General features: G+C 40.4%; 49 protein-coding genes, 4 tRNA genes and 1 other RNA gene (1 of these 54 cut by a window edge). 36 read left to right on the plus strand and 18 right to left on the minus strand.

Annotated features, from left to right (window positions below; translation table 11 throughout):
• The first annotated feature begins 42 nt into the window (after nt 1-42).
• The 6 genes from H5092_RS04345 to H5092_RS04370 all read left to right on the plus strand — a co-directional run bounded on the left by H5092_RS04345 (nt 43) and on the right by H5092_RS04370 (nt 6,792).
• Nucleotides 43-118 (plus strand) — tRNA-Thr (locus tag H5092_RS04345).
• A gap of 132 nt (nt 119-250) precedes the next feature.
• A tRNA-Phe gene (locus H5092_RS04350) sits at nt 251-326 on the plus strand.
• 102 nt (nt 327-428) lie between these two features.
• Nucleotides 429-504: transfer RNA gene (locus tag H5092_RS04355), tRNA-Thr, on the plus strand.
• 486 nt (nt 505-990) lie between these two features.
• Nucleotides 991-2,406 (plus strand): TolC family protein, encoded by a 1,416-nt coding sequence (locus H5092_RS04360; RefSeq protein WP_182732954.1) that lies wholly within the window; start codon nt 991-993, stop codon nt 2,404-2,406.
• Nucleotides 2,396-3,712: an efflux RND transporter periplasmic adaptor subunit gene (locus H5092_RS04365; protein WP_182732955.1), complete on the plus strand. Its 1,317-nt coding sequence runs from the start codon at nt 2,396-2,398 to the stop codon at nt 3,710-3,712. Before H5092_RS04360 ends, H5092_RS04365 begins: the two co-directional genes overlap by 11 nt.
• Nucleotides 3,709-6,792 (plus strand): efflux RND transporter permease subunit, encoded by a 3,084-nt coding sequence (locus H5092_RS04370; protein ID WP_182695411.1) that lies wholly within the window; start codon nt 3,709-3,711, stop codon nt 6,790-6,792. Before H5092_RS04365 ends, H5092_RS04370 begins: the two co-directional genes overlap by 4 nt.
• A gap of 138 nt (nt 6,793-6,930) precedes the next feature.
• Here the strand turns inward: H5092_RS04370 and ssrS are convergent.
• Nucleotides 6,931-7,113, minus strand: a non-coding RNA gene (ssrS, locus tag H5092_RS04375) — 6S RNA.
• A 193-nt stretch (nt 7,114-7,306) separates the two neighbouring features.
• On the opposite strand from ssrS, the gene H5092_RS04380 reads away from it, so the two are divergent.
• The 4 genes from H5092_RS04380 to H5092_RS04395 are packed head-to-tail and all read left to right on the plus strand — an operon-like array spanning nt 7,307 to nt 11,587.
• The gene (locus tag H5092_RS04380) at nt 7,307-7,870 is read left to right on the plus strand and encodes a UPF0149 family protein (RefSeq protein WP_002962745.1); all 564 of its coding nucleotides are present in this window, start codon (nt 7,307-7,309) and stop codon (nt 7,868-7,870) included.
• A 28-nt stretch (nt 7,871-7,898) separates the two neighbouring features.
• A complete protein-coding gene (gene pepP / locus H5092_RS04385) occupies nt 7,899-9,221 on the plus strand; it encodes a Xaa-Pro aminopeptidase (protein ID WP_182692801.1) in 1,323 nt (440 codons plus the stop codon).
• A gap of 15 nt (nt 9,222-9,236) precedes the next feature.
• Nucleotides 9,237-10,424, plus strand: coding sequence for a 2-octaprenyl-6-methoxyphenyl hydroxylase (ubiH, locus tag H5092_RS04390; RefSeq protein WP_182732956.1), 1,188 nt, complete (start codon nt 9,237-9,239; stop codon nt 10,422-10,424).
• On the plus strand, nt 10,421-11,587 hold the full coding sequence (locus H5092_RS04395) for an FAD-dependent monooxygenase (RefSeq protein WP_182732957.1): 1,167 nt from the start codon (nt 10,421-10,423) through the stop codon (nt 11,585-11,587). Before ubiH ends, H5092_RS04395 begins: the two co-directional genes overlap by 4 nt.
• Nucleotides 11,588-11,853: 266 nt before the next feature.
• On the opposite strand, the gene H5092_RS04400 is transcribed toward H5092_RS04395, so the two are convergent.
• Nucleotides 11,854-13,053 carry an alpha/beta hydrolase-fold protein gene (locus H5092_RS04400; RefSeq protein ID WP_182732958.1) on the minus strand — a complete coding sequence of 400 codons (1,200 nt, stop codon included), beginning with the start codon at nt 13,051-13,053 and terminating at the stop codon, nt 11,854-11,856.
• 376 nt (nt 13,054-13,429) lie between these two features.
• On the opposite strand from H5092_RS04400, the gene rpsF reads away from it, so the two are divergent.
• From rpsF to alr, 9 genes are all read left to right on the plus strand, one after another.
• Nucleotides 13,430-13,771, plus strand: a complete 342-nt coding sequence (gene rpsF, locus H5092_RS04405; protein WP_002962750.1) for a 30S ribosomal protein S6 — start codon at nt 13,430-13,432, stop codon at nt 13,769-13,771.
• A 43-nt stretch (nt 13,772-13,814) separates the two neighbouring features.
• The gene (priB, locus tag H5092_RS04410; RefSeq protein WP_004588456.1) at nt 13,815-14,132 is read left to right on the plus strand and encodes a primosomal replication protein N; all 318 of its coding nucleotides are present in this window, start codon (nt 13,815-13,817) and stop codon (nt 14,130-14,132) included.
• A 12-nt stretch (nt 14,133-14,144) separates the two neighbouring features.
• Entirely contained in the window at nt 14,145-14,372 is a 228-nt protein-coding gene (rpsR, locus tag H5092_RS04415; RefSeq protein ID WP_002962753.1) for a 30S ribosomal protein S18, read from the plus strand.
• Between the two features lie 35 nt (nt 14,373-14,407).
• Nucleotides 14,408-14,860: a 50S ribosomal protein L9 gene (gene rplI, locus H5092_RS04420; protein WP_002962755.1), complete on the plus strand. Its 453-nt coding sequence runs from the start codon at nt 14,408-14,410 to the stop codon at nt 14,858-14,860.
• A gap of 226 nt (nt 14,861-15,086) precedes the next feature.
• Nucleotides 15,087-15,635 (plus strand): RNA polymerase sigma factor, encoded by a 549-nt coding sequence (locus H5092_RS04425; protein ID WP_182732959.1) that lies wholly within the window; start codon nt 15,087-15,089, stop codon nt 15,633-15,635.
• Complete coding sequence (locus tag H5092_RS04430) at nt 15,622-16,104, plus strand: hypothetical protein (protein ID WP_024596807.1); 483 nt, start codon at nt 15,622-15,624, stop codon at nt 16,102-16,104. The genes H5092_RS04425 and H5092_RS04430 overlap by 14 nt, the downstream gene beginning before the upstream one ends.
• A 9-nt stretch (nt 16,105-16,113) precedes the next feature.
• Complete coding sequence (locus H5092_RS04435) at nt 16,114-17,052, plus strand: DUF4097 family beta strand repeat-containing protein (RefSeq protein ID WP_002963051.1); 939 nt, start codon at nt 16,114-16,116, stop codon at nt 17,050-17,052.
• A gap of 112 nt (nt 17,053-17,164) precedes the next feature.
• Entirely contained in the window at nt 17,165-18,544 is a 1,380-nt protein-coding gene (dnaB, locus tag H5092_RS04440) for a replicative DNA helicase (protein WP_002963050.1), read from the plus strand.
• A complete protein-coding gene (gene alr / locus H5092_RS04445; protein ID WP_024596806.1) occupies nt 18,544-19,623 on the plus strand; it encodes an alanine racemase in 1,080 nt (359 codons plus the stop codon). Before dnaB ends, alr begins: the two co-directional genes overlap by 1 nt.
• 31 nt (nt 19,624-19,654) lie before the next feature.
• On the opposite strand, the gene H5092_RS04450 is transcribed toward alr, so the two are convergent.
• Nucleotides 19,655-19,894, minus strand: coding sequence for a DUF2960 domain-containing protein (locus H5092_RS04450; RefSeq protein ID WP_002963045.1), 240 nt, complete (start codon nt 19,892-19,894; stop codon nt 19,655-19,657).
• Between the two features lie 100 nt (nt 19,895-19,994).
• On the opposite strand from H5092_RS04450, the gene H5092_RS04455 reads away from it, so the two are divergent.
• The 3 genes from H5092_RS04455 (at nt 19,995) to H5092_RS04465 (ending at nt 21,872) form a co-directional block, all read left to right on the plus strand.
• Nucleotides 19,995-20,246, plus strand: coding sequence for a hypothetical protein (locus H5092_RS04455; RefSeq protein WP_002963043.1), 252 nt, complete (start codon nt 19,995-19,997; stop codon nt 20,244-20,246).
• A gap of 198 nt (nt 20,247-20,444) precedes the next feature.
• Nucleotides 20,445-21,062 (plus strand): nicotinamide riboside transporter PnuC, encoded by a 618-nt coding sequence (gene pnuC, locus H5092_RS04460; protein WP_002963042.1) that lies wholly within the window; start codon nt 20,445-20,447, stop codon nt 21,060-21,062.
• A gap of 3 nt (nt 21,063-21,065) precedes the next feature.
• A complete protein-coding gene (locus H5092_RS04465; RefSeq protein WP_182732960.1) occupies nt 21,066-21,872 on the plus strand; it encodes a phosphotransferase in 807 nt (268 codons plus the stop codon).
• Between the two features lie 3 nt (nt 21,873-21,875).
• Here H5092_RS04465 and H5092_RS04470 read toward each other — a convergent pair whose 3' ends face one another.
• Complete coding sequence (locus H5092_RS04470) at nt 21,876-22,058, minus strand: hypothetical protein (protein WP_039490259.1); 183 nt, start codon at nt 22,056-22,058, stop codon at nt 21,876-21,878.
• 246 nt (nt 22,059-22,304) lie between these two features.
• Here H5092_RS04470 and H5092_RS04475 point away from each other — a divergent pair.
• From H5092_RS04475 to H5092_RS04485, 3 genes are all read left to right on the plus strand, one after another.
• Nucleotides 22,305-22,379, plus strand: a tRNA-Arg gene (locus tag H5092_RS04475).
• A gap of 211 nt (nt 22,380-22,590) precedes the next feature.
• Complete coding sequence (locus H5092_RS04480; RefSeq protein WP_182715601.1) at nt 22,591-23,142, plus strand: DinB family protein; 552 nt, start codon at nt 22,591-22,593, stop codon at nt 23,140-23,142.
• The gene (locus H5092_RS04485; RefSeq protein WP_002963038.1) at nt 23,130-23,834 is read left to right on the plus strand and encodes an NRDE family protein; all 705 of its coding nucleotides are present in this window, start codon (nt 23,130-23,132) and stop codon (nt 23,832-23,834) included. Before H5092_RS04480 ends, H5092_RS04485 begins: the two co-directional genes overlap by 13 nt.
• A gap of 106 nt (nt 23,835-23,940) precedes the next feature.
• On the opposite strand, the gene H5092_RS04490 is transcribed toward H5092_RS04485, so the two are convergent.
• Entirely contained in the window at nt 23,941-25,704 is a 1,764-nt protein-coding gene (locus H5092_RS04490; protein ID WP_182732961.1) for a lysophospholipid acyltransferase family protein, read from the minus strand.
• Nucleotides 25,705-26,040: 336 nt separating this feature from the next.
• On the opposite strand from H5092_RS04490, the gene H5092_RS04495 reads away from it, so the two are divergent.
• The gene (locus tag H5092_RS04495) at nt 26,041-27,255 is read left to right on the plus strand and encodes an HD-GYP domain-containing protein (protein ID WP_039490270.1); all 1,215 of its coding nucleotides are present in this window, start codon (nt 26,041-26,043) and stop codon (nt 27,253-27,255) included.
• Here the strand turns inward: H5092_RS04495 and H5092_RS20600 are convergent.
• Complete coding sequence (locus tag H5092_RS20600; protein WP_310736003.1) at nt 27,215-27,538, minus strand: hypothetical protein; 324 nt, start codon at nt 27,536-27,538, stop codon at nt 27,215-27,217. The genes H5092_RS04495 and H5092_RS20600 overlap by 41 nt on opposite strands.
• Nucleotides 27,539-27,821: 283 nt before the next feature.
• Between H5092_RS20600 and H5092_RS04500 the strand changes: the two genes are divergently transcribed.
• On the plus strand, nt 27,822-29,090 hold the full coding sequence (locus tag H5092_RS04500; protein WP_154903642.1) for an outer membrane protein transport protein: 1,269 nt from the start codon (nt 27,822-27,824) through the stop codon (nt 29,088-29,090).
• Between the two features lie 113 nt (nt 29,091-29,203).
• Here the strand turns inward: H5092_RS04500 and H5092_RS04505 are convergent, their stop codons facing one another.
• The 3 genes from H5092_RS04505 to pepA form a co-directional block, all read right to left on the minus strand.
• Complete coding sequence (locus H5092_RS04505) at nt 29,204-32,059, minus strand: valine--tRNA ligase (protein WP_182693182.1); 2,856 nt, start codon at nt 32,057-32,059, stop codon at nt 29,204-29,206.
• Between the two features lie 53 nt (nt 32,060-32,112).
• Nucleotides 32,113-32,559, minus strand: a complete 447-nt coding sequence (locus tag H5092_RS04510) for a DNA polymerase III subunit chi (RefSeq protein ID WP_002962020.1) — start codon at nt 32,557-32,559, stop codon at nt 32,113-32,115.
• Nucleotides 32,560-32,708: 149 nt separating this feature from the next.
• Complete coding sequence (pepA, locus tag H5092_RS04515) at nt 32,709-34,220, minus strand: leucyl aminopeptidase (protein ID WP_024595639.1); 1,512 nt, start codon at nt 34,218-34,220, stop codon at nt 32,709-32,711.
• 309 nt (nt 34,221-34,529) lie between these two features.
• Between pepA and lptF the strand changes: the two genes are divergently transcribed.
• The gene (gene lptF / locus H5092_RS04520) at nt 34,530-35,642 is read left to right on the plus strand and encodes an LPS export ABC transporter permease LptF (RefSeq protein WP_182732962.1); all 1,113 of its coding nucleotides are present in this window, start codon (nt 34,530-34,532) and stop codon (nt 35,640-35,642) included.
• Nucleotides 35,639-36,706, plus strand: a complete 1,068-nt coding sequence (gene lptG, locus H5092_RS04525; protein ID WP_024603537.1) for an LPS export ABC transporter permease LptG — start codon at nt 35,639-35,641, stop codon at nt 36,704-36,706. Before lptF ends, lptG begins: the two co-directional genes overlap by 4 nt.
• An 80-nt stretch (nt 36,707-36,786) precedes the next feature.
• Here the strand turns inward: lptG and H5092_RS04530 are convergent, their stop codons facing one another.
• The 3 genes from H5092_RS04530 to H5092_RS04540 all read right to left on the minus strand — a co-directional run bounded on the left by H5092_RS04530 (nt 36,787) and on the right by H5092_RS04540 (nt 39,607).
• Entirely contained in the window at nt 36,787-37,287 is a 501-nt protein-coding gene (locus tag H5092_RS04530) for an RDD family protein (RefSeq protein WP_002962012.1), read from the minus strand.
• A gap of 170 nt (nt 37,288-37,457) precedes the next feature.
• Nucleotides 37,458-38,222 carry a DUF6515 family protein gene (locus H5092_RS04535; protein ID WP_182732963.1) on the minus strand — a complete coding sequence of 255 codons (765 nt, stop codon included), beginning with the start codon at nt 38,220-38,222 and terminating at the stop codon, nt 37,458-37,460.
• A 245-nt stretch (nt 38,223-38,467) separates the two neighbouring features.
• A complete protein-coding gene (locus H5092_RS04540) occupies nt 38,468-39,607 on the minus strand; it encodes an alkene reductase (protein WP_182732964.1) in 1,140 nt (379 codons plus the stop codon).
• 80 nt (nt 39,608-39,687) lie between these two features.
• On the opposite strand from H5092_RS04540, the gene H5092_RS04545 reads away from it, so the two are divergent.
• The gene (locus H5092_RS04545; RefSeq protein WP_220487786.1) at nt 39,688-40,605 is read left to right on the plus strand and encodes a LysR family transcriptional regulator; all 918 of its coding nucleotides are present in this window, start codon (nt 39,688-39,690) and stop codon (nt 40,603-40,605) included.
• Here the strand turns inward: H5092_RS04545 and H5092_RS04550 are convergent.
• From H5092_RS04550 to H5092_RS04565, 4 genes are all read right to left on the minus strand, one after another.
• Nucleotides 40,600-41,667 carry a cytochrome-c peroxidase gene (locus H5092_RS04550; RefSeq protein WP_024605820.1) on the minus strand — a complete coding sequence of 356 codons (1,068 nt, stop codon included), beginning with the start codon at nt 41,665-41,667 and terminating at the stop codon, nt 40,600-40,602. The two genes, H5092_RS04545 and H5092_RS04550, sit on opposite strands and share 6 nt — an antisense overlap.
• Nucleotides 41,660-44,338, minus strand: a complete 2,679-nt coding sequence (locus H5092_RS04555) for a TonB-dependent receptor plug domain-containing protein (protein WP_182732965.1) — start codon at nt 44,336-44,338, stop codon at nt 41,660-41,662. Before H5092_RS04555 ends, H5092_RS04550 begins: the two co-directional genes overlap by 8 nt.
• A 16-nt stretch (nt 44,339-44,354) precedes the next feature.
• On the minus strand, nt 44,355-47,099 hold the full coding sequence (locus H5092_RS04560) for a cadherin-like domain-containing protein (protein ID WP_182732966.1): 2,745 nt from the start codon (nt 47,097-47,099) through the stop codon (nt 44,355-44,357).
• Between the two features lie 198 nt (nt 47,100-47,297).
• On the minus strand, nt 47,298-47,990 hold the full coding sequence (locus H5092_RS04565; RefSeq protein WP_241764510.1) for a hypothetical protein: 693 nt from the start codon (nt 47,988-47,990) through the stop codon (nt 47,298-47,300).
• 153 nt (nt 47,991-48,143) lie between these two features.
• On the opposite strand from H5092_RS04565, the gene H5092_RS04570 reads away from it, so the two are divergent.
• From H5092_RS04570 to H5092_RS04595, 6 genes are all read left to right on the plus strand, one after another.
• The gene (locus H5092_RS04570) at nt 48,144-49,505 is read left to right on the plus strand and encodes a TolC family protein (protein WP_182732968.1); all 1,362 of its coding nucleotides are present in this window, start codon (nt 48,144-48,146) and stop codon (nt 49,503-49,505) included.
• Nucleotides 49,502-50,647: an efflux RND transporter periplasmic adaptor subunit gene (locus H5092_RS04575; protein WP_182732969.1), complete on the plus strand. Its 1,146-nt coding sequence runs from the start codon at nt 49,502-49,504 to the stop codon at nt 50,645-50,647. The genes H5092_RS04570 and H5092_RS04575 overlap by 4 nt, the downstream gene beginning before the upstream one ends.
• Nucleotides 50,647-53,835: an efflux RND transporter permease subunit gene (locus tag H5092_RS04580; protein WP_182732970.1), complete on the plus strand. Its 3,189-nt coding sequence runs from the start codon at nt 50,647-50,649 to the stop codon at nt 53,833-53,835. Before H5092_RS04575 ends, H5092_RS04580 begins: the two co-directional genes overlap by 1 nt.
• Nucleotides 53,835-54,518: a response regulator transcription factor gene (locus H5092_RS04585; protein WP_166378157.1), complete on the plus strand. Its 684-nt coding sequence runs from the start codon at nt 53,835-53,837 to the stop codon at nt 54,516-54,518. The genes H5092_RS04580 and H5092_RS04585 overlap by 1 nt, the downstream gene beginning before the upstream one ends.
• Entirely contained in the window at nt 54,515-55,807 is a 1,293-nt protein-coding gene (locus tag H5092_RS04590; protein ID WP_182732971.1) for a HAMP domain-containing sensor histidine kinase, read from the plus strand. Before H5092_RS04585 ends, H5092_RS04590 begins: the two co-directional genes overlap by 4 nt.
• A gap of 190 nt (nt 55,808-55,997) precedes the next feature.
• Nucleotides 55,998-56,672 carry a hypothetical protein gene (locus tag H5092_RS04595; RefSeq protein WP_182696146.1) on the plus strand — a complete coding sequence of 225 codons (675 nt, stop codon included), beginning with the start codon at nt 55,998-56,000 and terminating at the stop codon, nt 56,670-56,672.
• A 517-nt stretch (nt 56,673-57,189) separates the two neighbouring features.
• Here the strand turns inward: H5092_RS04595 and H5092_RS04600 are convergent.
• Both H5092_RS04600 and H5092_RS04605 read right to left on the minus strand, forming a co-directional pair.
• Nucleotides 57,190-57,423: a hypothetical protein gene (locus H5092_RS04600; protein ID WP_182696147.1), complete on the minus strand. Its 234-nt coding sequence runs from the start codon at nt 57,421-57,423 to the stop codon at nt 57,190-57,192.
• Between the two features lie 216 nt (nt 57,424-57,639).
• Nucleotides 57,640-57,671, minus strand: the 3' end of a protein-coding gene (locus tag H5092_RS04605) for an MBL fold metallo-hydrolase (RefSeq protein WP_182696148.1). It continues 826 nt past the right edge of the window; 32 of the gene's 858 nt are visible here — the last part of the coding sequence; its start codon lies beyond the right edge, outside the window — the gene reads right to left on this strand; its stop codon occupies nt 57,640-57,642.

The raw sequence follows: 57,671 nt of genomic DNA on the forward strand, positions 1-57,671 counted from the left end.
CAATCTTTAAAATTGAACGTGCCTTAGCACACAGTTTTGTGTGCCGACTTAGCTCAGCTGGTAGAGCAACTGACTTGTAATCAGTAGGTCAACCGTTCGACTCGGTTAGTCGGCACCATTTATTTAAAGTAGTTTGAAAAGAAAAACTGTAATCAGTAGTCTGTTCAAATTACCCGTCGACTCGGTTAGTCGGCACCATTTATTAAGTTAAAGGTTAATTTCGTTAATCTGTAACTAGCACAGTTTATGTGCCTCGATAGCTCAGTCGGTAGAGCAGAGGATTGAAAATCCTCGTGTCCGTGGTTCGATTCCGCGTCGAGGCACCATTTATTGAAAAGCCTTGCTTATGCAAGGTTTTTTTATTTTAAGTGCTTTATAAAAGTTCTCAATCTTTAAAATTGAACGTGCCTTAGCACACAGTTTTGTGTGCCGACTTAGCTCAGCTGGTAGAGCAACTGACTTGTAATCAGTAGGTCAACCGTTCGACTCGGTTAGTCGGCACCATTTATTTTAGGTAACTTGAAGCAACTGACTTGTAATCAGTAGTCTGTATAAGTTATCCGTTCGACTCGGTTAGTCGGCACCATTTATTTTAGGTAACTTGAAGCAACTGACTTGTAATCAGTAGTCTGTATAAGTTATCCGTTCGGCTCGGTTAGTCGGCACCATTTATTTTAGGTAACTTAAAGCAACTAACTTGTAATCAGTAGTCTGTATAAGTTACCCGCTCGACTTCGTTAGTCGGCACCATTTATTTAAAAGCCTCGCTTATAGCGGGGCTTTTTTGTTTTTGTATAGTTAATCTCTTAAACACATTACAAAAAGTTAATTTTAGTATTAAAAATTGCTGATCATTTACTCATTTTTACCGTATAACTGGCTATTATGTTAATTCATCGCTAGCTATGTAATGTTATGTAAAGTAAGTTGAGCAAAATTTGCCAAAGTGCTTGAATTACGTTCATAAATAGCAGTAATTTAGGTTTAATTATGATTTGGCAATGCAAGCCAACCCTACTGGCAATTAGTGTGATGCTGCTCAGCGGCTGTGCGAGTGATTTAAACTCGTCTCAGCGCATGCAAGTCCCTAATAATATGCCTCAGCAATGGCAGCAAGAAGCATCAAGCTCAGTATTAAAAATACAAGAGCAATGGCTTACACAATTACAAAATCCTACGCTTAATAAATTTGTACAACAAGCACTTAAAAATAACCAACAGCTTTTGCAAACGAGTTATGATGTTGAAATTCAAAAGCAGCAACTTATAGTCTCGGGTGCTGCACTTTGGCCAAGCCTCGATTTATCAACACGTACAAGCCGTAGTAAAGACAACCGCCCTGTAAGTTACGACAACGCAAGCTCAGCTAGTTTAAACTTAACTTACGAGGTTGATTTATGGGGTAAGCTCTCTGACGCCAAGCGCGAAGCTAATCTTAACTATTTAGCTCAGCAGGCACGGTTTGAGCAAGCTAAACAGCAACTTGTTGCTGATGTAGTAACAGGTTGGTTTGATGTGGTTACGGCGCAGCAATTACTGGATTTATTTAAGCGTCGCGAAGCCAACTCACAACAAAATCTCGATATTATTGAAGCTGGCTATCGCCAAGGCATAAACGAAGCGCTCGATGTGTATTTAGCGCGTAATGAGCTTAATAATGAACGCTCTCGCATTGCCACTCAAACAGCGAGTTTATCGGCATCAGCACGTGTACTTGAGCGTTTACTTGGTGAATACCCAAAAGGCGCTATTACTGCTAGTAGTGACTTACCTGTTATTAATACCGATATTCCTCTAGGGTTACCTTCTGAACTTATAACGCGAAAACCTACTCTACGTGCAAGTTGGTATGAGCTTTTAGCAGCCGACGCATCATTGGCATATGCGCATAAACAACGCTTTCCAAGTTTAGATTTAACGGCTTCATTAAGTGATAGTACAGACCGAGTAAGCGACTTGTTTTCTCCATCAAGCCTTGCATGGTCTTTATTAGGTAGTATTTCAGCGCCACTTTTTGAAGGAGGGCGCTTAAAAGCCAACGAAGAAATAGCGCGTCTTAATACTCAAAAGCAAGAGCAGCTTTATTTACAAACGCTTTATGACGCATTTGGTGATGTGGAAAATGCTATTTCGCAGCAGCAGTCCCTCAAAGCTCAATATACAAGCACGTTAGAGGCACAAGAAAACGCACTTGCTGCAGAGCAATTGTCGTTTGAGCAGTATCAAAGTGGCTTGGTAACTTACACGACAGTGCTTGATGCCCAAGACCGTTCTTTTGACGCGCAAAGCTCCTTAATCGATATTAAAAACCAATTAATAGCCAATAGAATTAACCTACACATTGCCCTTGGTGGTGATTTTGCAAAGCCCTCAAGTGAACTAAAGAGCAATAACGATGAAAACTAAAACAGCAAAAATTATTATTCCAGCGGTGGTTATTGTTGCCACAATTTTAATTGTTATGTTTATTAAGGGGAATCCACCAGAGGCTAAACGCTTTGGGACACCTCCTAAGGCATCAATAAGTGTGGCTGCGCTTGAGCTAAAACCACAAAATTATCAAGTTATGATAGACAGCTACGGTACGGTAAAACCACGTACACAAAGTTTGTTAGTGGCTCAGGCATCTGGGCAAATAATTGAAGTAAGTGATGACTTTAGAGAAGGCGGTTTTTTTGAAAAAGGCGATGTACTTTTAAAACTAGACGACAGAGATCATCAGGCTGAAGTTAAATCTGCTCAAGCCAATTTATTAACAGCAGAGCAAGGTTTGCTAGAAGAGAAGGCGCGTGGGCAACAAGCTATTACCGATTGGAAACGCCTTGGCGGCTCAAATCAAGCAAGCAGTTTAGTACTACGTGAGCCACAACTAGCGGCCGCTGAAGCTGAGGTTTTGTCGGCGCAGGCAGCACTTGAAAAAGCGATGCTTGATTTAGAGCGCACTAAAGTAACGGCGCCATATGCGGGGCGTATACTTAGCCGCAGTGTTGATTTAGGGCAAGTTGTTACTAACAACACACAGTTAGCAACCATTTACGCAATCGATAGCGTTGAGATTCGCTTACCAATTAAAAATAAAGATCTCCCATTTGTAAATTTACCAGAGCAGTATCGCGATGGTGCTAGAAACCAAGCGGGTTCAATTGTTAAATTTACTTCTGACTTAGTAGGTGAGCAAACGTGGCAAGGTCAATTAGCACGCACAGAAGGTGCTATAGATGAAGGCGCACAGCAGCTTTATGTAGTTGCTAAAATTAATGACCCGTATAAAGCAACAGCAAATAACCAGTATCCAATAAAAATTGGGCAGTATATAAAAGCGCAAATTACCGGCAGAACAGTATCTAACGCACTTATAATTCCTAACAGTACAATTTATCAAGGAACGTACGTTTACATTGTTGAAGGTGGCGTACTTAAGCGCAAAGACATCACACTAGCTTGGCAAAATGCGACTCAGGCGATGATAAAAACCGGTTTAAACGCAAATGATAAACTTGTTATTACTCCACTTGGTCAAGTAAGTTCAGGAACTCAAGTAAGTATTTTAGGTGAACAAAGCGCAGATCAACCTAAAAGCCGTGGAGCGAATGGGCAAGGTAAAGGAAAGCGCCCGACTCCAGAGCAGCTTGAACAAAAAGCAAAAGAGCTTGGTATTAGTGTTGAAGAGTTAAAAAAACGCCGTCCAGCAAAGCAAGGAGATAAGCCATGATAGCTTGGTTTGCCAAAAACCATGTTGCTGCTAACTTATTGCTAGTAACGTTGCTGCTGTCGGGGCTTTTTAGTTTATCGACTAAAATACCGCTTGAAGTTTTCCCTTCATTCGAAACCGACATGATAAGCGTGAACGTAAGTTTGCGTGGCTCAACACCAGAGGATGTAGAGCAAGGCGTAACAATTCGTATAGAAGAAGCCGTACAAGATTTAGAAGGTATTAAGCAAATATTTAGCCGCTCTTCTGAAGGTTCAGGCTCTGTAACAATTGAAGTTGAAACGGGCTACGACCCGCGTGAGCTTTTAGCTGATATTAAAAGTCGTGTAGATGCAATTAACACCTTTCCAGCCGATGCTGAGAAGCCAATAGTCGCGCTTGCGGAGCGAATTCGCGAAGTTATCGCGGTTACCGTATCAAGTGATTACGGCGAAAAAGAAACCCGTGAATATGCAGAAACAGTACGTGATCAAATTCTACGTTTACCAAATGTGACGCAGGTAGAGCTAAGTGGTGTTCGTGATTACGAAATTGCCATTGAAGTAAGCCAAGACGTTCTTCGCCAGTACGATTTAAGTTTGGCACAAATATCGAGTGCCATTGCTAATTCAAGCTCTGATATTTCTGCTGGTAACTTAAAAACTGAAGGTGGGGACGTACTTATAAGCTCTAAAGGGCAAGCATATCGTAAAGATGAATTTGCCAATATTGTTGTTAAAAACCAAGCTGACGGCACGATTATTCGTTTAGGCGATATTGCAATAATTAAAGACGATTTTGAAGAAACCCCAGTACGTACTCGCTTTAATGGTAAGCAGGCTGCATTTATCGACGTATATCGAATAGGTCCGCAAAGTGCGATTACTGTTGCTGACGAAGTAAAAAATTACATAAAAGAGCAACAAAGCTCCCTTCCACAAGGATTTGAACTAAGTTACTGGGATGATGATTCGGAGCTGGTTAAAAGTCGAATTGCCACACTAACGACCAATGCCCTACAAGGCGGTATTTTAGTACTTGCTTTACTTACTTTGTTTTTACGCCCTGCAATTGCATTTTGGGTATTTATTGGTATTCCGGTTTCGTTTATGGGCGCGTTTATAGCGATGCCTATTTTTGGCGTAACCCTTAATATTATGAGCTTATTTGGCTTTATATTAGTACTGGGGATTGTTGTTGATGACGCCATAGTTACTGGCGAAAATGTCTATACCCACTTAAAAACAGCTAAGTCGGGGGAGCAAGCTGCAATTTTAGGTACTCAAGAAGTCGCAACACCAGTAACATTTGGTGTATTAACTACCGTTGCCGCCTTTTTACCTTTGGCCTTTATTGAAGGGGCGCGCGGTGCTTTGTTTGCACAAATACCGGTAGTGGTTATTCCGGTATTATTGTTTTCATTGATTGAATCTAAATTTGTACTACCCGCACATTTAAAATATATAAAACTACGCCACGAAAAAGGCGAACCTTCAAAGTTTGATGTTATTCAACAGCGTTTTGCAGATGGATTTGAAAACGCGATTTTAAAATACTACCAACCAACTTTAAATTTAGCACTGCGCCATAAATTGGCTTCGGTAAGTTTGTTTGTTGGTGTGTTTATAATAATTTTAACCATGATCACTAGTGGTTGGACTAAGTTTGTATTTTTCCCACGTATACCAAGCGAAACAGTCCGCGTTAACTTAACACTACCAACAGGTACGCCGTTTGAAGTCACTAATAAATACGTAATTGATATGTCGCAAAAGGCGCAGCAATTACAAGAAAAATACCGCGACCCAGATACAGGTGAAAGCGTTATTTTAAATATATTAGCCACAACAGGTGGGCGCGGTGGTGTATCTAATTCAGGTTCTGTACGCTTTGAAATAACACCGGCTGAAAAGCGTGAATCAGACATAGGATCAAGAGAGCTTGCCAGCGAATGGCGCGATTTAATTGGTGTCATTCCAGGCGCTGAAAGCTTAACGTTTAGAGCTGAAATTGGCCGAAGTTCTGACCCAATTGACGTGCAGCTGAGCGGGACTTCGTTGACTATTTTACAAGACGTGGCTGATCACATTAAAACCCGTTTATCGACCTACCCAACGGTATTTGATATTGCCGATAGCATGTCTGATGGTAAAGAAGAGTTACAAATAGAGCTTACGCAGCAAGGCTTAGCGCTGGGCTTAAATAGAGTTAATGTTGCAGGTCAAGTGCGTAACTCGTTCTTTGGCTCGCAAGTCCAACGTATTCAGCGCGGACGTGATGATGTACGTGTAATGGTTCGCTTGCCTATAGACGAGCGCCGCTCTGTAGCCGATTTACAAAATATACTCATCAATACACCTACTGGTGGCTCGGTGCCGTTATCGCATGTTGCAACTCTTACCGCAGGGCAAAGTCCATCAACCATTAACCGAATAGACCGCTACCGTACTTTAAATGTAACAGCGGATATTGAAAAAAATAACACCAACATGACCATACTTCAGGCTGACCTAACGGAGTATTTAGATGAGTTAATGCAACAATACCCTGGAGTAGATTATAAACTAGAAGGTGAGGCTAAAGAGCAGCGAGAGTCGTTTGGGTCATTGGCTTGGGCACTTGTGTTTGTATTTTTCATAATTTATGCGCTATTAGCGATACCGCTTAAGTCTTACTTACAGCCAATTATAGTAATGAGTGTAATTCCATTTGGCATGATAGGTGCTGTAGTCGGGCATTGGATTATGGGCATGGATTTAACCATTATGAGCTTGCTTGGTATGCTCGCCCTAACTGGGGTGGTAGTAAATGACTCCCTTGTACTAGTTGATTTTATCAATAAAAAGCGTAGTGAAGGCGGCAAATTACTAGATGCAGTTAAAATTGCCGGTGCATCGCGTTTTCGCCCTGTAATGCTAACAAGTTTAACGACCTTTATTGGCTTAATGCCGTTATTATTTGAAAAAGCGACTCAGGCGCAGTTTTTAATACCTATGGCGGTAAGTCTAGGGTTTGGGATTATTTTTGCGACCTTTATTACTTTATTGTTAGTACCAATAAACTACATGATGATGGAGCGCTTTCAAGGTTGGTTTAAGTAAATAAGCGTAAGCATTTAAAATTTAGCTGTAAGTAAGAAATTGCTTGCAGCTTTTTTTTGCCAAAAATTATAAAAATAATGTACGAAGGTATAGCAAAAAAATGAATAAGTAATAAGAGGGAGTATAAAAAGTAAGAAGGTGTTCCCCAAGATACGGTACCCGGTTTCAGTCCTGAAACCAGAAGGTTTCAGGGCGGAAATCTGCGGTTTACCGTAGGCTTCTCGGTACATGCCGAGCTTGCACAATAGTAGACGAACAGAAATCCTGGTATAAAATTTATCGGCTCAGGGACTTAACCAAGCTCCGGTACCCCAGGGAACAATTTAAGTATATAAGACATAATCCAATCCTTAAACCCTAAACGTAAAAAATTAAACCGTTCGCTTAGTTTTCCCGCATCTTTAACTCGTCATTTACTTTATCGCATGGTTTTTGAGCTTGATCATACAATTAATTGGAGTTGCTTTTTATCGAGTGGTAGCATTGCCTTAACTTGCAAAGCGAAGATTCGATTATGAACGATTTACCCGATTACGAAAAAGCTCAACTGCTTTTAGAAAAAAACGAAATATTTGTATCACCTGCCGAAGCGCATGGTGTAATTAGTGGTTTACTTGCGTGTGGTTTAACCATTGACGACAAAGAATACTTAGGCCTTTTGAGCGATGTGTTTAACGATGGTGAATCATTTAGTAACGATTTAAAGCAGTTTTTTGGCACTATTTATAAGCAAGTAGTTGCGAGCTTTAATGATGACGAATTTCAGTTTGATTTATTTTTACCAAACGATGACGAAACACTCATCGATCAGGCTAATGGCCTCGTATCATGGGTAGCAGGGTTTATGCTTGGTTTTGGCTTAAAGCAAAAAGATTACGGTAAGTTATCAAGCGATGTTAAAGAGGTTATTACTGACTTTAGCGAAATCACTCGCCTAGATACCACTTTTGAAGAAACCGAAGAAGACAGCCAAGCGCTGCACGAAGTGATTGAATATGTGCGCGTATCAGCACTACTTTGTTTTGCAGAGCTTGGTAAAGAGCAAAACACGCAAAGTACTAAAAAAACACTTCATTAGTTTAAAAAGTTAAACGGGTTGGTTAATAATGGTTGAAGTACAAAAGTCAGAATTTAAAGCACGCCGTGAGCGTTTACTTGCGCAAATGGATAAAAATAGCGTTGCTATTATTCCCGCTGCGAGCGAAGTGACGCGTAGCCGCGATACCGAATATGCATTTAGACAAGATAGCGACTTTTTCTATTTAACAGGCTTTAACGAACCCGACGCTGTACTTGTACTATGTAACAACAGCGATGCACCCAGTACTTTATTTTGCCTAGATAAAGACAAGCTTGCAGAAATTTGGCATGGCCGCAGAGTTGGCTTTGATAAAGCTAAAAGCGACTACTTGTTTGATGAAGCTTACCCGCTAAGTGAATTAAACGATAAGCTGCTCGATATACTAAATGAAAAAGATGCGATTTATTTTGCACAAGGTGCTTATCCTTCATTTGATACAAAGGTGTTTACGTTACTAGGTACACTTAGAAGTGGTGCGCGAAAAGGCCTCAAAGCACCGAGTACTTTAAAAGAAATACGCGGCCTTATTCATGAAATGCGTTTGTTTAAATCGCCAAGCGAAGTAAATGTTATGCGAGAAGGCTGTGAAATTAGTGCGCGAGGGCATATGCGCGCTATGCGTTTTTCACACCCCGGAGCTACTGAATTTCAGCTAGAGGCTGAGCTGCATCATCATTATGCCATGAATGGTGCGCCGCACCCTGCATACGGCACAATTGTTGGTAGTGGCGACAACGCCAATATTTTACATTACACGCAAAATAGCGACGTATTAAAAAATGGCGACCTGGTACTTATAGACTCCGGTTGTGAGCTACAAGGTTACGCCGCCGATATTACCCGTACTTTTCCAGTAAATGGACAATTTAGCGAAGAGCAAGCCGCGCTTTACAATATTGTACTTAAAGCGCAAGAAGTTGCCTTTGATGAAGTAAAACCAGGTGGTTACATGTCGCATGCTAATAAACTAGCAATGGAAGTAATGACTCAAGGTTTACTTGATTTAGGTATTTTAACCGGCGACTTTGACGAGCTAATGGCAAAAGGTGCATGTAAAGAATATTACATGCACGGGCTTGGGCATTGGCTTGGTTTAGATGTACATGATGTTGGCGATTACAAAGTAAATAACGTTGAGCGTGCATTTGAGCCCGGTATGGTACTCACCATAGAGCCTGGGCTTTATATCAGCGAAGACTCAAGCGCACCGCAAAAATATAAAGGCATTGGTATTCGTATCGAAGATAACTTGCTAGTTACCGAAACAGGCCATGAAAACTTGACCCTAAGCGTGCCTAAAAAAATTAGCGATATAGAAGCACTTATGCAAAGTGCTAAAAACGTATAAAGCTCGGAGAGTAAAGTGGCTAAGCAGTTTGATGTAGTTGTTATTGGCGGTGGTTTAGCGGGAGCAAGCTGCGCGTTAAGTGTTGCTAAAACTAATCCCGCGTTAAATATTGCCGTTGTAGAAGCGAATCAAGTAACCGGCGACTACCACCCAAGCTTTGACGACAGAAGTATTGCACTTGCTCAGCAATCGGTAGAGTATTTACAAAGCCTCAATTTATTTGAACAAAATGCTCCTTACACCGTAGCAATCAAAAAAGTGAGCGTGTCTGATAGAGGCCACTTTGGCAAAGCGCACATTAATTGCGACGAATTTGCTAAACCTTCACTTGGTTACGTAGTAGAAGTTAACCCATTTGGCCGAGCGCTTCACCTGCGTTTAACGCAGTCAAATATTACGCTTTTGTGCCCCGATAGCGTAATTGCCATTGAGCAAACCATGCATAGCAATACACTCACCCTGCAAACCGGCGAGCAATTAAGCGCAGCGCTATTGGTTATTGCTGATGGTGCACAATCACCCACACGTAATTTACTTGAGCTTGGCTTTAATACCCAGCCTTATGAACAAGGCGCAATTATTGCTAATGTAGAAGTGGCTGGTGGGCATAATAATCATGCCTTTGAGCGTTTTACACAAAGCGGGCCTATGGCGTTATTACCCATGAGCAATAACCGTTATTCGTTGGTGTGGTGTATGAACCAAGATCAGGTTGAACAGCATATGGCACTTAATGAACAAGACTTTATAAGTGCCCTACAAAGTGCGTTTGGTTATCGCGGTGGTCAATTTACTAAAGTAGGCATGCGCACGAGTTACCCGCTCGTTTACGGGCAAGTCGAGTCTTTGACTGCGCACCGTACAGTGGTTATTGGTAATGCTGCACATGCTATTCATCCTATTGCAGGACAAGGTTTTAATTTAGGCCTTCGCGACGTGCAAGTACTTAGTAATTTAATAGCAAACAGCCAACACGATATAGGCAGCTATGCGTTTACACGTGAATATTCAAAAAAGCGCAGTGATGATATAAAAACCGTAATGAGTTTAACCGATGCACTTGTTAGGCTTTTTTCAAACTCATCGCGAGTGCTCGCATTGGGGCGCAGTATTGGGTTGTTTTCGATGGATTTATTTCCCGCATTAAAAGCGCCATTAGCCAAACAGTTAATGGGGCAAGTTAAACAAGGTAGGCGTTTATGAAGCAAGCACAGGTTTGTATTGTAGGTGGTGGCTGTGTAGGGCTAACACTGGCACTTGGATTGGCAAAAGCCGATATAAGCGTAGTTGTACTCGACGGCGCACCAACACAAGCGTTGCCAACTGACGAATATGGTTTGCGCGTAAGCGCGCTAAGCATTGCAAGTCAAACCTTGCTTGAGCAATTAAATGTATGGCCCGAAATTATCGCACAGCGAGCGTGCGCTTATACGCATATGGATGTACGTGATGCCGACAGTTTTGGCAAAATAGCGTTTGATAACAAACAACTTGAGCTTGAGCATTTAGGCCATATTGTTGAAAACGACATTATCCGCTACGCGCTTATAAAAGAGCTAGAGCAACAACCAAGTGCCACGCTAATGTTTGATACGCAGTATCAGCAAATACATCAAAGCGAATCAGATGTATTTATAACGCTTAAAAGCGGCGAGCCAATTATTGCAAAACTGCTGGTGGCCGCTGATGGGGCAAACTCAGCTATTCGCAAACAATTTAATATGGCACTTAGCTTTAAAGATTACGATCACCATGCGCTAGTCGCAACCGTAAAAACCAAAGAGCCGCACGAAAACACCGCACGCCAAGTGTTTTTACCAACCGGGCCGCTGGCATTTTTACCTCTGAGCGATGCAAATACCCATTCAATAGTATGGTCTACTAGCCCAAACCACTGCGATGAGCTGCTTGCAATGGACGACAGCAGCTTTAATAAAGCCGTAATGGCAGCCATAGATGGCCAATGCGGGCTATGTGAAGTGCAAAGTGCGCGCGCAGCTTTCCCACTTAAAATGCGCTACGCTCAGCAATGGGTTTCAGGCAAAGTGGTACTCATTGGCGATGCTGCACATACAATCCATCCACTTGCAGGGCTTGGTATGAACTTAGGCCTAAAAGATGCGGCTTATTTAATTGAGCTACTCACAAGTGATAGTAAGGAGTTTGCAAGCACGCGCACACTTCGCGATTACGAACGTACCCGTAAGCTCGATGCGCAAAAGCACATAGCCATGATGCAAGGGTTAAAAGAGTTATTTGAAGGTGCAAACCCGGTTAAAAAACTTATCCGCGGAGTAGGGCTATCATTAGTTGATAATTTAGGCCCAATAAAACACCTGTTCGCTAAAGAAGCGATAGGAAAGTAACGTAGGTTGGGTTGAGCGAAGCGAAACCCAACGGATAAAGTAAAGCGATGAGCTTGATTAAAAAAACCGATGTTTAATTTAAACATCGGTTTTTTTATGAAGGTTTTAAATATATTAAAAGCTGCGCTTTTCACGCGAGCAAGCTCAGCGTCTATATGCAAAGTTTAACACTGAGCTTAATTTTACCTGTAGGCGTTTAGCTTGCTGACGCGACGAGCCTAGCTCGTAATTACTATCGTTAGCTAAAAAGTGCTTTGTTAAATCAGTTACAAATTCTCTTGTGCTTCATTCACCATATCTTTGAGTGCATCAATTAACTGCGGGTCGCGTGAGTTTTGCTTAGCAAGTTCTAATGCGTGTTTCATACTGGTGACGGCCTCTTTGAACTGCTTATTTGCAGTATAGCCTTGCGATAAACGCATGTGAGAATAGGCTGCATTTGGGTAATGGGTAGTAAAGTGTTTAAGCGTGGTAATAGCTTTGGCTGTGTTACCAAATTTTTGCTGGCTATGAGCAAATTCTACATATACATCTTGTGGAATTTTAAGCTCAAACCCATATTTATCACTCAGTGCTTGGTAGTAACCTGTAATAAGCGATACATCAGCAAATCTTCCGTGCTCGTCAGTAACGCTAAAAATTAGGTCGCCAAATAAGTGAATTAGGCTATCGCTAAGGGCTGGTAGTATGGTGCCCATATGACTAAAAGTAGGGTAATGCTTATATTCCCATTTTAGCTGTGTTGGCATTTGTTGTTCTAAATTTACTAAAGTATTTAATACACCTGTATAAAAGCGTGACCCTTCACTTGCTACACTAATAAATAACGATTGACCGCCTTTAGGGCTTTTAGTGTATTTTATAATATTATTTTTTAATTCTTCATCACTCCACCAACTGTTTGGGCTTATAGCTATATAGTTATTAAATAACTCAGGCTGATTAACTAAAGTATAAAGCGCTAAAGTACCTGCATTAGAGTGGCCAATTAACGTGTTGTAGCCGTTAGTTGAGTAGTTAGAATTTATGTATGGCATAAGTTCGTCAGAAACAAATTTCAAAAACTCGTCAGTTTGCCCCGCTTCAGGCCATTTATTTTTTACAAAGGTTTGAAACTCAGTTTTAGGCTCACCATCTACTTTAGGTAAGTAATCACGAACGCGGTTAGTTGTATCAATACCAACAAGCAAGGCATTAGGTATCTGCTCGTAATCAACTAAGGATTTTATAACACCAGACGCCGTATGAAAGTGCTCAACACCATCAAGTAAATAAATAACATAAAGCGGCTGATCGTCTTTTACAGTGTCAGGTATGAAAATTTTAATGGGTCTGTCTTCGTTAAGTATTTTTGATTGCAGAATGACTTTTTTACCAACGGTTATGTCAGTTGTATTGGTTTTTGCGTGGCTTAAAAATGGTGTACTAAAAGTAAGTATTAATACAAGCGATAGTAAGAGCTTCATAAATATCCTTATTTAATAATGTATTGCTTAATAATTGCACGGCTTTAAATTTGAGTAAATACTTATATTTTGAGGCAGGTGTTAGACTTAAGTAATTCAAAGCTGCGCTTTTTTATGCGCGCAAGCTTGGCGTATATGATAAATATTAAACTACGAGTTTAGCTTTTCCTTTAGGTCTACGGCTTGCTAACGGGATGAGCGAAGCTCGCAATAATTGCCTTTAAACTCTTATCTATAAAAGCTTAAAAAACCTGCTTGCTTAATTATCCGTCTAAGCGTAAAATGCGCGCTCATTTCGGCTTTTAAACTATTAATTCCTTGCCTTAAACCGACCGGCCGAAACGGTAGAAGGCTCTATTAACCGTAAGGAATATCCATGCGTCATTACGAAATCGTATTCATGGTTCACCCTGATCAGAGTGAGCAAGTAACTGGTATGATCGAACGTTATACTGGTTCTATCACTGAAGCTGGTGGTACTATCCACCGTCTTGAAGACTGGGGCCGCCGTCAACTGGCTTACCCAATCAACAAGCTTCATAAAGCTCATTATGTTCTTATGAACGTTGAAGCACCTACTGAAGTAATCAGCGAGCTAGAAACTACTTTCCGCTACAACGATGCAGTGCTTCGTAACTTAGTTATGCGTACTAAAAATGCTGTAACTGAAGCGTCTCCTCTTGCAAGAGAAGAGAAGAAAGAAGCACCAGCTGCTTAATTGTTTTGAGTCCTAGCATGGCATGTAGTCAGCAGTTATTATAATGGTTAGCCCATATATGAATCAGCTGGTTATATCTGGGGTAGTTTGTAAAACTCCCAAGTTTAGCCAAAGCCCTGCTGGCATCCCGCATTGTATTTTTGTTGTAGAACATAAATCAATGCAAACCGAAGCAGACCTTAACCGTAATAGTTATGTGAGGCTTCAGGTAGTTGCCAGTGGAAAGCAAATGCAACAACAGACTCAACATTTGCACGTTGGGCAGGCATTGCAAGTGAGTGGTTTTTTAAATCGCCACGAAGGTCGTAACGGCCTTAGCCAATTGGTTTTGCATGCTCAGCATATAGAAAGAATTATTTGAGGAATTAATCTCATGGCACGTTATTTCAGACGTCGTAAGTTCTGCCGCTTTAAAGCGGAAGGCGTACAACAAATCGATTACAAAGATCTAGCTACTCTTAGAAACTATGTTACAGAAAGTGGCAAAATCGTACCTAGCCGTATCACAGGTACTAGCGCTAAATACCAGCGCCAGCTAGCAACTGCTATTAAGCGTGCTCGCTACTTAGCCCTTCTTCCATACACTGACTTACATAAGTAAGCAGCGGATTAACAGTTTTTAAAAGGTGTAGAAACATGCAAGTTATTCTACTAGATAAGATCGCTAACCTAGGTAGCCTAGGTGAACAGGTTGTAGTTAAATCTGGTTTCGCACGTAACTTCCTTTTCCCGCAAGGTAAGGCAGTTCCTGCGACTAAAGCTAACATTGAAACGTTTGACGCTCGTCGTGCAGAACTTGAAGCGAAAATCGCTGAACAGTTAGTTGCTGCACAAGCACGCGCTGAAAAACTAGAAGCATTAGCAGAAGTTACATTAGTATCTAAAGCTGGTGACGAAGGTAAGTTATTCGGTTCAATCGGTACTCGTGACATCGCTGACGCTATCTCAGCTGTTGGTGTTGAAGTTGCTAAGTCAGAAGTTCGTTTGCCTCTAGGTACTATCCGTGAGACTGGTGAATTTGACGTATCAATTTCAGTTCACTCAGACGTAACGGCTACTATCAAAGTAATCGTAATCGCTGAAGCTTAATTTTTAATTAAGCTAAAAAAGCCGTGCTATTAGCACGGCTTTTTTGTGCCTATAATTTGGCTAACTTCATTAGTTGAGGGCACAATTTAATACAACCTCGCATAAGCCACTTTTTATTCAATTATTTTTTCATTCCTTTTAAACCTTTTCGAACTGTCATTACGTCTAACTTATTAATACACTTAAATAGCAACTCAACAATAATAATTAAAAGGCGGCATCACGGATGTTACACGTTAAACCCGAACCAACGCCTTTGTGCGAAGCTGCACTCATTGAGCGAGTTAAATCGGGTGATCAAGGCGCATACACAACGCTTTATGAGTTACATATAAAACGAGTATACGGTTTATGTTTGCGCTTATTAGCAGACCAAGCACACGCTGAAGACGCCGCCCAAGAGGTATTTGTACAGGTATGGCATAAAATAGCATTGTTTGATGGGCGTTCGCAGTTTTCTACTTGGCTATATAGTGTTGCCAGTAATGTAGCGATAAGTTACCTGCGCAAGCAAAAAAACTGGTTACAAAAAGTAGTAAGTATTGAACTCAGCGGTATGGATGAGCAATCAGCTAACGACTGCAAAGGCTTAAATGGCCTCGATAAGTTAATAGTAAGGCTTCCTGAGCGCGCACGTATGGTATTTGTATTATTTGCTATTGAAGGTTACAGGCACGAGGAAATCGCGGAGCAATTAAGTATGGCTGTTGGTTCAAGTAAGTCACAATATCATCGTGCTAGGCAGTTATTACAAGAGTGGTATGAAAATGAGTAAACCAAACTTTAACGACTACTTAAATAAGTCATTAAACACGCTTGATAAAGAAATTACGCCACAAAAAGATTTATGGGCGGGGATTGAGCGAGCAATTGTTAATAATAAGCAGAACCCAAACAGCACTATTATTTGGCCAAAACTAACGGCAATAGCAGCGTGTACTGTGGCTGCTTTAATTGCTGTTAATATATTTGTTATAGCACCTGAACCACAGCCCGTAGTGGCTATAAGTGATTACTTTTCGGCTCAAAAAAATAGTTTGTTAGTTGAATACGAAAATAAAGAAGCATTAACCACTAACTGGCAAACGCAACTACAAGAACTTGAAGAAGCTGAGCAAGCAATAAAGCAAGCTCTTGAAAACGAACCACAAAACCAAGCGCTACTGACAATGTTAGCGCAAATATATCAACAACAACTTGATTTAATTAACAAGGTGCACGCGCCACGTTGGCAGCACATTTAGGAGTACGATATGAAAGCGATTTTATTAGGACTGAGCTTATTTCCACTGGCGGCATTTGCGGGTGAAAAAATAGATAAGCAAATAGACGTACCAAGTGGCGGCACTATTTTTATTGAAAACCAACGCGGTGATATACATATTACAGGCTGGGATAAAAACGAATTTAAAGTATCTGGCGAGCTTGATGATAAAGCACAGGGTTATGAGCTTAAAACAAGTGGTGATAAAACCCAGTTTATTGTAAAAATGCCCCGTAAATCAAATTGGGGCAATAGTGGTGACGGCTCAAACCTAACTATATTTATGCCTAAAAGCAGTAGTTTAGAGTTTGCTGGCGTTAATGTATCGGTGACTGCAAAGGAGCTTAAAAACGGCGCTGAAGTTGATGTGGTTAACGGCGAAATTACGGTAGATGATATTACTGGCAACATTAAGCTCACCACTGTAAATGGTGATGTGAACGCTGAGAACTTAAACGGGAATATTCAGTTTGAAACCGTAAATGGTGAAATTAACGATAGGCAATCAAGTGGTGAGCTGCGTTTTAGCGCTGTTAATGGTGATATTAAATCAACTTCAAGCGCTAATGATGTACGCCTTGAAAACGTAAATGGCGATATAGAATTTACGCTATCGGCTATTAAAAACCTACGTATTAATACGGTCAATGGTGAAGCAGAAGTACAGATTAACGAGCTTTTAAAAGGCGGTGATGTACGTTTTGAATCAGTAAGTGGTGATGCCGACTTTTATTTCCCACAAAGTGTATCAGCAAAGTTTGAAATTAAAGCCCATGCTAATGGTAAAATCATTAACAAAGTCAGTAGTGACAAAGTCAGTAAAGCTAAATATGGCCCAGCCAGTGATTTAGAGTTTAGTATCAATGGCGGTAATGCAAATGTTGAAATGGATACCATTAGTGGACGAATAGAGCTTCGTACCAAATAACACTCATTCCCCATCACGATTACAAAAAGCAGGAAAGATTTCCTGCTTTTCTATTTGCACAGCCCCTGCAAGTCGATAGAATAGAGCCATTCAATTTTACTACTGTGAAGTTATGGCCAAACCAGATAAGCAAGTCGATACTCTTAAAGTTCCTCCCCATTCAATAGAAGCTGAACAATCTGTTTTAGGTGGCTTAATGCTTGATAACCAAGCTTTTGACCGCGTAGCTGAGCTTGTTGTATCACAGGATTTTTATACCCGCACGCACAAGTTAATTTTTGAGGCGATGACGGCACTTGCTGAGATTGGCGATCCGATAGATTTAATCACTATTTCTGAAAGTTTAGAAAAAAATAATAAACTTGCAGGTATTGGGGGTTTTGCTTACTTAGCCGAAATTGCTAAAAATACGCCAAGTGCAGCCAACATTGATGCCTACGCAAACATTGTACGTGAGCGTGCTGTTGTACGTGAAATGATTGGCGTGGCAAATGAAATAGCCGAAGCGGGTTTTAATACCGAAGGGCGTACTAGTCACGACCTACTCGATTTTGCCGAAAGCAAAGTATTTAAAATTGCCGAGCAACGTACAAAAAGTACGGAAGGCCCGCAAAGTATTCATAACATACTCGAAAAAACCGTTGATAAAATAGAAGAGCTTTATCAATCGCCACAAGATGGTGTAACGGGTGTAAGTACAGGTTATGCCGATCTTGATAAAATGACGACGGGCCTGCAACCGTCTGACTTAATTATTGTTGCAGCGCGTCCTTCAATGGGTAAAACCACCTTTGCGATGAATCTTGCAGAACATGCCGCAATGACTCAAGACAAACCCGTGCTAATTTACTCGCTAGAGATGCCTTCAGAACAAATTATGATGAGGATGTTAGCGTCTCTTGGCCGTATTAACCAAACTAAGGTACGTACAGGTCAGTTAGATGATGACGATTGGGCGCGACTTTCATCAACAATGGGCTTGTTGATGGAAAAAGGCAAAATGTATGTTGATGATGCCTCGGGCTTAACACCTACCGATGTTCGCTCTCGTGCACGTCGTATTGCGCGTGACCACGGCGGCATTAGTATGATCATGGTCGATTACTTGCAGCTAATGCGCGTACCTAGCCTTGCTGATAACCGAACGCTTGAAATTGCTGAAATTTCGCGTTCACTTAAATCACTAGCAAAAGAGCTAAAATGTCCGGTTGTTGCGCTTTCGCAGCTAAACCGTACGCTAGAGCAACGTGCCGATAAACGCCCAATTAACTCAGATTTACGTGAGTCAGGGTCGATAGAGCAGGATGCCGATTTAATCATGTTTATTTACCGTGACGAAGTTTACAACGAAGACAGTACTGATAAAGGTATTGCTGAGATTATCATAGGTAAACAACGTAACGGCCCAATTGGTAAAGTGCGTTTAACATTCCAAGGTCAATTTTCTCGCTTTGATAATTACGCGGGACCAGCGGTAGATGACGATTACTAATGCGCTTAGCGACTGCTGAAATTAACTTAACGGCACTTGCGCATAATTTAGCGCAAGTTAAGGGCTTTGCACCTAACAGCAAAGTGATGGCGGTGCTAAAAGCAAATGCTTACGGGCATGGATTAGTAACGATTGCGCAGCATTTAAATAATGCTGACGCATTTGCTGTGGCACGTATAGATGAAGGGCTTGCCCTTCGAGCTGGGGGCTTAACAAAACCAATTGTTTTACTAGAAGGCTTTTTTAACAAAGCCGACTTACCGATTCTGCTCGCCAACAATTTTCAAACTATTATTCACGATGAGTACCAATTAGCGGCGCTTGAAAAAGCAAAGCTAGATGCACCAATAACATGCTGGTTAAAAGTAAATACAGGTATGCATCGATTAGGTATTGCGCCAGAGCAGTTTGAAGCCTTTTATAGCCGCTTGCAAAAAACACCTAACGCTAAAAATACCGTTAATTTAATGACCCACTTTTCGTGTGCTGATGACGTTGATAATGCTAAAACGGTTCAGCAAATTACGTTGTTTGATAATTTAGTGAATGGTATTGACCAAGCGCATTGTTTATCAAATTCGGCTGGTATTATTGCCTGGCCGAGCGGTCATGGCGATTGGGTGCGTCCTGGGCTTATGTTATATGGTGTATCGCCAATGGCAAATAGTATTGGGCAGCAACACAAATTAAAACCAGTTATGCGCTTAACTACGCGCGTAATTGCAGTGCGAGATGTGCCTGCTAATGAAGCCGTTGGGTATGGTGGTCGTTGGAAAAGCGATAAACCAACCAAGTTAGCTGTTGTAGCTATGGGTTATGGCGATGGTTATCCTCGGCATGCTAAAGAGGGGACACCGGTAATAATTGGTGAGCAGCGTTATGGTATTGTAGGTAGCGTAGCTATGGACATGATCAGCGTTGATATAGGCGCTAATGAGCATAATATTAAAGTTGGCGACAGAGTCACTATGTGGGGCCCTGAGCTACCAGTTGAAGAAATAGCACTGTGCGCTGATACTATTCCTTACGAGCTATTATGTAATATTACACCACGCGTAAGTTATGAGTATCAGCCATAGTTAGTTTTTAGCGTATACCAATTGGGTATAATTACTCTTTTATAAAGTAAATGTCGCTAAAGCCCATACGGGCAAATTCTTGGTCGCGAAAGTTACGAACAGAAGCAGACCCTTTTGAGGTCATTTCTATTTGGCGTACCATATTTAAGTAATTTGTTAAATCAATACCCTCGGCAGCAGCAATAGCTTGATACATGTCGTGGTATTTATCTTTTGCGAAGTTAATTTCGCGCGGTTGGTTTTTAAATGTATACGTTATTCTGCGTGCCATAATAAGCTCAGTTAAATTGAGTGTTAGTATAATTTTACACTGTATTGAACTGGCATTGAATGATTTGTTTAAATCAAATAATTAAAAAGTAGAGTTTAAAATGAAATTATCAGTAGAGATCAGTAAATATCCACTTCACCAAGATTACATTCCGTTTATTAAAGGCTTTATTGACCGCTTAAACGAATACGAAAATTTAAAAGTGATTACTAATACGCTATCAACGCAAATTTTTGGTGATTATGATTTAGTAATGCAGGTGTTAAATACCGAAATTAAGCGCTCATATGAAGAATTTGGTAAAGCTATTTTTGTATGCAAGTTTCTCTCTGGCGACTTATCGCCTGAATAATCTATAATACCAATCTGCATAAATATTTGATCAATTTAACGAATTAAATTGCACTATAACGTCGTTAAAATTTTTTATTTAGAACAACTAGATACAAAAATTTTGCCTAGTTTTAGCGTGATTTTCTTAACGTTAAATAGACCCCGTATATAAGCAGATTGGTATAACAAATGGCCAACTAAACGGTGATTGCATAATATGGACTTTTTAACACAAACCTTAAGCGGTTTTACAGCAATGTCGCATTGGGAATACATTGCGGTAGGATTGTCGATGGCGTACTTATTATTGGCAATAAAGGAAAGCTTATGGTGTTGGCCGGCGGCATTTTTTAGCACGCTCATTTATACAATTATGTACTGGAATGGCGCATTGCTCATGGAGTCGTTACTTAATTTTTATTATATGTATATGGCTGTGTTTGGATGGGTTGTATGGAGAAAAGGCAAAGCTGAAAATTTAAATATTACATCGTGGTCGATAAACCGTCATGCTGTTTTAATTAGTTTAACAACCGTAGCTGCAATTACAATTGGTTACGTTATGCAAAACTATACGCATGCCGATTTTGCTTACCTTGATAGTTTCACAACGTGTTTTGCCGTAGTAACTACTTACTTAGTTGCTAAAAAAGTCCTCGAAAACTGGCTGTACTGGATTGTAATAGATGCAGCTTCCATGTATTTATATTATGAAAAAGGCTATTACCCAACGCTTGCGCTCTTTATATTTTATACCATTATGGCCGCGTGGGGCTTTAAAACTTGGTACGAAGAGTACGAACAAAGCCAAGCTAAGCCGCTAGCTCAGCTTTAATTAATGATTGAGCATAATCAGCTAGTAAAAATGTGTAGGGCGTTTATAGAGCCTACTAGCGTTACTTCAAGCGAGCGACTACTAAATGGTTTTAGTAACGATAATTTTTTAATACGTACCAAACAACAAGGGTATTTATTAAAGTGTTATAAAAGCCATTGGCCAGCCATAGGACTTGAAGCACAGCGTTTTTTAAGTGAGCTTAATATATGTCCTGCGCCTGTTTGGCTCGATAAAAAGAATAGCCGTGCGGTATTTAATTATATTGAAGGTAATACAGCGCAATCGGATATAACGCTTAGCTTTATTAATAAACTTGCTCAAGTGCACAATTACAAAGTGTCTACCGCGCCAATGGATATAGCTAAAGAGCTGCATTTTTATCAAAGCACCGGCGTATATACGCAATATAAACCTCAAATAGAGCAGGCACTCAAAGTAGTTGCAGCCATGCAATTTGATGAAGGCTTTTGTCATAATGACTTGGTAAAAGATAACATTATTGTAAATGCTTCGGGCATGTATTTAATTGATTTTGAGTACGCGCAAACTAACGATGTATATTTTGATTTGGCAGCCCTTGCAGTGAGCTTTAATCTTAATGAGAGCAGTGACAGTACATTGTTAAACAACTATAAAAATAGCGTTGATAAAACAAGCACGTTTTACCCATCAATAGATAAGCTAAATTACTATAAACTGTTTTTTTTGGTGTTATGTATTGCTTGGTATGAGGAGCGCAACATAACTAGTAAATCTATAATGTTACGTGCGCAGCTAAATAAACTTGTTACTAATACTTTTTTATAAAAGTTACAAACCACCAAAGCGTTCAGCGAGCTCTTTGTACTTTGTTACTTCGGCCGCATCAAATTGTGGTTCGCCATTCTCGTCTTCAGATTTAGCAATTAATAAACTTTCTCTAGAGAGACGTTTTACACGCTCTACTTTTACACCTAAAAATTCAGCGACTTGCTCAGTAGACATTAAACTCATTATTATTTCCTCGTATTAAACTAATCCTCACAGCGACAATCATAATTTTAATGTTACTAAACCGTTACTGTTTCTTATCTAATAAGAATAAATAGCGTGTTTTTAAGCCTTTGTGAAGTGTTTTATTTAAAAGAGTTTAATTAATAAGCATATAAGCTGATCTTACTGGTATTTATTTAAAGATCTCTTTATCATTGCGGGTGCTAAAGCACTGATATCGCGAGTTGGTGTGGCGGCAACAAATGTGCTCTCGTGGTGAAATGGATATCACGTGGCCCTCCGGAGGCTGAGTTGTAGGTTCGATCCCTACCGAGAGCGCCATTTGCTTTTATATGTATTAATTATCCTCTCTATATTACCTAGCTTCTTATTAATTACTCTTGTATTTAAAAATGCATTTACTGCAAAAACTTTGAAAGTTAATTTTAAAAACAGCTTTCTAGTTATTTATACAATGCAAAATTAGCATCCAAAAATCATGTTGTAATTATTTGCATATAAGTTTTAGTGATAAATGAGGAAGACCGATTTAATGTTAAATAGTCAATTAGAGATACTAGCTCAAGGACACGCTTATCTTGAAGGTGTAACTAAAGAGGACTATTCCCAAGTCATCACTCCTAACTTTATTAGCTCGGCTGGAGCTCATATGCGACATATTATCGATCATTATCAATCTTTAATGACCGGCTTTAGCACGCAAAAAGTAGATTATGATTGCCGCTTAAGAGGAGGAGATATTGAAAACTCTCCAACTGCTGCAATAAAAAAAATTGCCGAAATAACAACGTGGATTGAACAGCTAAGTCCAGATGATTTTAATAAACCGTTATCACTTTCAAGCGAAGTTTCAATTAAAAGCAAAAATGTACAAACAGTAACCACATCACTTGCGCGAGAGCTTATTTTTGTAGGCAGTCACGCTGTGCACCATTACGCGATGATTTCACAAATTTCTTTTGCTCAAAAGTCGCAGCTCGATCAAAGCTTTGGTTTAGCACCAAGTACAGCTACTTTTTTAAGAGAAAATAGCCAGCCAGCCAGCACAACCAAAATCGATGCAAAATTAAAATGTGCACGTTAAGCTACTTTTTAACTGATGATGGCTACGAGCTATTTTTTAATCGCGATGAGCAAAAAACACGAGAAACGGCAATCGCTCCAAGTAAGCACCAGGGCAATGCAATTTTCCCCATTGATCCGCAAGGAGGAGGTACTTGGCTTGGGGTATCGCATTTTGGGCAAACACTCGCATTATTAAACGATTACCAAAGTGTATTTGATATAACTGCGGTAAAGCATAGTAGAGGTTTGTTAATCCCTCATTTACTGAGCAATAAAGCCCCTGCATTGTACCAATTACAAAACATGGATTTATCGGGCTACGCGCCTTTTAAGTTATGTATTTTTCCGGATGGACTATCGATAAATAACAATAACGTGGTTTTTGTTAGGTGGGATGCAAAGCAGTTGATCCACTGCCAAGTTGAACCACTTGCTACGTCATCAGGTGTTGAGCTTGAAACGGTGACACAAAAACGTAAACAACAATTTAAGCAACTTATTGATTTAAGACATCCTGAAAGTGAGCAGTTTTTAGCGTTTCATTACAGTAAAGCCGAACAAGGGCAATATGGCGTAAATATGCTAAGGGAAGATGCAATGACGGTCAGTATTAGCCATATTAAAGTTGGTAACACTATACGTTTTAATTATTTTGATAAGCAGTCTCAGCTCATTAGTAGCATTGGTTGTTTAAAAGTGGCTGCTGCTTAACTAAATATTTTTATAGCTGTTACATAACTAAAAAAGTCGACGCAATTAATAGCGTCGACTTTTTTTGCTCAATTTTTACCTGCTATATTAATACAGCAGGTAAAAATTATGAGTGATTTATATAATCATCCTTTTTATCACCAAGGTAGAGCTTAAGTAGCTTTTCAGGCGCACTTGGTAGGTGCACACTTAAAAGTAATCCTGGCGTGTGATTAAAGTTGCTATCAATGCCCATGCAATGAAATTGAGCGCCTAGCTTATGGTATTGCTTTAATAAAATCGGTATGTCTTTTTTATCTTCTTCTATTCCCATAACCAATGCTGATACATGGCCTATGTTTAACGTGTGGTCATTAATAAAGTCTTCAAACTCTGGGTGGAGCTTATTATTAAAAGGCGTATTGGCGCTAACACCTTGTTTATTATTAACCATTGCATGGTCAATAATTGCAACAGAACGAGGGTCATAAAGTTTACTTAATGAAACAGTGCCATATAAAGTCCTATAGCGTGGATTTTGCGCCATAAATGCACCAATCCCTTTAAATAGCAGCAATAAACCATGGTAACTGCCCTGATGCTTTTGAACTATAAACGATCGACCCATTTCTAAGCACGGCTGTTGCTGATTAATAAAAGAAGGTTCAAAGTTAAACATTTGCGATAAATAAAGAGCGCTCACGTCGCTATTTTTTTGTAATAAATCGGTTTGTCCAATTCTATAAGCACCAATAATTTCTTCATTTTTATGATCAAAAATAAACAAATGCATGTAAGTCGCATCAAACTTATCTGTGTCGCATGGCTCGCCACTTCCTTCGTTTAATGTGCGAAAAGTTATTTCTCTGAGGCGTGTTATTTCAGTAACGCAATTAGGTATTTGCTCTTGGTAGCCGTAATAAACTGAGTAACCTTTAAAGTCGACTAAGTGCTGCTCGCTTGGCAAGTTAGCAAGCTCATTTTTCATTTTTGTTTTATCAACTTCCTGCATAATGGCTTTGAGCTGTGTTGATTGGTTATCCTCTTGCCAAGGCGTTACAAAGCGCTCATCGTTTAAGTAACATTGCAAGCGCGCAAGTGCGTTTATGTCGTCAGTTTTTTCAAACTTATTTAATAATTTGGGTGTAAGTAAATTACCAGCGCTTAAGCTAATAGAGCTTTTTTGAATTTTAAGTAATTCGCGTATTAGCATTAATAATCTAAATCGGTAGTAAACACGCCCCAAGTTATAAAAGGTTGAGCTATTCTGACCGCTAATAAATACAGGCAATAAAGGAGCTTGTGTTTTTAAAGCTAGTTGAGCGGCTAAGCGATTCCATTGCCCGTCAGTTACACGCTGTTTTTCTGATTGAAAAAATGACACTCTTCCCGCTGGAAAAACCACAAGTAAGCCATCATTTTTAACATGACTAAAACACTGTTTTATTGCGCTGGTATTAATGGCTGCTTTTGGTTTTAGTGGGTTAGCAAAAATAAAATAGTCTTTAATTTCTTTAAATATTTTTAAACCCACGTTAGCCATTACTTTTGTATCGCTACGATAATGGGTGAGTAAATTTGCAATTATTACGCCCTCAATCATGCCATAAGGATGATTACATACCACTATGCAAGGGCCATGCTTTGGTATTTTGTCAATAACACCTTGTGCACCAAGCACATTTATACCTAATACATTTAACAGCTTTTCACTAAACTCTTGTTTATCTAAACCCGATAAATTATTAGAGAGGTATATATCACGCAGCTTATTGATGCCCAATAGGCTATCGAGCAGCGGAGCGGCTATTTTTAGTATATGACTCAAAGGAGAAACGGTGCTTATTGCCGCTACACTTAAGTTTGATACGGGGTGGTTTAATTTTGTCATATACGTTGATGCTCTTAAATTTTTATAGCTGTTGTGTATATTTAGACCGAGGAAAAACCACATTATGTTCAAATTAGGTTAATTAAGTTTGTTTAAAAGCGTAAAAATAATACTCAAATAGTCTTTTAAGTGCTAAATGGTTGTAGGTTATTAAGAAAATAGAAGAGGGTTTTAATTATCCATAAAATAAGGTTACCCACTACAGCTAATAAGAGTGATACAGCAAGTAATCCTTTGTAGTTATATATCACTACTTACAACTCAAAAACTAGACTTTTAAGCTTAATTAATGCTATTTAAGGTACATCTACTTTAAATGTAAAAAATCTCACCTTTATGCTAATTACTTTGCCTGTGTCTGAGCTCACCCCTGGTATGTACGTTGATAGCGTTACTAAGCAACACGAGGGGATCAATAGCATAAAAATTAAGACCAGTGGCTTGGTGCGCGACAAATCTATTATTAAGCGTTTAGTGTCTGAAGGGGTGCTCGAGCTGCTTATAGATTTTACTAAAGGTGATGCGCCAGTTCCTGCCAAATATAAGCCCCAAAGCGCACCTAAAACATCTAATAGCCAAAAAAAAGTAGAAAAAACACCTATAGCTATTTCTATCGAACAGGAGTTTGCTAAAGCGACTGTAAATTACGATCAGCATGGCCGAAAGTTACAATCATTATATGGTGATTTAACATCTGGCCTGAGTGTTAATATAAAAGTGCTTGATGAAATTGCCAGCGAGATAGTCAGCTCAGTTTTTCGTAATGCTAACGCTATGACTATTCTTACTCGTATAAAAGACAAACATAGCTATAACTGGCGGCATATGATCAACTGCGCCATTTTTACTGCTGTATTTGCTAAATACTTAGGGTATGAAAAGGCTGTTGTACAAGAGCTTGCAATGGGGGCGTTACTTCATGACTTAGGCCAAGCTAAATTACCGCAGGGTATATTTTCCAAGCCAACTAAACTAAGTAATAACGAGCTAGCAGCAATTAAAAAGCATGTTGCCCAAGGTTTAGGTTTAGTTAAAGGTGAGAAGGGTATAACTCCCCTTATGCTCGATATGATAGTAAATCATCATGAGCGTTTAGATGGCTCTGGTTATCCGCGAGGCCTGCAGGCTGAAAAGTTAAGTCGCCCGGCGCGTATAATGGCAATTGTAGATGTGTACGATGCTATGACAGCCGATAGAATGCACCAAGAGGGTGATGAGCCTATTAATGCATTACGCTACTTATTAGCCAATAAACACTTGTTTGATGGTGAACTAGTTCAGCGCTTTATAAAGTGCTTGGGGGTCCATCCGGTAGGGACTATTGTAAAATTAACGAATGAACGTTTAGCCTTAGTGCTTGAGGGGAACGTATTAAATCCTATAAAACCTAAAATTAAGCTATTTTATAATGCTAAGCACAATCATCATGTTACACCTAAAGACATAGATTTAAGTGAGCACACCCAAGAGCTTAAAATACTAGCAAGTGTTAAGCCTCTTGATTATCAGATTAATTTGTCTCGCCTGCTAAAAGAGCATTTGTTGAACTAGTTTTACTGCATTGCCTTTTTTTAGTTTGTTTTGCAGAAATAAACGCACCCAAAAAACAACTCCCCATCAGTGTTAACCATAGCAAAGTACCTAACTCTACATGCAATGCAAAACAACAAAGCGTTAAAGAAATCAACGCATTTAACATTGCCCCTAACCAATAATGGTTTACGGGGTTATCGCATTGTCCTGCTTGAGTGCATGCGCAGTAATTTGCTTTGTAAAAGCAAAATACACTCGCCCCACAAAATATTAGCCCTGTAATAATAAATAAAATGATCACAGTTTTACTTCCTTTGCGATTTTATAGTGAGTGTAATTTGCTATATATTTCAAGTCAATCTAAATGATAATTAATTACAATTAGAGCTTTAACTCTAATAACACATTTCTCATCCGATGAGTTTTAAATAGTTGTTAAAATGTCGTTAAATAACATGTTTTTTGCTGTTTTTTGACGCATTCATAGAGTTTTTTACAAAAAATTAAGGTAGTGTAGCAAAGTTTCAAATCCTAATAACAACACACATAGTACCCAGACAGTCAGTTTGGTTAAGGACTCAACAATGAAATTTTCTAAAACTCTTATTGCAGCTTCGCTTGCATTTGTTTCAGCTGATAGCTTTGCAGCTGCGTTTCAATTATCAGAGCAAAATGCATCGGGTTTAGGCCGTGCATACGCTGGTGAAGCTTCTATCGCAGACGATGCGTCTGTAGTTGCACGTAACCCTGCACTAATGACTTTATTTAAAGATAAACAACTAAGTGTTGCTGCTATTGGTGTAATTCCAGATGTAAGTATTGAAGGCGAAAGTACTAATAACGGTATTGACCCAAGTGCATTAGATGACGACAGCATTGCACCAAGTGCTGTAGTACCTGCTGTTTACTTTACTATGCCTTACAACGATAAAGTATCGATTGGTTTTGGCGCATTTTCTAACTTTGGTTTATCTACAGAGTTTAACGACGAATACGTTGCTGGCCAAATTGCTGGCGAAACAGAAATCTTTACTGTTAACCTTAATGCAAGCGTTGCTTATAAAGTAACTGAGCAATTCAGCTTTGGTATTGGTTTAAACGCTATTTATGCTGATGCAACTGTTATTCGTAAAGTGGGTGCTAATGCAAGCGGTATTGATTTTGGTGCTGATGCTGTAAACCTTCAAGGTGATGATACTGGTTTTGGTTTAAACGTTGGTTTAATGTATCAGCTAGATGATAACAGCCGTTTTGGTTTTAACTATCGTAGCGAAACAGACATCACATTTGATGGTGACTTCTCAAACGATCTACCAGCAGCTATTGGTGGTACAGGCGGCGCTAAGCTACCAGGAGCTGTTGATCTAACACTACCAGCTATTGCTGAGTTTTCTGGCTCACATCAGTTAGATGATAAGTTAGGCCTACATTACAGTGTATTATGGACAGGTTGGAGCAGCTTTGAATCACTAGAAGCACAAGTAACGTTACCAACTGGTGATAAGTTTGTTGCGTTTGAAAAGCAAGAGCAGTTTGATGACTCTTTCAGATACTCTGTAGGTGCTGATTACCAATACAACGAAGATTTACTACTTCGTGCCGGTGTTGCATTTGATGAGTCTCCAGTATCACAAACGCACCTATCAATCTCTATTCCTGATACCGATCGCTTTTGGTTCTCGTTTGGCGGTAACTACACAATTGATCAAAACTCTAACGTTGATCTTGGTGTAAGTATCATCCGTGGTAAAACACAAACGTTCACAGAAGCTGATGACTCGGGCAGCCAGTGGGGCTTCGAATCTAAAGGCCACGCGGTATTACTTGGCGCTCAGTATAACTACAAGTTTTAATGTAGAAGTGTCTCGTGGTTAATCACAGGGCACAAAAAAGCCGCTCACTTTAATTAAAGTGAGCGGCTTTTTTAATGCCTATTAAATAGTGTTAATAGGCATTTTATGAAAGCTTATAAGCTTTCTATTTTAGTTTTTTGCTCAAGTAGCTTAGTTTTAGCATCGCTAAACTCAGCCAGTTTTGCATTTTCTTTAGCAAGTACCGCTTCAGGTGCGTTATTAACAAACTTTTCGTTAGCGAGTTTGTTTTGCACTTGTGCTAGGCCTTTTTCTGCTTTTTCGAGTTGCTTATTAATACGTGAAAGCTCGGCTTCTACATCAATTAAGCCCGCCATTGGGATCATGATCTCAAGGTTGCCAACATAAGACGTTGCACATGCAGGTGCGTCGTCTTTGTTTTCAAGCATTGTAAACTCTTCAATTTTTGCAAGTGATGCTAAAAATGATTTGTTTTCTTCAATACGGCGCACGTCGTCGCTTGATGCATTAGCAAGTAATACGCTAAGCGGTTTACTTGGGCTAATATCCATTTCACCACGAATGTTACGAATAGCTAAAATGAATTGCTTAACCCACTCTAAGTCGTCCATCGCTTTAGCATCAACGCTTGCTTCATTATATACAGGGAACGGCTGAACCATAATGCTGGTGTTTGTTGTTTCAAGGCCTGCAAGAGGTGCAACACGTTGCCAAATCGTTTCAGTGATGTACGGCATCATTGGGTGCATTAAACGCAGTAAGCTTTCAAGTACGGTAATAAGTGTATTACGTGTACCACGTTGCTGCGCTTCATTACCTTTAAATAATACCGGCTTAGTTAGCTCTAAGTACCAATCACAGAACTGGTTCCAAGTGAATTCGTAAAGCGTGTTAGCAGCTAAGTCAAAGCGGTAGTTATCAAGGTGCTCAGTGTATGTTTTAACTGTTGACTCAAATTGACCTAAAATCCAGCGGTCAGCTAATGAAAGCTCTTTTTGTGCATCGTTTGCAAAACCACAGTCTTGCTCTTCTGTATTCATTAATACGTAACGGCTCGCGTTCCATAATTTATTACAGAAGTTACGGTAACCTTCAAGGCGGTTCATGTCCCAGTTAATATCACGACCGGTAGATGCCATTGCAGCAAGTGTAAAGCGAAGGGCGTCGGTGCCGTGTGCCTCAATACCGCCTGCAAATACTTTACGCGTATCTTTTTCGATTTTAGCGGCAAGTTTTGGCTGCATCATGTTACCAGTACGTTTTTGTACTAGGTCTTCAAGTTCAATGCCGTCAATCATGTCTAGTGGGTCAAGTACGTTACCTTTTGACTTAGACATTTTATCGCCATTGTCATCACGTATTAAGCCCGTTACATATACGGTTTTAAACGGAACTTGTGGTTTGCCATTTTCGTCTTTTACAAAGTGCAGCGTCATCATAATCATGCGCGCAACCCAGAAGAAAATAATATCAAAACCAGTTACCAACACGTCAGACGGGTGGAAGGTTTTTAAATCATCGGTATTTTCAGGCCAACCTTGTGTAGAGAACGTCCAAAGCGCTGATGAGAACCACGTATCAAGTACGTCTTCGTCTTGGCTTAGCGTTACGTTATCTGCAATGTTGTTTTCACGGCGAACTTCGGCTTCGTCGCGACCAACAAATACATTGCCTTCACTGTCGTACCAAGCTGGAATGCGGTGACCCCACCAAAGCTGGCGTGAAATACACCAATCTTGTACGTCGTTCATCCACGAGAAGTACATGTTTTCGTATTGCTTAGGTACAAATTGAATGTCGCCGTTTTTAACAGCGTCTTTTGCAGGTTCAGCAAGTGGTGCAACACGTACATACCATTGGTCGGTAAGCAGTGGCTCAATTACCACACCAGAGCGATCGCCGTAAGGAACCGTTAAACCATGGTCTTCAATTTTTTCAAGTAAACCTAGTTCTTCAAATTCAGCCACAATTGCTTTACGCGCTGCAAAACGATCTAGGCCGTGCAAGCGCTCAGGTATTGGTGCATCAAACTCAAGCTCTTTACCGTCAAAGGTGTATGTTTCACCTTGGGTAAGAATAGCGGCGTCTTTATCGAAAATGTTGATCATAGGCATTTGATGACGCTTGCCCACTTCGTTATCGTTAAAGTCGTGCGCTGGGGTTATTTTTACACAGCCCGTGCCTTTATCTTTATCGGCGTGTTCGTCAGCAACAATTTTAATACGACGATTAACGATGGGTAATAAAATCTCTTTACCGATTAAATCTGTGTAGCGCTCATCATCAGGATTTACTGCAACACCTGAGTCACCCAACATGGTTTCAGGACGTGTTGTTGCTACTACTATGTAGTCTTTTCCGTCTTGTGTTGTAACGCCATCAGCTAATGGGTAACGTAAGTTCCACATGTGGCCTTGCTTGTCTTTGTTTTCAACTTCAAGATCAGAAATAGCCGTGTGTAATTTTGGATCCCAGTTTACTAGGCGCTTGCCTCGGTAAATTAGGTTTTCTTTATGGAGGCGTACAAACACTTCTTTAACAGCTTCAGATAAACCATCATCCATGGTAAAGCGTTCACGATCCCAATCAACCGATGCGCCAAGGCGACGAAGCTGCTTAGTGATAGTACCGCCAGATTCTTTTTTCCATTCCCAGATTTTATTAATAAAATCTTCGCGGCCTAAATCGTGGCGTGTTTTGCCTTCTTCGGCATGCAGTTTACGCTCAACCAACATTTGCGTTGCAATACCTGCGTGGTCAGTACCTACTTGCCATAATGTGTTGTTACCTTGCATACGTTTAAAACGCGTTAGGGTATCCATTATTGTATCTTGGAAGGCGTGGCCCATGTGTAAGCTACCAGTGACATTTGGCGGCGGGATCATAATTGAATATGGTACGCCTTGGCCAGATGGCTTAAAGTAGCCTTTTTGTTCCCAGTCTTGATATAGAGACTGTTCAATATCTTGCGGATTGTAGGTTTTATCCATTACACAGAACCTTAAATAAGTACTTAAATTAGTTGGTTAGTTTGCCTGATTGGCTAGCTATTAATATCTTGCGTGGTGAGATTGGCACCGAGTTGGCGTAGCTTTTTAAAACGCTCGCGGGCTGCTTGCTTAGCAGCTGGTTCTACGGGTACAAAATCAAAAACTTGGTTAAACCGACGAATGTAATCCGGTAACTGAGTAGCCAAGTTAATTAAAACTTTACGATTGCCAACAGGTGGCGTAATACCAATTTCTACAGGTGCGCCGCCTTTAGGGCCTTCACCTTGTAAATTATGTGGCACAAAACTATCTGGATCGAATGCCCAAATTATTTCATCAATGGCACAGGCTGCTTCGTTATCGTTAACACAAATAAACACACGCTGCCCATTTCGATACTGATCGGCTGCAATTTGAGCTGCCAATGCAAAATGATCGTCAGCCTTCGCTTTAGACTCATCTTGTTGCTTTAGAACGAAAAATTTAGCGTTCATGTTCATTGTATCGGGGTTTCCCATGACATTGAATGTATACCAAATTGATATACACAAATTAAGAGGCAGATTTTGCCATATAACGGGGTTTGCTTCAATTAATACACAAATAAATAAGGCGCCAAATGGCGCCTTATAAATAGCTAAATAGATTATTAATCGTGCGTAGCTTCGCTTACACCCGCTCGATTTAATAAATACTGAGTAAGCATAGGAACAGGACGGCCCGTTGCGCCTTTTTTAGCGCCACTGCGCCACGCTGTACCGGCAACATCTAAATGTGCCCAATTATACTTTTTAGTAAATTTAGATAAGAAACATGCCGCAGTAATAGTACCCGCAGAGCGTCCACCTAAGTTCGTAAAGTCAGCAAATGGGCTTTCTAGTTGATCTTGATAGTCATCCCATAACGGTAACTGCCATGCACGGTCGCCACTTTGCTCAGACGCTTTTAATAAATCGTGCGCAAGTGGGTTATGGTTTGATAGTAAACCAGTAGCATGCGCGCCAAGGGCTACAATACACGCGCCAGTTAGCGTTGCTACGTCAATAACCGTATCTGGATTAAAGCGTTCAACATATGTTAGTGCGTCACATAATACTAAGCGGCCTTCAGCGTCGGTGTTTAATACTTCAACTGTTTGCCCTGACATTGTTGTTAAAATATCACCTGGACGATACGCATTTGAGCCAGGCATGTTTTCACAACCCGCTAAAACACCAATAACGTTAATCGGCAATTGCATTTGTGCAAGTGCACGCATTGCGCCAATAACGCCTGCTGCTCCGCCCATGTCGTATTTCATTTCGTCCATGCCTTCGCCTGGTTTTAATGAAATACCGCCTGAATCAAACGTTAGACCTTTACCAACAAGTACAATAGGGGCTTGGTCATCAGCGGCGCCTTTGTAGTTAATAATCGACATAATCGATTCGTTATCACTACCTCGGCCAACAGCTAGGTAAGAATTCATACCAAGTTCTGCCATTTGCTTTTCGTCAATAAGATCAACAGTGATGTTGTCAAAATCAGTTGCCAGCTCTTGTGCTTGTTCACCTAAGTACACAGGATTACAAATATTTGGTGGCATATTAGCTACGTCTTTACATAGCTTACTACCTGCTGCAATGGCTAAACCATGCTCAATAGCGCTTTCGCCAATAGTTAGTTCGCGTCGTGTTGGTACGTTAAACACCATTTTACGCAGTGGACGGCGAGGGTCTACTTTTTTACTTTTCAGTTGGTTAAACGTATATAAGCAGTCTTGCGTTGTCTCAACTGCCTGACGTACTTTCCAGTAGGTGTCGCGACCTTTAACGTGTTGCTCTGTTAAAAAGCAGACTGCTTCCATAGAGCCCGTTTCGTTTAAGGTATTTATAGTTTTAGAAATGATTTGTTTATATTGCTTATCATCAAGCTCACGCTCTTTACCACAACCAACAAGCAATATGCGCTCGCTTAATACATTAGGTACATGATGCAATAATAAAACTTGGCCTGGCTTACCTTCTAAATCGCCACGGCGAAGTAAATTAGAGATATAACCATCACTAATTTTATCGAGTTGTTCACCAATGGGGGATAACCTACGTGGCTCGTAAACGCCAACCACAATACATGCGCTGCGCTGTTTTTCTGGGCTACCACTTTTTACGTTAAATTCCATTGTTACTCCTGGTTTTGAGTCGTTTAAGTTACTAAGTTGGGGCTAAAAAAGTATTTTCTAGTCTTATCTACGTAACTTATGTAAGGATAATTCTTATTTTAGCTGATTTTGTTAGACTCTTACTGTGTAATTGAACTTTATATGCTTAAGGGCTACTAATGCAACATTATATCGTGCACTTAGGTAGGATAATTAATTTTGATGGCTTATAATAATAGCCTATTTGCCGGTATTAATTGGGTAAAATAGCTATTTAACTATTCAATTCTCACTATCGTAGTGAAATTCCATGTTTAACAGGGGCGAGCATTGCTAATTTTCCGTTATTTGACCGCTGAGGTTTTAAAATCGCAGGTCGCCGTATTTTTAACTTTGATGACAATATTTTTGTCACAAAAGTTAGTTGGTATTTTAGGTGATGCCTCTGAGGGCAGCATTCCTGCTAAATTAGTGCTATCGATGATTGCACTAAAACTTCCACAACTAGCCTCGCTAATACTTCCGCTGAGTATATTTTTAGGCATTATTTTAGCCTACAGCCGTATTTACGCCGATAGCGAAATGACCGTACTTAAAGCCTGTGGCGTAAGTGAATGGTATGTTGTGCGCGTAACACTTATATCAAGTGTAGGGCTTGCTATATTAGCCGCAGCACTGACTATGTATATAGCGCCGTGGGCAAGCGAGCAAGAGTATCAATTAAAAGAACAAGCCAAAGCCGATGCGGGGCTATCCGCACTCAGAGCTGGGCGGTTCCAAGAAACCGGTAACGAAAAAGCCGTGGTGTTTATTCATAATATTGAAAAGGGTGGCAAAGAGCTCAATAAGGTATTTGTTGCACAGTTACCCGATAGCGAAAAAGGCAACCTAGCGCGCTTAGTATATGCAGAGCAAGGTGTTGTGGTTGAAGCAGTAAATGGTGAGCAACAGCTCGTGCTAACAGACGGTAAACGTTACGAAACAGATGGCACAACGCCTGCACTTAACTTAACAGAATTTGATGGTTACAGCGTACAAATACGAGAACAAGAAATAGAGCACCAACGCCGTAAATTAGAGGCTGTGCCTACTAATCAATTACTCGCCATTAATACTCATGAATCTATTGCTCAATGGCAGTGGCGACTCGCTATTCCATTATCAATTCCGTTACTTACCTTACTGGCAGTACCGCTAAGTGTGGTTAATCCTCGCCAAGGTAAATTTGCAAAACTAGTGCCTGCTATAAGCTTGTACTTAGGCTATTTTATTTTACTAAATGCCGCTAAATTTGCAGTTGAAGATGGCAAAATTCCGCCTTCAATTGGCTTGTGGTGGATTCACCTAAGTGCCTTGTTTATAGGTGGATTATTAATTATAAAAGGGCGGCCGCTGGGCGCTTGGCTTAAAGCCGTTGTAACTAAGCGGGAGTTAGGCTCATGATGAAAACGCTTGATTGGTATTTAGGCCGCAGTATTTTACAAACTACCGGCTTTGCATTGTTGGTACTTGTTGGTATTAGCACCTTAATTAAGTTTATCGACCAGCTAAAGTCGGTAGGGCGTGGCAGTTACGATTTAATGACCGCAATGCTTTACACGCTTTACACAATACCTGGCGATTTAGTGGTGTTTTTTCCGATGGCTGCGCTAATTGGTGGCTTAACGGGGTTGGGGGCACTTGCCTCAAACAGTGAGCTGGTAGTGATGCAAGCGGCTGGTATGTCGCGCTTACAAATAATTGGCTCTGTAATGAAAACGGCCATATTTATGGCTGTATGCATGATGGCACTTGGCGAATGGGGTGCACCTGAAGCGCAATTACACGCCAAAGAAATGCGTAACCAAGCAATACATGGCGGCGATGTATTTAACACACAAAAAGGTGTATGGGCTAAAGACGGCAGCAATTTTATTAATATTGAAGATGTTGACGAAAACGGCAGGCTCAATGGGGTACACATGTACCACTTTGACAAATCGTTAGAGCTTACCCAAATCACTAAAGCAAAAGATGCACTGAGCCGAAAAGAAGGCTGGCTACTTCGTGATGTAAATAAGGTTATTATTACGAGCGAAAAAACCACAACAGAGCAACTACCAGAAGAGTTTTACCCTTCACAATTGACCGCTGAAAAGTTAGGGGTTGTTTCGGTAAAACCAGAGTCACTTTCATTTACTGGGCTTTGGTCGTATTTAACTTACTTAGAGCAAAACGAACAAGACACCAGTACCTACGAGCTTGCTCTGTGGCGTAAGCTTATGCAGCCTGTATCTGTAGCGGTAATGCTGCTGGTGGCGCTCTCGTTTATATTTGGCCCGCTGCGTACCGTTACTATGGGCGCACGTATTATTATGGGTGTTGTAACGGGGATCGTGTTTCACTTAACTAATGAAATATTTGGCCCTGTAGTTATGGTTTACCAAATACCTGCCATTATAGGGGCGGTATTACCCAGTATTATATTTATAGGCTTTGCGACATATTTGATGAATAAACGGGTATAGAGTACCTATTCAAAGTATGAAAAAGGGTGACCAGTAGTCACCCTTTTTGCTTTTTAATTACCAGTTTTGGAAAGCAGGTATTAATCAAGCTCACTATAAATACGTCTGTTCTCTTCTTTAGTAAGTGCAATAACTTCTGTTTTAGAGATGTAATCTTGTAGTGCTTTTTTGTTTTTAAAATCTACTAACACCACCAAATTACCTAAACCGAGTAAAGCGCTAACGCTGCGGATAATTGATTGCGGCCAGCTAATTAAATTACCTTCAAGAGTTTGTACTTTTAAACGCCATGCACGCATGCCAATGGTTTGCCCGCTTTTAGTCCAAAAGTAGCCAAAAAATACTAAGCTAACAATAATTAAAAGAGCGGTACGAATACCCGAAAGAAGATTTGAATTTTGAATAAATGCAGATACATCCTCTGCGCCATTTAAACTAATTACATCGAGAGAAATAAGCCCCTGTACTGCAAATAAATACAGCACTACAGTTAACATCGCAAACGCAATAATGGCTAACGTATCGTAGACCAACGACGCAAAACGGCGCCAAAAACCAGCACGTGGAAACTCACCCGACATAAATACACTCTCACTATTAATATGTGAGCTAGTTTAACAAAAAAGCTTACAAATACTAAGACATGTTAATGTTTAGAGAGAATTGATTTTATTGCTGTAAATTACTACCTACGAAGGGGAATGAAAAAGACCCTACTATTTACAGTAAGGCCTTTTAATTTATAGCGAGTTTAACCTAGCTTAATGGCAAGGTATTTTATGTCGTCACCACTTATTTGCGGTAAAAAATAAATATCGCCGTATTTAAAATACTGCTGCGAGTTAATTATTACGGCCTGTGCAGCCAGAGGCAATGAATCGTAAGTTTGGCCCAAGTTATAGTCATTCATATTACCCACTTTTATTGCCTGATTAAGGCGAGTTGATGGCTCATCAACAACCGTATAACCATCATTATCCGCAATGTAGTACACATTTTGATAAGTGTAGTAAGTCGTATTATGGTGTTTAAAATGCCTGTAATTTCTTGGTAGCGTATTTATACGCAGGCCTCTAGGTGGTTTAACAACATGGTAGCCTCTTTTAGCTTTACGGTAATAAAGGCCGTCGTTAAACGTAAACGAAATACCATTAAATCTGATTGATGCGCTATTGCGTGGTAAATGGTTTATAAATCGATTTTGTCTGTAAGCGACTGAATTGTGATGGCTTGTTAAGTAGTTATATTTTCGCTGGTTGTAGCGGTGTAGTTCACGCTTTTCCTGTTTGTACTTAGCAAGTTTACGTTTTTCTTGCTTACGGTCTTCTCGTTTTTCTTTTTTATGCTCAATACGCTGCTTTTTTTCATGGCGGCGTTCATCGCGTTTATATTCAACACGTTTTTCGTGGTCACGTTTAAAGCTTTTATCATTCTCTCGCTCGTTTTGTGCTCCAAGCGCAGAGCCTGATACTGCGCCAATGGCGAGCAGGGCAGGTAGTAAAAAAGTAAGTTTCATAGTATTGCCTCGTTTATGTTTTTACATAACTGGGTTCAATACTAGCGGCTCAAACTGAATGTTAACTGACATACAACAGCAAACGGAGTTATGCTTACAGCTTTTTACATTTTACTGACGGTTCTTGACATAATCTCTAGTTTTTGACGATTTTAGGAATATTTTGATACACCAAAATGATTAGTGGTATCACAAAAAATGGATACGAAATTAGTAATTAAGCCTTCCTTGGCTTTGCAGATTAATTACTTTTGATAAAAAGGATAATCGCTATAACCTACTTCAGTACCGCCATACATAGTGGCTGCATCAGCTTCGTTAAACGTCCAATTATTTGCTATACGCTCTGGTAAATCAGGGTTAGCTATAAATGGGCGACCAAATGCAAATAAGTCACCGTAACCTTCACCTAAAATACGCACTGCTTTTTCTACTGTGTATTTACCTGCATAAATAATGCGCCCTGAAAATTCAGCTCGGACTGCTTTATAAAATTCTTGTGGTAAATCGGGAGCGTTATCCCAATCAGCTTCCGCAATCGATAAGTAAGCAATACCTGCTTGCTCAAGCACTTTAACGGCCTGGATATAAGTGTGATGAGGGTTTGATTCAACAAGTCCTAAATACACTCGTGTTTCATCTGTGCTTTCAAATAAAGGAGCAAAGCGAACACCTAAACGATCAGAGCCTACAACGTCACTTACCGCTTCAACTATCTCTTTTAAAAAGCGCAGGCGATTACTAAGCGTTCCACCGTATTGATCGTCACGGTTATTAGTATGCTCAGAAATAAACTGATTAACTAAATAGCCGTTAGCACAATGAAGCTCCACACCATCAAAGCCAGCTTCTAGAGCATTGCGTGCAGCTTGAGCATACATGTTTACCAGTTCGCCAACTTCAGTTGTTGTTAGCGCACGAGGCTCACTTGGGTCAGCCAATGCGCCTTCACCAGGTGCGGTTTCAATAAATACTTTTACATTGTCAGCAATAATATCTGAAGGGCCAACCGGTTTACCTGAATTTGGTTGTAGTGTGGCGTGCGATACGCGCCCTACATGCCAAAGCTGAGCAAAAATAACGCCGCCTTTAGCGTGTACTGCATGTGTTACTTTTTTCCAGCCTTCAATTTGTGCTTGCGAGTGAATACCTGGGGTCCAAGCGTAACCTTGCCCACGAGGTTCTATTTGTGTGCCTTCGGTAACCATAAAACCAGCCGATGCACGCTGCGAGTAATACTCAGCCATTAATTCATTAGGAATATTGCCAGGCTGAGTGCTGCGAGAGCGAGTAAGAGGAGGCATCACAATACGGTTTTTAAGTGTAAAAGGGCCAAGCTCAATTGATGAGAGTAAAGGAGCGGTATTAACTAAATCTGATTTCATTTTAAATTCTCTTATAAAGCAAACAAAGGCTTAAATAGTGGTTAAGCAACATTGGCAGCATAGAGATTTAAAGATACAATTTGAAACAACACTTTTTTGTGCAGCATACAATTATGAATGGTATCAGTCGGCTCGATATAAAGCAGTTAAGAGTACTCAGTAGCTTATTAGAACTGCAAAATCTTTCACAAGTAGCCAAAAAAATGGGGTTAACGCAACAAGCTATTAGTGAGCAACTACGAAAACTACGAGACTTATTTGACGATCGCTTGTTTATTCGCCAAGGCAATAACATGGTTGCTACTCCTAAAGCGCAAGGGCTCAAGGCACCTATTAATAATATTTTAAAGCAATTAGAGTCGTTACTAGAGCCCGAGCAGTTTAGCCCGCAAACTTATAAAGGTGTGTTTACCATAAGCGCAACCGACTACGCCACGCAGGCCTTATTGCCGCAATTATTTAATATTACCCGCCGCGAAGCGCCAGGTTTAAAGCTGATTGTGCGCGACTTTGCATCCGACAACGTTAATCAACTTATAACGGCAGGCGAGCTTGATTTGCTGATAAGCTTTCCAGAATTTATACCCGACAACCTTTCTTATATCACTTTGTTTGAAGAACAACATTTGTGTATTACCGGTATAGGTAACACGACTTACACTGAACCTTTGAGTTTGGCGCAATTTGCAAAGCATCCACAGCTAGTGGTGTCGCCATCTCGTGCAAATTTGCGCGGATCGCACGATCAGTGGTTTGAAAGCCAAGGGCTAAAACGTAATATTGTAATGTCGGTACCAAGTTTTTCTGCGGTGCCCGACATTTTACATACAACCGATATGCTCGCGTTTTACCCATCAAGATTATTACCAAACAGCAAAGTTAAACAGCTAAAAATAGAAGCTCTGCCCCCTACATTTAAAGTAATAGCCGCATGGCATCCGCGTACTAATAACAGCCCTATTCATAAATGGTTGATAGAGCAATTACAAAACTTATAAAATCCGTAAAAATGCAACAAGATCTAAACGCTCTTGCTTGGTGAGTTTTAATGGTTTTAACAGTTTCGTCGTTTTAGGAAAGTGTGGATCGTTTAATTGGCTTTTCCTAGGCTTAGGTCTTGCTCCACCATGGTTGTACATGTTTACTATGCCTAGTAGGTCATCAAAAAGCCCATTGTGCATCCAAGGAAATGTTTCAGTTAAACCAAGTAGAGAAGGGGTTCTAAATAACCCTATATCACTTGGATTATTTGTAAAATTAAACCGCCCTTTATCTTCAAAACTACGGCCGTAATAATGAAGGCCAGTGCCATGAAATTGGTTGTCACTTAATAGTGCGCCATTGTGGCAAGTCATACATTTTGCTTTGGTTCTAAATAAATGTAATCCGTTTAATTCATTATCGGATAAACGTCTAAGCGCTTTTTTTGGATTACTCTGAACCTCATTAATAAATGATTTAAAGCGAGTATTAGGTGCAATGAGTGTTCGCTCAAAAGCTACGAGGGCTTCTGCCATTTGTGCCATAGAGAGCGTATTTGAATTAAAAGCACTTTTATTAAATGCCGTATAGCTTTTATCTTTATTGACCCGCATTAAAGCTTTTTGTGGATCTAAGTCCATTTCAATTGGGTTGCTAATGGGCATAAGTGCTTGTTGCTCAGCTGTTTTAGCGCGACCATCCCAAAAAAAACTTTGCCACTGATCTATACCAAAAATTGCAGGGGTATTGCGTGTGCCTATTTTCCCATCAATACCCACTGCGGTTGTGCGGCCATCATGAAAGCCTTTGTCGCGCTCATGGCAGGTTGCGCAGCTAACGGTATTATTACGCGAGAGCTGCACATCATGAAAGAGCTTGTCACCTAAAGCAACATGCTCAGGTTTTGGCGAGGCTACAGGCAAAAGCGACATGGGCTCAACGCTTCTGCCATCACTGGTTTGAATAGCAGGCCAGTGTGCTTGGCCTTTGCTATACAGTGAGCGTAAATCGTGGCTACTTGTTGGTGTGGCGTTTAAGCTAAATGAGCACAGAAAAAAAATGCTTAATAACCTAATCATAGTTATAGCTAACTCCTAGCCAGAACATACGCCCAGGCTCAATACCAGATGCGCCTTCGTTTACTGTGTAAGTACGTGCATTCAACAAGTTAGAAATATCTGCTCTTATTTCAACTGACTGGGTTTTTGTTAGGTTGTGGCTATAGCGCAGGCTAAGGCCTAGCATGGTTCTAGCACGAATTTCTTGTTCTTCGTATACATCAACAAGTGTTGATTCTGCAGGACAATTTGCACAGCTCTGTTCAAGGCCTATGCTTTCGCTTGCGCCGGTACTCACTGCGCTGGTGTAGCTATCACTGAAGGTTACGTTAAGCCCTGTGCTTAATGAATTGCTCCAATCAACATTCCAACCTAGCGCACCGGTAATCGGAGTGCCAAAGTTTGTACGAATTTGATCAAGTTGTCCAAGCGTTACAAGCTCGCCGCTGCCACTTGCATTTACGTAGTAAACGAGTTCGTCAAGGGGGGTATTTTCAGCAGTGGTATTGTAGTCGTCGTTAGAGACTTTGTTTTCAGCGTATGAGGCGTTAGCCCATAATGAATGGCTACCAAACTGCGCGCTCCACGAAATAGAATAGCGCTCTGAGCTACCATCACCTTCGTTGGTCATACGAATATATTTATAGCCATCGCTACCTGCTTCTTCATCGGTAACCTGAGAAAATTGCTGATGCTTTTTACGTTTTACATATTTAAGCGATACATTACCTGCTTTTTCAAATGAATGTGCAATACCTAATGCGAGTTCGTCATCGTACGGGGTGTTTACATCATCAAAGCGGTACTTAAACGCGCCAGTATAGTTAGAAGGTAGCCACCCTTGCAGGTAACCGTTTTCAATTGGGCGGTATTCTCGATATGAAAAACGCTGCTGTTCTTTGACTTTATAACCAATAATGGCAGAGTCGTAATAGCGGTTAACGCCTGCACTAATAATAGTGCGGTTGTCGTTAAATACGTCGTAACCCAGCGATATACGTGGCGCGATATTATGATTTGCTAAAAAGTCATCATATTCGTAGCGCATACCTAAGTTTAGGTTTAGCTGCCCTAATGTGATGCTATCGGTTACATAAAACGAGGCACGATTAAGTGTTACGTTAATGTATTCGGCAGGGGTGACTAAACGGCCATTAAAATACTGCGCTGTAGCTGTTACATTATTTGTATAGGCAGTAATGTGCGATTGATTATTAAAATCAATTTCGCCACCAAGTTGTGCTGCTAACTCATCAATAGAAATAGTGGTTTGAAGTGCTTGGCAATCAAGTGTGTAACCGCTGCAATTAAGTGGCGTACTCGCGCTAGACCATATAATAGGGGAGTCGTAGCTGTAGCTATTTTGTATGCGTTCGCGTTCTACTTCTTGGCGAATAAGTTCAATACCGGCTTTAATGCGGTGCTCAGTGCCTGCAAACTCCAGCGTTTTAAAATCAAGGGTGTTTTTCCAGCTGGTGGTGTATTGGGTATTATCTAGGGCGCCATATCCCCCTTGGCGAGAGTAACGAGTTTGCGCATCGCCTTGGTCGGCATATTGCCCCCAATCTTTCCCTTTGGCTTGTAGCCAGCTATAAAAGTGAGCTGGGCCTTCTCGGCTGCTGTCACTCATACTAAAATTAAGATTACTGTGCCACGATGCAAAGTCAAAATGCTCAGTTAATGCCGCAACGGCGCCAATAGCACCGCCTTCTAAATGAAAGTTACTGTCTTTGGCATCCGTTATAAAGTTATCAACTTCGTAGGGGGAGTACATTAGTGTTAAATCTAGTGCATCTACCCAGCCATTTCGGTAGCCATACTTCACAATCGCATTTATGTTTGTTCTGCTTTGGGTTTTTACTTCCCCTAGCGATAAATCGCTGATGTCGCTGGTTAAGTAATTAACGCTCATCATTAATCCATGGCGCTCATTAATTTGTTTATTAGCACGCAGGTTATAGCTAATTTTTTCGTATTTAGGCTCTTCAAGAGTACTTTGGTCAACATTTTGCTGTGAACTGTCTTGATCAGCCTCAATAAAATGATAACTCCCCCAGCTACTTTGATTCCCCCGCACGCCAAAACTAAAGCTGTTGTTTGCAAATACGCTTTTGGTTTTACTATCAACAATACCACCCGAAAAACCACCAAATTCAGCCGGTATGTTATGGTCGTAAACTGTGATTGATTCAACTATATCGGAGTTCACGTTCATACTTTGTACGCCACCCGACACATCGTCTGATGAAGAGCTTAATCGGCTGCTGCTTGCTGGGTCTATGCGGTTATTGTAATTTAACCCATCTAACGAAAACCCTGTTTGCCAAGGCTGCGCCCCTGAGATTGATATTTCTGGCGCGCTGATCTCAGCTAAGCTACCAATAGAGTACGCTTCGTTACTTAGCTGCACGCCAGGGAGCAATGCAATTAGCTCATTTATATCGCCATTGCCTTTAGGTGTGGCGTTTATAAAATCACGGTTTAAATAAGAACGCCCAATAACTTCGGGTACTTCTATGCCTATGTACTGGCCTTTTACTTCAATATGCTCAAGTGCTTCACAGCGCTCTTTTTGCTCATCTTTAAGTTCGTTACATGGCTGTGGCTTTGGTTCGGTCTGCTGTTGCTGCTCTGCGGCGTATACACCCTGAGAAAGCAAAAGCAGACACGCGAGGGTAGTCGGTGTCTGCATATATTACGGCTCTTATTTAAATACCTAGTGGGGTAGTGTCTTCGCTATCAATGACGCCATCGTTATCGGCATCTTGGTCGGCAATTAATCCTGCTAAGGCTATGTCTTCATCGCTGCTATTAGGTAAAAAGAAGTTAGGTAAGCCGTCGTGGTCGGTGTCTACGCTCGCAATAGCTATGCCTCTAAAGTCATCGCGTGAGGCAACTAAGTTGGTCATGCCTATGTAAAGCTCAAGCTGATCAGCCTCGCCATTAACGCCATTAGTTATTAGGCTTTGTGATTTAGTAATATCGTTAATTAACGTAAAGCTGTTAACTAAGTCTGCCATGTTGTCGGCAATAATTGTATCGGCAAAGCCCAAAATAAGAGGCTCAAGCGTATTTAAAAGCGTGCTAGCTTGTGTTTTTGCATTACTATAATTTGCTGAAAAGTCGCTAATGTTCGCTGCGTTTGAACCCATACTTGAAAGCATAGAATAACGTAAAAATTCACCTGTTTGAGCTTCTTCTAAACCAATTACTTCGGCTTTAACAGCGGCTAAAATAGTTTCTAGCTGATCGCTTGTTAACTCATTTAACGCAGGTGTTATTTCTGTAATTGCATCATTTAAAGTGGTGCTTGCAAGCGATGTTTGGTTTGCATTAACTAAGTAACCTAAGGTTTCTAGGCGGGCTTCAAATCTGTCTTCGGTATCTTCATCTAGTGCAATATAACTAAGTAGTTGATTGTGTACACCGGCTACTTGCTCCGCTAAGCCGCCTTCAATTAGCGATACTATTACTTGATTATGCGCCGTAATTGATGAGCTATTACTTAGCGTGCGTATGTCGCCATCATTAAGCGTATTAAGTATGGTTAAACATTTATTAGCCGCACTTGCTGTATCACCACCAACTCGCGCTGTTAAGCTTACTAATGACTTACAGCCTTTAAAACCCGTTAAAAACGTGGTTGATGACTCTTTGCTAATGTATTCATCAGAGGCTAAAAAGTCGCCCGCATAGGTAAATACTTGCTGTGCTAAGTCGTTTCTGCCGGCCTCACTTAAAATTAGGCCTGTGCCTGGGACGTTATCAAGTTCGGTAAGTGCTCTAAAGAATTCGTTATAATCGCCATTTTCAGTAAAAAAGCTGCGAGCTTGTGCTGCGGCACTTGTTATATCTTCACCGGCAAGTAGGCGGTTAGCTATATTAAAGCCATATACTTGCTCTTGAGCGTTGTTTATATCGGTTTCGCTGTCTGACAGCGTTATTGCTGGGTTTTCGTCGCTTTGGTATAAGCCTTCAATTAAGCCCGCTAAAAATTGAATAGGGTAAGTGTAGTTATCTAATGTAGCGGCGCTGTATGGCGACGCTGAGTAGGTGTAGTTACTATCAAAACCGGTAGAGCCATACATAGCAAGGACTTGGTTAGTGTAATCTTTTGCTGCTTCAAATTCGCCAGCTCTGTAAAGGTATTGCGCAGCCCAAGCCCCGTGCAACGTTTTGTATTGCTCGTATGGTTGGCCTTCGTATTCGCCGCTACGTACAAGTCTGTAACCCGTTTTTACCGCAAGTTGCGCGTAGTTATTGGCAAGTAATTTGGCTTGAGTTAAATCGCTTTCATCTAGGCTTTGTGCATAGCTTTGTAGGGCATCATCTATTGATAAGCGTACGCTATTTAAAAAGTAGCCATAGCTTGATGTGTATTCGTCTTCGCGTACTTGCTCAGCGTATAACGAAATTGTATTCAACAAATTACTTGCTTGCGAGACTTGATCGGCGTCTAGGTAGCTTTTTACTAAAGAGTAAAGTGCTGATGCGTCTGATGAGGCAATGTTATCGAAACCTTTATCAGCTAAGTATTGGTTGTAGGCCGCTACCGCTTGGACGCGGTAATCGTTTGCTTGCTCTGTTTGGCCTATTTCATCAAGTGCTTGCGCCACATCTTTTAGTGCCGAAGAACGCGCCGTTTGCTCGTTTATAAGTGCTAAATAGTCGTTAGCAGTATCTAAAAATCCTGCACGCGCATAGGCCGCAGCTTGGGTTGCGTATATATCGTAACGAGACAGTTCGTCAGCAATATTTGCGCTTAGTTCATCTGCTTGTTTTAGATGAGATAGTCTAGAACTGTAGTAATAATTAAGTTTGTCTTCGTTAGTTACATAAGAAGGGCTTAACGAAATAATTGCAGTTAATGGCTCGCTAATTAGGCCATCTGTGTAACTAATTTCAAATTGCTCATCAATGCTGCTTAGAGTTTGTGCCTCATAGGTAAATTCACCCGTGGTGCTATTTATGCTCATTACGCCATTACTAGGTGGTGTAATTAAGCTAATAGTTACGGTGTCACCATCTAAATCTTGCGTAGTAATAATCCCTTGTGTGGTGGTTGAAGAGGTAACAAACACGTTAGTGGTTAGTAACTGTGGTGCATCATTAACATTTTCTACGCTAAAACGTACCACAACATTTGCTGTTAAGTTGCCATCGCTTGCGCTAATGGTCGCGGTATCTTCGCCATAATAATTACTAAAAGGCGTATACGTAAATTGACCATTTGCTTCTACTGCTATAGTGCCGTTACTTGGTGCATTAGCAAGTGTGTAGCTAAGGGTATCGTCGTCGGTGGCTGTTACTTGAGCAGTAAATGGAGTGTCTTCGTTTACAGTAAAGCTTAAATTAGGTTGTGCAAACTGCGGGGCTGTGTTGCCAGAGCCACCACCACAGCCAGCTAAAGCAAGGGCGCATAATATTGGGGTAAACTTAATTAGCTTGTTCATTATTGTTAATATAAAAAGGTAATGATGTTGCGAATGATAACTGATATCAATTAGATTTAAAAGTCTAATCTGTATTTGTATTATAAATAGTGAGTATTCAATTGAGGTTCAAAATGTCCCTAAAAAGCAAAACCCTGCGCTTAACAGGGTTTATATTGCAAATAAGAGAGTGTTACTAAATGGAGGGGAACCAATTAATTATTTAAGATCGTTAATAATAAGAAGGGGGAAGTTTTTAGCTGAGCGAGGTTGCCAATTATTATAGCTAATATTGCTAATTCCAAAATAGTTAAGCACTTTAGGTGAATACGTCCAGCCACGGGCACGTTGCTTTATAGCTGCGCTGCGTAAATTGGGTTTTAACCCTACAGTGAGTAAATCATGATTTACGTTTAATTTTTTGTATAGGGCTTTTTCGCGCAGGCTTGCTTTATTAATTACCTCATCGTAATGAGCACGTAATTCTTCCCACTTTTGGCTTTTTTGCGGCTCTTCTAAATGCTTTACCATGGCATCAATATCACTGTCTAACCATTTTGCTGAGGCTGCATCTCCATGCCAACCGATAATTGCATTAGGTTCTATTGTAGTAGGGTGCCCAGCAAGCAACACATAATTAGCACACGATGAAAAACAAAACTGCTTTATATTTACGGTTAATTTATGCGCCAAAATTAGCTCGGCTAAATCCATTCCTAAAGCTATGTTTCCGCCGCCGCTGGTAATAGTAAAGGTATTAATTGTGGGATTGTTTTTTAACAGCTCAGCTGCTGTATTGTTATTTTGTTTGTTGATTTGACCACTATAAATAAGCGTTTTATCGCTTAAAGTGACTTTAGCCTGTAATAAAGCTGGGAATATTAAAAAAAGAGTAAAAATTAATTTTTGCATTTGGGTTTTGAATGAGTATTTTTGCCAAAGGCTACGTAATTTGGCTAAGCGAGGCAAATACTAATTTGTCTAAAGTAAGTTAACTCCTTTTAACCCCTTCTTAACCCTCGATCGAATAAGCTATGTGTAATAGTACGAATTAGGCATAGTTAAATGGTTTATTTTAAAAAGCACTCAACCGGTTTTTTACTTGCACTTAGTTGTACGCTTGCTGCATGTAGTAGTCAGCCAAGCTATCAAGGTAATAGTACTGAGCAGTCGCTAAAGCAACATACAAACTGGCAGTACACGCAAAGTAACGCACAGCAAGTAAATTACATTACCGATTTGGTGGATATTGAAGGGCTTGATTCGCTTATTGAGCAAGCTGTTACTAATAACCCATCGTTTAATCAAGTGCATGTTGCATTAAAACTAGCTTATGCGCAGCGTGATGTAACTGCTGCAAGTCAGTGGTTTAGTGTAGATGCAGGATTTGACGCGCAGCGCAGTAAAACCGAAGGCACGCAATACAGCTCATCAGTAGGTATAAGTTGGGAAGCCGATATATGGCAAAAAATTGCTGACAACGTAGCCGCGCAAGATATGACTATTGCCAGTAATCAAGCTACTTATCAAGGCGCTAAAGACACCTTAGTAGCCAGCGTGATACGCACGTATTTAAACATTATTTTGCAGCAAAATTTGCTCGATATAGAGCAACAACGTTTAGTTGTTTTACAAAATAATGAGCAAAGTATTGTAGAGCGCTACCAATATGGATTAGGTGATTTAGAAGCGCTTGATACCGCCCGTACTAGCACGGCATCTACCCGCGCGACCATTGCCGATTACAAAGAACAAATAGCAAAAGCAAAGCGTGCTTTAATGCTAATTGTAGGCACTGATAAACTTCAAAACCTGCCAAGTACATTAACTCTACCAAGCGTTATTGAGCCATTAAGTACCTTACCAGAGCAAGATTTAGCGCGCCGACCTGACTTACAAAGTGCCTATTACAACATTCAGGCAAAGCATTACTTGGTTGATGTATCGTACAAAGAGCTACTACCGAGTATTTCGCTTTCGGCATCACTGAGTGATTTAGCAAGCACGCCAAGCCAAGCATTATTAACTAGCCCAGTGTGGAGTTTATTAGGCAGTTTAAGTGCCCCTTTATTTGAAGGTGGAGCACTGCGTGCGCAAGTTGATATTGCAAAATTAAATGCCGAGCAAGCGTTTTGGCAGTACCAAGATACGCTGCTAAGTGCGGTAAACGAAGTTGAAAATGCACTCGGGCAGGAGCAATCATTAACCGAGCAGCAACTGCAAATTAGCAATGCACTTGCTAGCGCTAAACGCAGCTTTAGTAACTATCAAAGTAAGTATCAACAAGGTTTGGTTGATATTTTAGATTTGCTAACAGTGCAACAAAAAGTATACGACCTGCAAGCCCAGCTTAGCCAAATAAACTACACCCTTTTAACTAACCGCATAGATTTAGGCCTCGCTTTGGGCCTTGGAGTATCGTCATGAAAATTTCGCCAACACCGGTTGTTGTAACGCTTGTTGCTATTGTTTGTATAGGGCTTGCTATTATGTATAACGGTCAAAAAATGGCTGAAAAAGCAAATAGTCCACAACCTGCCGCTATTAAAGCTATTGCCCCAAATGTATCGGTAATTAATGCAGCTCCGAGCACTTATCAGGCTTATGTTAGCGGCCACGGTGAAGCTAAAGCGCATTGGTCACTTAGCTTAAAAGCACAAGTTAAAGGCGAAGTAACCAGTATGAGCGAGCAATTTTCGACCGGTAACTTAATAACTAAAGGGCAGGTGTTTGCACAAATTGATGACACCGAATACTTACAAGCTCTAGCTAGCGCAAAAGCAACATTGGCTGATGCAAAACTAGCACTGCAAGAAGAACAAGATTTAGGTAATCAAGCAAAACGTGAATGGGATCGCTCAGGCGTTACGCAAGCGCCAAGCTCGCCGCTTGTATTTAGAACGCTACAACTAGAAGCCGCGCAAGCTACGCTCGATAAAGCACAATATGCACTTAAAACCGCACAGCGTGATGTAAATAACACCCAGTTAAGTGCACCATTTGACGCTGTTATTTTATCGCGCGATATAGATTTAGGTACTTATGTGAGTATTGGCGATACGCTTGCCACGCTAAACAGCACTGACAAAGTAGAAATAACGGTGCCGCTTTCATTAAGTCAGTGGCAAAACCTAGCAAATAATAAATCAGGCGATGTTATTTTAAGTGATGTAACCACTAATACTAAATGGAACGGTTATATTGCACGTTTTGAGCAACACCTTGATGACAGCTCGCGCCAACGCAGCGTAATTGTTGCCTTAGATAAACCGTTTGAGCAAACAACGCCGTTACTGCCTGGTACATTTTTAGCGGTAGAAATTGCCGGTAAGCAGTTAACTAACGTAATAAAACTGCCTGCTTCGGCGGTATCTCAAGATGGCTTAATTTGGTACGTAAATGATCAAAATAGCTTAGTAAGCACACACGCTAATAAAGTATTTGAGCGTGGGGATTACGTATATATTACGCCAGTAGATGGTGCTAAAAATCTAAAAGTGGTGGCGCGCCCACTTGTTAGTTACTTAAACGACATGAAAGTAAATCCAATAGTTGAGGAGATACAATAATGAGCCCTCATCAACCACCTCAATTACCCAGCAATAATAACCCGCTGCACGGTATTATTAATTGGTTTGCAAATAACTCTGTTGCCGCTAACTTATTGTTAGTTAGTGTGATTGTAATGGGTATTATGTCGCTTACGACTTTACGTAAAGAGGCTTTTCCGAGTTTAGAGCCAGATACTATTTCGGTATCGGTGGTTTACGACAGTGGCGATGCATTGCAAGCCGAAGAAGGAATAGCGTTAAAAATAGAAGAAGCGCTCGAAACCGTATCGGGTATTAAACGTATTACCTCTACATCAGATGCTAGCGGCAGCCATGTAAGCATTGAAAAAAGTACTGATTACTCACTCGATGAGTTACTTGTTGACGTTAAAAACCAAGTTGACGCTATTAATAACTTTCCGGCAGATGCTGAGCAACCTGTTATTGATAAAGCCCGTAGGCAAGATCATGCATTAACGCTGCAACTTTTTGGGGATGCAGATCGCCATACATTACAAAACCTGGGTGAAAAACTTAAAGCCGATTTATTAGCGCAATCAGGCATTAGCGACGTAGAGCAATCGGGTGTGCTCGACCCGATGATGTCCATAGAAATCGACGAAGGTAAATTACAAGCGTATGGCTTAACTATTAGTGATGTAAGTGAGGTCATTAATAATGAGTCATCAAGCCCGCTTTCGACTAGTTTGCGCGATAGCAGTAAAATTATACGCTTAAAAGCCGCCGACCAAGCTTACTGGCAGCGCGACTTTGCCAATATTGTATTGTTAACAACCGCATCAGGCACACAAATTAAGTTAGGCGATGTAGCAACCGTTACCGACTCATTTGCCGAAGATAGCAACTCATTAAGCCGTTATAACCAACAAAATGCCGTAGGCGTTGAAATTTTAATGGGCGATAACAGCGATATAACTACCATTGTTAAGCAAGCTAATAGCGTAATAGATAAATGGCACGAAAGCGGTTTATTACCTCAAAACGTAGAGCTTGAAAGCTGGCACGACAAAAGCACCATGATCACCGAGCGTTTATCGCTACTTACTAAAAATGCCGTGACCGGTATTATTATGGTGTTTGTAATACTTGCCATATTTTTAAACGTACGCGTAGCGCTATGGGTGGCTGGTGGCTTGCCGTTTGTATTTTTTGGCACGCTTTATTTTATGACCGATGGCTACACCGCACTGACCATAAACGAAATGACCACCTTTGGCTTTATTATGGCGCTGGGCATAGTGGTAGACGATGCCGTTGTTGTAGGCGAGAGTATTTACACCACACGTAAAAAGCATGGCGATACATTAAATAATACAGTTTTAGGCACCATGAAGGTTGCTGTGCCAACAATATTTGGGGTGTTAACCACGGTGGCTGCGTTTGTGGCGCTTTCGAATGTGTCAGGTAACTTAGGTAAAATTTACTCTCAATTTGCCACTGTAGTGACTATTTGTTTACTGCTTTCAGTTGTTGAATCAAAACTTATTTTACCCTCGCATTTAGCCCACATTAGTACTAAACGCCAAGTTAAAAAAGGCTTAGCAGGTCTGTGGTCAAAAATACAACATGGTGCTGATAGCGGCTTAAGCTGGTTTAGCAAAAACATTTACTGCAAGGTTATTGAATTTTCACTGCGCTTTAGATACGCCGTAGTGGCTGCGTTTATCGCCTTTTTTATATTAGTTATTGGCATGCCGATGACAGGCACAGTTAAAGTTGGTTTTTTCCCAAGTATTGCAGGCGACACTGTAACAGCCGATTTAGTTATGCAAAACGACGCCGCTTATGGGCAAACAAACACAAACTTATTAACGCTTGAGCAAAGTGCATTACAAGCAGAGCAAAACTTAATGACTAAGTTGAGCTCTGACAAAAGCGAAATAACCAGCCTACAAGTCATTAGTAGCAGCGACACCAGCGGTGAAGTAAGTGTTGAGCTATTAAACGAAGGCGCTTTTACAGCAAGCGAATTTGCTCAAGAGTGGCAGCGCGTAGCAGGTAGCCTTGAGGGCAGTAAAAAGTTACAAATATTAGCCACGCGTAAAATGGTTGATAACTTTAAAGTTGAGCTTAAAGCGTGGGACGACGAAACCGTAATGGCGGCGGGCGCACTATTTAAGGAGCGCTTACAAAATACCGCAGGCGTTAACGGAATAGACGACAACTTAAACCCAGGTCAGCCACAGCTTAAATTTACCCTAAATGCACAAGGGCGCGCGCTTGGCATGGATACAGCCAGTTTATCAAAGCAAGTACTGCAAGCCTTTGGTGGTGCAGTTGTACAGCGCTACCAACGTAATAAAGACGAAGTTAAAGTACGTGTACGCTACCCAGAAGATGCTCGTAAAACACCTGCCGATATAATGCAGTCGCGTATTCGCCTACCCGATGGCACGGTTGTCCCTTTAGTTAACGTAGCCACAGTAAGCAGTGAATATCAGCAAGATGAAATAACCCGCATTGATGGACTTCGTGCAATTTATTTAAGCGCCCAAGTGGATAAAAACGTGATTGCTCCAAACGAGTTAGTTGCTAACTTAAAGCGCGACTTAATTCCTGAGTTAACACAGCAATTTCCTAACTTAAGTGTGTATTTTGCAGGAGAGGCAGAGCAACAAAGCGAAACCACCAGCTCAATGAGCACTATGTTTGTAGCAGCTTTATTAGTTATTTACGTGTTGCTGGCTATTCCGCTTAAATCGTACATTCAACCTATGTTGATTATGGTAGCAATTCCGTTTGGCATTGTGGGCGCTATTTTAGGACATTGGTGGAACGACTTAACCATTAGTATATTGTCGTTAAATGGTATTTTGGCGCTCAGTGGGGTAGTTGTAAACGACAGCTTATTACTTGTTTCACGCTTTAACGAACTAGTAAAAGAAGAGGGCATGAGCACGCACGATGCCATAGTTGAGTCGTGTACGAGCCGATTACGTGCGGTATTACTTACCTCAATTACGACGTACGCAGGCTTAGTGCCGCTACTTAGCGAAACCTCAATGCAGGCACAGTTTTTAATCCCTGCTGCGGCATCACTTGGCTACGGTATTTTGTTTGCTACGGTTATTACCTTAATACTTATACCAGCATTATTAATGATTCAAACCGATGCTAAGCGCGGTATTGATGCTGTGCTAAAATCGCTAGGTGCTAAAAATAAAACGCAGGAAGTAGCCTCTTAATGATAAACGTACTACTGGTTGAAGACGACATAGACTTGGCAACCACCATTGTTGATTATCTCGAAATTGAGTCAATAGAGTGTGACCATGCAAGCAATGGCGTAATGGGTTTAAATTTAATAGAACGTAATCAATATCAAATGATTATATTAGATGTAAACATGCCCAAAATGGACGGTTTAACCATGTGTAAAACATTGCGTGAGCAAGGCATTGATATACCTGTATTAATGCTGACAGCGCGCGATAGCCTCGACAATAAGCTTGAGGGGTTTGCAGCCGGTAGCGACGACTATTTAGTAAAACCCTTTGCCATGAAAGAGCTAGTAGCGCGGGTTCAAGTATTAGCAAAGCGTAAAAGTGGAGAGGTTAAGCGACTTACATTTGCTAATTTAACACTTAATTTAACCGCGCATACAGCAACAGTGGCAGAGCACAGTTTAAAGTTATCACCCATTACTTTTAAGTTATTAGAAGTGCTTGTACGAGAGCAGCAAAAACCGGTAACCCGACAGGTAATTATGCAAGCAATATGGGGAGACGATCAGCCAGACAGCAATAGCTTAAAAGTGCATATTCATCATTTGCGTAAACAGCTAGAGCAAGCGCATTGCCAAGCCGTACTAGAAACAATACCTAGTGTGGGGTTTGCGCTAAAATTAAAAAATGAGACACAAGCATGAAAATTAGACCCAGCCTGAGGTTGTATTTTTTTGCCACCATGGTGCTTTTAAGTTCATTAATGGCAATTGGTTTTTCGTTTTTAAGTGTTAATTATTTTATTGATGGCTTAGACCGAGGGTTAAATGGCGTAATGCATGCGCTTTCGCAATCTACTGAGGTTAAAAACGGTGAACCTGCAGAAATGATTGGCTTTAAAATAGCGAGTCGCTGGGAAGACATGCCAAGCGAAATTCAGCAACGCTTTACAAAGCCTACAGAGGTTGGCGTACTACAAAAAAGCAAAGTAAAACCATCGTTTTTTTCAATGCCGGAAGACCTCTATTTTGTAGCGTATTTTCAAAACCCTGCAGGGGAGCCCCGTTACGTATCACGTATTATGCTTGAAAAAGAGCGCCTTAAAAAACAAAGCTCACCCGATAAACCTATAAAAAAGTTGGCATGGATAGCGTTAACAGGGGTTACGGCAATTGCTTTATTTACCTTCTTTTTGTTTATGGTAATGAAAAAAATAGCTAAACCAGTAGAGTCACTACGCGGTTGGGCTAAGTCGCTAAATCAAAATAATTTACAAAACACGCCGCCCGACTTTACCTATAACGAACTAAATACCTTGGCAACGCTAATACGCAGTAGCTTGCTTTCTGCTCACGAAAGCCTTGAGCGAGAGCAGCGCTTTTTAAGTTATGCGAGCCACGAGTTACGTACGCCAATTTCGGTTATTCGTAGCAACGTTGAATTACTTAACCGCTTAAGCGAAAAAGCACCTTTAAGCGATAAACAACACCTTACACTGCAGCGAATAGAGCGCGCCGGTTTAACCATGAGCGATTTAACCGAGACGTTATTGTGGCTTAGCAGAAATGACGACCAGCAAAGTGCACCAGAGCCCGTAAACCTAGCCGAAAAAATAACGACCTTGAGTAACGAACTCGATTATTTACTCAATTCAAAACAAGTTGATGTACTTATAAATACCGATAACCAAAATACGACTATTAATACCGAAGCCACCGCATGCCACATTGTGCTTACTAACTTAATACGTAATGCGTATCAGCATACGCAACAAGGGCAAGTGCGAATTACTCAGCAGGGTAGCCGTGTGATTATAGTAAATAGTAGCGCACAAACTGATACGTCACACGTTACTAATAGCGCAAATAAGCCTACCAATATTGGCTACGGTTTAGGATTAGAGTTAAGCGAAAAAATAATAAAACGACATGGTTGGGTATATGAAGTAAACGACATGCCAGGGCGTTATGAAGTGGTGGTTGATTTTAGTTAATAGACTTTCTTAATACTTAGGTTTTTTACATTCAAAAATATTTAATTTAACGCTGAGAATATAAAAAACTTAGTGATAGTAATGTGTTAAGTAATTTGCTAAAACTATAAATAGAAAGGATGCGAGTGTAGCGCGAATGGAAATACACGTGAATTATGTGCTACTAAATTATTAGGGTTAATGGAGTAACATGCAATATATCGACTATTATAATTCAATTAAAGATAAGGTTCTAAAAGAGCTTACTTTTAATGAACTAGCATTTGTTCATCTAAATGCTCGAGACTATAACGACATAAAGCATGGACAAATACAATCTGTTCTTCCTTTAGTTATAGGAGAGATCAGGCACGCTAAATTTTATAGATATTCTCAGAATTTTCTACCCCTTGCTTCAGCATTCACTGTTTTAGATCAGCTTGGTTTTTGTTATTCAAGAAGTGATATCCCTACTTATAGTGACATTAATGCAAGCTCAATAAAAAAGTCTCTATATTATTTTTGTGGTTTTTCTGAGAATGATAGAGATACAAAAACATTATATGCATTAAGAAATTCATTTTTGCATACGGCATCATGTTTATCGAAAGCTGAACGACCTAACCAACCAAATCATAGTTTCGTATTTGATAAAAATTCAGATGATTTGATAAAGTATCCAGACATACCATGGGATGGTGATTTTAATAAACTAAATAACAGCATGTCTACGATTGTCAATCCTGTGATGTTGGTAGACTTAATTGAAGCTTCGGTTGAAAATGCACTTAAATACTTATATGACGGAAGTTTGGTAGTATCTTGTGATAGTGGGAGAGCCGAGTTTTACTATCGTTTCCTTAAGTTCTATTCTGAAAAAATCTAGCATAAACAATCAATATGAACGGTTTTAAAGCACTTAAAGTAAACCTGCTCTTGCTGCTATTAATTAGCTCACGGAAGTCTTATGGAGGATATCGAGTTTAAAGTTTTAAAGTCTTTTCTCGTTGAGTCTAAGAGCCATCGCTGGATTCAGGAAATGTATTAAAAATAGTTGCTCCTGAAAGAGGTGGTGGCTACGAAACAATGAAAATACTCCATGCTTATGTTAAAGGCGAACTTAAAGGAGCTTTAACTGGATATGACATAACTAAAAATAATGTAGTTTGCCCAATAAAAGATTTGATCCCGTTATGCTCTAATTACTACTCAGTCGCGCATAGGAAGAGCCTTCCGTACACAATAGAGGAAATTAAAAGTATGAACGCTAATTAACCATGCTTTCGAGTTTTGCTAGTCAGGTTTTTTCAGTATTTTAGAAAAGTATGGAAGTAGCTGAAAATAAGATCGCAAGCGGATATTAGTAACGTTTAGATTGCTAATTTTACTCAATCAAAGAGTTTTTATCGAGCCTTACAATGCCAATGATCATCGTGTTTAGTGCAGGCTTGTTTTGTGGGCTTGGCTTTTACGATCACAATGTTGGGAGAGTTGTGCTCAGTTACTAAAGCAGGCGTAACTACTTTAACGACTTTTTTATGTGGTTTATGCGCACTGGGACCATGTTGATATACTGTGCAGCCGCTCATAATAAGCGCGGTCGTCATTACTAAAACTACTTTTAAAGATAAGTTCATGTTTATTAGTCCTATGTAGCTTAACACAAAGCCTAGGATAAACTTTTTTTTGTATAGTGCTGTAAGCAAACGTAAGGATATTGTAAAGGTGACTTATATGGCTTTTGACGTCTATTTAACTAATTAATAAGTACATTGGTACTGCGTTAAATACGCCAATACCAATGCTTACAATATTGAGTTTAGAGCTCAGAGCTTAGTCCACTGAGTTCAAACTTATAAATCGCTGCGCCAACCCATACCAGACT

This window comes from Pseudoalteromonas sp. SR41-7 (assembly GCF_014163935.1).
GTDB classification, from domain to species: domain Bacteria; phylum Pseudomonadota; class Gammaproteobacteria; order Enterobacterales; family Alteromonadaceae; genus Pseudoalteromonas; species Pseudoalteromonas distincta.

What these genes read in the sequence shown, in the direction of transcription:
- H5092_RS04540 (WP_182732964.1), bottom strand. Translation starts at nt 39,607, where the DNA reads ATGAAATCAGATTTAGTTAATACCGCTCCTTTACTCTCATCAATTGAG.
- H5092_RS04575 (WP_182732969.1), top strand. Translation starts at nt 49,502, where the DNA reads ATGAAAATTTCGCCAACACCGGTTGTTGTAACGCTTGTTGCTATTGTT.
- H5092_RS04435 (WP_002963051.1), top strand. Translation starts at nt 16,114, where the DNA reads ATGAAAGCGATTTTATTAGGACTGAGCTTATTTCCACTGGCGGCATTT.
- H5092_RS04490 (WP_182732961.1), bottom strand. Translation starts at nt 25,704, where the DNA reads ATGACAAAATTAAACCACCCCGTATCAAACTTAAGTGTAGCGGCAATA.
- H5092_RS04470 (WP_039490259.1), bottom strand. Translation starts at nt 22,058, where the DNA reads ATGAGTTTAATGTCTACTGAGCAAGTCGCTGAATTTTTAGGTGTAAAA.
- alr (WP_024596806.1), top strand. Translation starts at nt 18,544, where the DNA reads ATGCGCTTAGCGACTGCTGAAATTAACTTAACGGCACTTGCGCATAAT.
- H5092_RS04360 (WP_182732954.1), top strand. Translation starts at nt 991, where the DNA reads ATGATTTGGCAATGCAAGCCAACCCTACTGGCAATTAGTGTGATGCTG.
- H5092_RS04565 (WP_241764510.1), bottom strand. Translation starts at nt 47,990, where the DNA reads ATGCAAAAATTAATTTTTACTCTTTTTTTAATATTCCCAGCTTTATTA.
- H5092_RS04455 (WP_002963043.1), top strand. Translation starts at nt 19,995, where the DNA reads ATGAAATTATCAGTAGAGATCAGTAAATATCCACTTCACCAAGATTAC.
- H5092_RS04485 (WP_002963038.1), top strand. Translation starts at nt 23,130, where the DNA reads ATGTGCACGTTAAGCTACTTTTTAACTGATGATGGCTACGAGCTATTT.
- pnuC (WP_002963042.1), top strand. Translation starts at nt 20,445, where the DNA reads ATGGACTTTTTAACACAAACCTTAAGCGGTTTTACAGCAATGTCGCAT.
- H5092_RS04370 (WP_182695411.1), top strand. Translation starts at nt 3,709, where the DNA reads ATGATAGCTTGGTTTGCCAAAAACCATGTTGCTGCTAACTTATTGCTA.
- H5092_RS04505 (WP_182693182.1), bottom strand. Translation starts at nt 32,059, where the DNA reads ATGGATAAAACCTACAATCCGCAAGATATTGAACAGTCTCTATATCAA.
- H5092_RS04480 (WP_182715601.1), top strand. Translation starts at nt 22,591, where the DNA reads ATGTTAAATAGTCAATTAGAGATACTAGCTCAAGGACACGCTTATCTT.
- H5092_RS04425 (WP_182732959.1), top strand. Translation starts at nt 15,087, where the DNA reads ATGTTACACGTTAAACCCGAACCAACGCCTTTGTGCGAAGCTGCACTC.
- H5092_RS04585 (WP_166378157.1), top strand. Translation starts at nt 53,835, where the DNA reads ATGATAAACGTACTACTGGTTGAAGACGACATAGACTTGGCAACCACC.
- pepP (WP_182692801.1), top strand. Translation starts at nt 7,899, where the DNA reads ATGGTTGAAGTACAAAAGTCAGAATTTAAAGCACGCCGTGAGCGTTTA.
- H5092_RS04430 (WP_024596807.1), top strand. Translation starts at nt 15,622, where the DNA reads ATGAAAATGAGTAAACCAAACTTTAACGACTACTTAAATAAGTCATTA.
- dnaB (WP_002963050.1), top strand. Translation starts at nt 17,165, where the DNA reads ATGGCCAAACCAGATAAGCAAGTCGATACTCTTAAAGTTCCTCCCCAT.
- H5092_RS04450 (WP_002963045.1), bottom strand. Translation starts at nt 19,894, where the DNA reads ATGGCACGCAGAATAACGTATACATTTAAAAACCAACCGCGCGAAATT.
- H5092_RS04555 (WP_182732965.1), bottom strand. Translation starts at nt 44,338, where the DNA reads ATGCAGACACCGACTACCCTCGCGTGTCTGCTTTTGCTTTCTCAGGGT.
- H5092_RS04495 (WP_039490270.1), top strand. Translation starts at nt 26,041, where the DNA reads ATGCTAATTACTTTGCCTGTGTCTGAGCTCACCCCTGGTATGTACGTT.
- rpsF (WP_002962750.1), top strand. Translation starts at nt 13,430, where the DNA reads ATGCGTCATTACGAAATCGTATTCATGGTTCACCCTGATCAGAGTGAG.
- H5092_RS04465 (WP_182732960.1), top strand. Translation starts at nt 21,066, where the DNA reads ATGATTGAGCATAATCAGCTAGTAAAAATGTGTAGGGCGTTTATAGAG.
- H5092_RS04380 (WP_002962745.1), top strand. Translation starts at nt 7,307, where the DNA reads ATGAACGATTTACCCGATTACGAAAAAGCTCAACTGCTTTTAGAAAAA.
- rplI (WP_002962755.1), top strand. Translation starts at nt 14,408, where the DNA reads ATGCAAGTTATTCTACTAGATAAGATCGCTAACCTAGGTAGCCTAGGT.
- H5092_RS04560 (WP_182732966.1), bottom strand. Translation starts at nt 47,099, where the DNA reads ATGAACAAGCTAATTAAGTTTACCCCAATATTATGCGCCCTTGCTTTA.
- rpsR (WP_002962753.1), top strand. Translation starts at nt 14,145, where the DNA reads ATGGCACGTTATTTCAGACGTCGTAAGTTCTGCCGCTTTAAAGCGGAA.
- H5092_RS04510 (WP_002962020.1), bottom strand. Translation starts at nt 32,559, where the DNA reads ATGAACATGAACGCTAAATTTTTCGTTCTAAAGCAACAAGATGAGTCT.
- H5092_RS04570 (WP_182732968.1), top strand. Translation starts at nt 48,144, where the DNA reads ATGGTTTATTTTAAAAAGCACTCAACCGGTTTTTTACTTGCACTTAGT.
- H5092_RS04530 (WP_002962012.1), bottom strand. Translation starts at nt 37,287, where the DNA reads ATGTCGGGTGAGTTTCCACGTGCTGGTTTTTGGCGCCGTTTTGCGTCG.
- lptG (WP_024603537.1), top strand. Translation starts at nt 35,639, where the DNA reads ATGATGAAAACGCTTGATTGGTATTTAGGCCGCAGTATTTTACAAACT.
- H5092_RS04395 (WP_182732957.1), top strand. Translation starts at nt 10,421, where the DNA reads ATGAAGCAAGCACAGGTTTGTATTGTAGGTGGTGGCTGTGTAGGGCTA.
- H5092_RS04580 (WP_182732970.1), top strand. Translation starts at nt 50,647, where the DNA reads ATGAGCCCTCATCAACCACCTCAATTACCCAGCAATAATAACCCGCTG.
- H5092_RS04500 (WP_154903642.1), top strand. Translation starts at nt 27,822, where the DNA reads ATGAAATTTTCTAAAACTCTTATTGCAGCTTCGCTTGCATTTGTTTCA.
- H5092_RS04600 (WP_182696147.1), bottom strand. Translation starts at nt 57,423, where the DNA reads ATGAACTTATCTTTAAAAGTAGTTTTAGTAATGACGACCGCGCTTATT.
- H5092_RS04535 (WP_182732963.1), bottom strand. Translation starts at nt 38,222, where the DNA reads ATGAAACTTACTTTTTTACTACCTGCCCTGCTCGCCATTGGCGCAGTA.
- H5092_RS04590 (WP_182732971.1), top strand. Translation starts at nt 54,515, where the DNA reads ATGAAAATTAGACCCAGCCTGAGGTTGTATTTTTTTGCCACCATGGTG.
- pepA (WP_024595639.1), bottom strand. Translation starts at nt 34,220, where the DNA reads ATGGAATTTAACGTAAAAAGTGGTAGCCCAGAAAAACAGCGCAGCGCA.
- priB (WP_004588456.1), top strand. Translation starts at nt 13,815, where the DNA reads ATGGTTAGCCCATATATGAATCAGCTGGTTATATCTGGGGTAGTTTGT.
- H5092_RS04595 (WP_182696146.1), top strand. Translation starts at nt 55,998, where the DNA reads ATGCAATATATCGACTATTATAATTCAATTAAAGATAAGGTTCTAAAA.
- H5092_RS04550 (WP_024605820.1), bottom strand. Translation starts at nt 41,667, where the DNA reads ATGATTAGGTTATTAAGCATTTTTTTTCTGTGCTCATTTAGCTTAAAC.
- H5092_RS04400 (WP_182732958.1), bottom strand. Translation starts at nt 13,053, where the DNA reads ATGAAGCTCTTACTATCGCTTGTATTAATACTTACTTTTAGTACACCA.
- H5092_RS04365 (WP_182732955.1), top strand. Translation starts at nt 2,396, where the DNA reads ATGAAAACTAAAACAGCAAAAATTATTATTCCAGCGGTGGTTATTGTT.